The organism is Leifsonia sp. ALI-44-B, assembly GCF_001984125.1.
Lineage (GTDB): Bacteria > Actinomycetota > Actinomycetes > Actinomycetales > Microbacteriaceae > Okibacterium.
Window position 1 is genome coordinate 518,535 of the sequence record NZ_MTQL01000006.1, and the last position, 57,671, is coordinate 576,205.

Consider the following 57,671-nt stretch of genomic DNA (forward strand, 5'->3'; position numbering starts at 1 on the left):
CGAAAGGTCTCCCGCGAGGACATGCGCGTGCACGTGGAAGACGGTCTGACCGGCGCTCTCGCCGGTGTTGAAGATGAGTCGGTAGTCGCCGCCCGCGCGCTCGGCGGCGATGCGGGAGCCCACCTCGACCAGTTCGGCCAGGAGATCGGGCTCGGCGGCCGCGAGCTCGGTGACGTTGCGGTAGGCCTCGGTTTTAGGCACCACGAGGACGTGCACGGGCGCTTTCGGCGCGATGTCTTCGAACGCGATCACGCGGTCGGTTTCAGCCACGATCGTGGCCGGAATCTCGCGTGAGACGATGCGGGCGAAGATGGATCGTTCGGAATCGGACATAGGCCCATTCTAAAGAAACAGCGGCACGCAGAGGCGGTTATCCACAGATCGGTTCGCTCTCAGCGTGGATGGTTGACATCCCGCATGACGCCGATCGTCACCAGCGCCCGAGCCGCACGTTCAACACGGCGAGGGCGGCCGGACCGGCGGTCGACGTGCGCAGCACGGTCGACCCGAGTCGTACGATGCGCGCGCCGGCTGAAGCCATCCGGTCGAGTTCGAGGGGCGACACTCCGCCCTCTGGCCCGACGACGATCACGATCTCACCCTCGGAGGGCAATTCGGTGTCGGCGAGCGTGGTCTCGCCGCGCGGGTCGAGCACCAGCACGAGCGCACGCGAGGCCCGTTCGGCCAGCTGAGCCGTCGATTGCAGCGGCTCCACCTCGGGCAGCCACGGGCGAATCGACTGCTTGGTCGCCTCGCGAGCGATGGTCTGCCAGCGCTGCCGACCCTTCTCGGCTTTCTGCGCGTCCCAGCGGGAGATGCTGCGCTCGGCCGACCAGGGCACGATCGCGTCGACACCCAATTCGGTGGCGGCCTGAACGGCGCGCTCGTCGCGGTCGCCCTTGGCCAGGGCTTGCACGAGCACGAGAGCCGGGCTCGCGGCATCCGCTCGCTGTGACTGCTCGACACGGATGACGACGCTCGACGCGCTCGACGACTCGACGGAACCCGTGGCCAGGAGCCCCGCGCCGTTGCCGACGCTGACCGTTTCGCCCACGCGCACGCGGTTCACGGTGGCCGCATGTTTGGCCTCGGCACCCGTCAATTCGACGGTTTCGCCGATGGGAGCCTCGGTCAGGTCCTCGCGCAGGAACAGGCTGCTCATGGCGCTGCCCGCTAGGCGTTCATGAAGCGGTCGCGCAGCTTCTGGAACAGCCCCTGCTGGAACTGTCCGAGCTTCGGGCCCGACTGCTTGCGGTGCGATGCGAACGACTTGATGAGCTCGCGCTCCTTGTGGTCGAGCTTGGTGGGCGTGACCACGTGGATGCCGACGCGCAGGTCTCCGCGACCCGAACCGCGCAGCTTCGTGATGCCTCGACCCTTGATCGTGAGCACCTCGGACGACTGCACACCCGGGCGCACCTCGAGCGGCACATCGCCGTCGAGCGCGGGCACGGTCGTCTCGGTGCCCAGGATGGCGTCGGTCATGGGCACTTCGAGCGTGCACAGCAGGTCGTCGCCGTCGCGGCTGAAGATGTCGTGGTGGCGCACCTTCATCTCGAGGTAGAGGTCGCCGTTGGGGCCACCGGCCTGGCCGATCTCGCCCGAGCCGGGCATCTGCAGGCGCAGGCCCGTGTCGACGCCGGCGGGGATGTCGACAGGAACCGTGCGGCGCGCGCGCACGCGGCCCTGGCCCTGGCAGGTGGCGCACGGCGCGGGGATGACGGTGCCGTAGCCGCGGCAGGTGCCGCAGGGAGCCGACGTGACGACGTTGCCGAGCAGCGAACGCACCTGGCGCTGGATCTGGCCCGAACCGTGGCAGATGTCACACGTGACGGGAGACGTGCCCGGCTGGCAGCACGAGCCCTGGCAGGTCTCGCACAGCACGGCCGTGTCGACCTCGAGGTCGCGGTGCGTGCCGAAGATGACCTCGCCGAGGTCGAGCTCGACGCGCAGCAGGGCGTCCTGGCCGCGCTCCTGGCGCGACTTCGGGCCGCGCTGCTGGCCGCCGCCGCCGAAGAACGTGTCGAAGATGTCGCCGAAACCGCCGAAGCCGCCCGCGCCGCCGAAACCGGCACCGCCCTGGTCGCCCAGGTCGTAGCGCTCGCGCTGCTGGGGGTCGCTCAACACGTCGTAGGCGTGCGTGACGTCTTTGAACCGCTCGGAGGCCTCGGCCGCCGGGTTCACATCGGGGTGCAGCTCGCGGGCGAGCCGGCGGTATGCCTTCTTGATCTCGTCGGGGGAAGCGTCGCGCGACACGCCTAGTACGTCGTAGTGGTCAGCCACCGAAGGCCTTTCGTCGATCCCGGTCGGAGGTTTCTCCGGGCCGGGAAGTGTTCAGAGGTAAATGGGTTCGAGAGGTGATGCAGAAAGAGTGAAGCCAAAAGAGGAGGGGTCAGCCATCGCCCAGTTGCCGGGAGAGATAGCGGGCAACTGCGCGAACCGCGGCGATGTTATTGGAGTAATCCATTCTCGTCGGTCCGAGCACGCCGAGGCGCGAGAGTTCGCCCGCAGAGGAACGGTAGTTGCTCGTGACGATAGATGTCTGGGATAAACCGAAGGACGCATTTTCTTGCCCAATGCGCGCGATGACGCTCGACGATGCGATGCCCGACGGATCGGCCTGCAGCTCGCCGAAGAGCCGCAACAGGATGACCTGCTGCTCCAGCGCCTCGAGCACGGGATAGATGCTGCCCGAGAAGTCTTCTTCGGTGCGGGCCAGGTTGGCGGCACCCGCCATGACGAGCCGGTCTTGCCGATAGGCCGAGAGCTGATCGATCAGGGCCGCGACGATGGATGCGATGAGCGGCGCCTCGTCGGGACGGGCATCGTTGGCGAGGCGCTCGAGTGCCGCCCCGGCATCCGCCACACCGATGCCCACGGCCGCCTGGTTGAAGCGCTGCTTGAGCGACTCGACGTCGGTCTCGAGCGTAACGAGCGGGGACTCGACGACCCGCTGCTCGACCCGGCCATTGTCGGTGATGAGCACGACGAGCAGGCGGTGTTCGGCGAGGAAGACGAGCTCGATATGCCGCACCTGGGCCCGGGCGAACGACGGGTATTGCACGATCGCGACCTGGTTGGTGAGCTGGGCGAGCAGGCGCACGGTGCGCGAAAGAACATCGTCGAGCCCGACCGACTGCCCGAGGAACGCCTCGATGGCCTCGCGCTGCGCCGCGGAGAGCGGACGCCGGTCGGCGAGCTGGTCGACGAAGAGACGGTAGCCCTTGTCGGTCGGCACTCGGCCGGAGGAAGTGTGCGGTGCGACGATCAGTTCTTCGTCTTCGAGCTGGGCCATATCGTTGCGGATGGTGGCTGCCGACACACCGAACGAGTGACGCTCGACGATGGCCTTGGAGCCAACGGGCTCGCGACTGGCGACATAATCTTGCACGATGGCACGGAGGACTTCGAGACCGCGATCGGATGGCATCGGCTACTCCCCTCGGTGTCGGCTGCGCCGCGGGGCCGCCTGTGACGACCGGCCCGCTGGCACTCGTTTGCTCAGAGTGCCAATTCTACCTCCGTAACCTCGGCTCGGCCAATTGCCGCACGGCACCGCGAGGCGCTACTTTGAGGGCATGACTGATGCACACGGGCAAGACCCGGCCGAGAAGAAACCCGACGACGCGTCGAACGGCGCGCCGGTGCCACCGATCGACGGCAGCGCAGCGGGCCACCAGCCGGGCCAGCCCGAGGCCGCTTCGCCGTACGGACAGCCGCAGCAGCCCGACCAGCCGCACGCGCCGTCGCAGCCGCAGGCGCCCGGTTCGCCCTACGGCCAGCAGCCGGGTCAGCCGCCCTTCGGCGCACCCGCCGGCGCGTCGCAGCCCGGCCAGTTCGGGCAGCCCCCGCAGGCTGGCCCGTATGGCCAGCAGCCTCCGCAGCAGCCCTTCGGTGCGCCGAACGGTCAGCCCCAGGGCCAGCCGGGACAGTTCGGGCAGCCTCAGGGCCAGCCCGGCCAGCCCGGCCAGCCCGGCCAGTATGGTCAGCCCCAGGGCCAGCCCGGCCAGTACGGCCAGCAGGGTCAGCCGCCTTACGGTCAGCAGGGCCAGCCGCCCTACGGCCAGCAGCCGGGTCAGCCCTACGGCCAGCCCGGTCAACACGGTGGCCCCGGCGGCCCCGTTCCCCCGCAGTTCGGCGGCCAGCCCGGCTACGGCCCCCAGCCCCTCTCCCCCGCCGACGACAAGCTGTGGGCCAGCCTCTCGCACTTCCTCGGTGTGCTGTGGCTCCTGCCCTCGCTCATCATCTTCCTCGTCTTCAAGGACCGCGGTCCGCGCGTGCGTGAAGAGTCGAAGGAGGCGCTGAACTGGCAGATCACGTTCCTCATCGGCTACATCGCGCTGTCGATCGTCATCGGCATCATCCAGGCCATCCTCTACTCCACGGGCGCCTACGGCATCGCCGGCATCTTCGGCCTGTTGCAGGGCGCGCTGTACGTCGTCAACCTGGTCTTCTCGATCATCGGCGGCGTGCGCGTGACGCAGGGCGGCAGCTACCGCTACCCGTTCTCGCTGCGCCTCATCAAGTAGCGCGGCTCTCGCACAACGACAGAAGGGCCGTCCCACTCGGGGCGGCCCTTCTCTCGTCGAAAACCCTCGGACGCCAGCCGACGACGGCTCAGTAGTCGGTCAGGCGCCTGACGACCGCATCGGCCATGAGACGGCCGGGACGCGTGAGCACGAGGTGTCCGCGCAGGGCGGCCGCGGCATCCACGAAACCGTCGGCGATGAGCCCGGCAACGGCCACGCGGCCCTCGGGCGCGAGCGAGCGGATGTCGAGCCCGTCGGCGATGCGCACGCCCAACATGATGCGCTCCATCTCTTGCACGTCGCCGTCGAGCGTCTCGCGCCCGGCAGCCGGTGAGGTCCCCTCCGCCATCCGACCCGCGTAGGCGGCGGGATGCTTCACGTTCCACCAGCGCACGCCACCCACGTGCGAGTGCGCCCCTGGGCCGATGCCCCACCAGTCGGCACCCGTCCAGTAGGAGAGGTTGTGGCGCGAGCGGGTGTCGTGGCCCGTTGACCAGTTGCTCACCTCGTACCAGCCGTAACCGGCATCCTGGAAGCGCTCGTCGGCCAGGTCGTACATGTCGGCCTGCAGGTCTTCGTCGGGTTCGGCCACCTGACCCGAGCGGATCTGGCGGGCCAGCTTGGTGCCCGGCTCGACGATGAGCGAGTAGGCCGAGATGTGGTCGGGGCGCGTCGCCAGGGCCTGGTCGATCGAGCGTTCCCAGTCGGCCAGCGTCTCGCCGGGCGTGCCATAGATGAGGTCGACCGACACCTGCAGGCCCACCTCGCGCGCCCAGGCGACGACGAGCGGCACGCGTTCGGGGTCGTGCGTGCGCTCGAGGGTGGCGAGCACGTGCGGCACGGCCGATTGCATGCCGAAGGACACGCGTGTGAAGCCAGCATTTTTCAGCGTGGCCAGGTAGTCGCGGTCGACCGAGTCGGGGTTGGCCTCGGTGGTGACCTCGGCGCCCGGCGCGAAACCGTGTTCGTCGCGCACGGCGGCGAGCATCATGACCAGGTCGGATGCCGGCAGGAGGGTCGGAGTTCCGCCGCCGAAGAAGACGGTCGAAACGGGACGTGGCGCGACGCCCGACTCGCGCAGAACGTGAGCCGACAGGCGCACCTCGTCGACCGCCTGACCCGCATAGTCGGTGCGTTTCGCACCGCGCAGCTCGTCGGACGTGTAGGTGTTGAAGTCGCAATAGCCGCAGCGCACGCGGCAGAACGGCACGTGCAGGTACATGCCGAACGGTCGGTCACCCGAACCGGCCGCCGCCGAAACGGGCAGCAGTCCGTCGGCCGGGGCCGGGTCGCCGAGAGGCAACGCTCCGGCCACTAGGAACCCTGAGCGGCGGACGCGGGCGGTGCCGACGGGAAAGCCGGCGACAAGGAGCGCAGGTAGGCCTGCGTCAGGCGCTTGCGGCGACGGCGGTCGAGCACGGGCAGCAGGCGGTACGTCAGCGTCAGCGGACGCGTGAAGGCGCGCACCGTGAACCAGACCGAATCGTCATCGCGGTGCTCGAGCTGGAACGACTCCTCGCCCGAGACGGGGTGAGCGTCGACGGTTCCGTAGGCGAAGGCGACGCGCGTCGGCTCCTCGACCACATAGACGACACGGATGCGAGCGTCGACGTGCGCGCCGTCGACACTGCCGCGCAGATGCGCCGTCGTGCCCGCCGCGATGTAGGGCGAGCCATCCGACCCGAAGCGTTTCTCGCTGGCCGCGTGGATGGGCTCGAGCGCCGAACCGTCTTCTGCGTACCGGATTCCGCCGTATTGGGCGCCCTCATCGACGTGGATGTCGCTCACCGTGATGCCCGAGGCGTGCTGCACGCCCCACGTGAGCAGCTGAGCCGCGGCCGTGTGGAATCGCTGCTCGCCACTGCCCAGGCGGATCGAGGACTCGCTCGGCACGAAGCCCTCCGGCGGGTACTGCATCAGGTCTGCTGCCTGGGTGGCGCCGACGGCCGCGTAGTTCACGGGCAGGTCGACGAAGTTGCTGCGACGCACGCTACTTCTTCTCCTTACCTTCGGTGTCCCCCGACAGGGCGGCGATGAACGCCTCCTGCGGAACCTCGACCTTGCCCACCATCTTCATGCGCTTCTTGCCCTCTTTCTGCTTCTCGAGCAGCTTGCGCTTGCGGGTGATGTCACCGCCGTAGCATTTGGCCAAGACATCCTTGCGCATGGCGCGGATGGATTCGCGCGCGATGATGCGGGCGCCGATGGCGGCCTGGATAGGCACCTCAAACTGCTGGCGCGGGATGAGCTTCTTGAGGCGCTCGGTCATGAGCACACCGTAGGCGTAGGCCTTCTCGCGGTGCACGATGGCGCTGAACGCGTCGACCTGCTCGCCCTGCAACAGGATGTCGACCTTCACCAGGTCGGCCTCCTGCTCACCCATGGGCTCATAGTCGAGCGAGGCATAGCCCTGCGTGCGGCTCTTCAGGTGGTCGAAGAAGTCGAAGACGATCTCACCGAGAGGCATGCTGTAGCGCAACTCGACGCGGTCCTCACCGAGGTATTCCATGCCCAGCAGGGTTCCGCGGCGCGACTGGCAGAGTTCCATGATCGTGCCGACGTAGTCCTTGGGCGCCAGGATGGCGGCACGCACGACGGGCTCCGACACGGCCTGGATCTTGCCCGTCGGGAACTCGGATGGGTTGGTGACCGTGACGGTCTTCTTGTCTTCGGTGCGCACCTCGTAGATGACGGAGGGCGCCGTGGTGATCAGGTCGAGACCGAATTCGCGCTCGAGGCGCTCGGTGATGATTTCGAGGTGCAGCAGGCCGAGGAACCCGCAGCGGAAACCGAAGCCCAGGGCGACGGATGTCTCGGGCTCGTAGTTGAGCGAGGCATCCGACAGTTTGAGCTTGTCGAGCGCTTCGCGCAGGTCGGGGTAGTCGCCGCCGTCGATGGGGTACAAACCGGAGAAGACCATGGGCTTCGGGTCGGTGTAACCCGGGAGCGCCTCGGTCGCGGGGCTCTTGAGCGTGGTGACCGTGTCGCCGACCTTCGAGAGGCGCACGTCTTTCACGCCCGTGATCAGGTAGCCGACCTCGCCGACGCCCAGACCCTTGGACGGGATGGGCTCGGGGCTCGAGACCCCGATCTCGAGCAGCTCGTGCGTCGAGCGCGTGGACATCATCTGGATGCGCTCGCGCGGCGACAGGCTGCCGTCGATCATGCGCACGTAGGTGACGACGCCGCGGTAGCTGTCGTAGACCGAGTCGAAGATCATGGCGCGTGTGGGCGCGTTGGCGTCGCCCTTCGGGGCCGGGATGCGCTCGACGACGCGGTCGAGCAGATCTTCGACGCCCATGCCGGTCTTGCCCGAGACGCGCAGCACGTCGGCCGGGTCTCCCCCGATGAGGCTCGCTAGCTCGGCGGCATACTTGTCGGGGTCGGCGGCCGGCAGGTCGATCTTGTTGAGCACCGGGATGATCTCGAGGTCGTTTTCGAGGGCCAGGTAGAGGTTGGCGAGGGTCTGCGCCTCGATGCCCTGAGCGGCGTCGACCAGCAGGATGGCGCCCTCGCACGCCGCGAGCGACCGCGAGACCTCGTAGCTGAAGTCGACGTGGCCGGGGGTGTCGATCATGTTCAACGCGAACGTGTCGTCGCCCTGCGACCAGGGCATGCGCACGGCCTGGCTCTTGATCGTGATGCCGCGCTCGCGCTCGATGTCCATGCGGTCGAGGTATTGGGCGCGCATATCGCGGTCGGAGACGACGCCCGTCATCTGCAGCATGCGGTCGGCCAACGTGGACTTGCCGTGGTCGATGTGGGCGATGATGCAGAAGTTCCGGATGAAAGCCGGATCGGTGGCAGAGGGCTCCTGCGCGCGGAGGGCTTTGGGACTCACGACATCCTCACGGGAAGTAGAACAGATGGACGAACCCCCATTGTCCCACGAGTGGGCACGGGATGCCGTCGCTGGGCGTTACGCGCGGCGGCGGCGGCTGGTCGATAACCCGTGTGAGGCCGGCCAGCGGAAGGTTCGTAGGTCAGTCGGTGCTGACGATGTCCCGCACGGCGGCGTCGAGATCGGGCTGCTCGAACTCGTAGCCCGCCTCGACGAGGCGCTCGGGCAGTACCCACCGGCTCTTGAGGAGGAGCTCGGATTCGGTGCGGATGGCGGAGGCGCCGAGCTCGGTCATCCAGCGGAAGAGCGGCAGACCGAGGGGCATCTTGACCGCGCGCCGAATGATGCGCATGAGCGTGCGGTTATCGACGGGATGCGGCGACACCACGTTGACGGGCCCGTCGAGCTCGTCGTGCTCGATGAGGAAACGGATGATGCGCTCGACATCGCGCACATGCACCCACGAGAACATCTGCCGGCCGTGCGTGGCGCGGCGCTCGTGGTAGACCCCGGAGGCGCGGCGGGCGGGCGTGCCGAACCAGCGGCCGTCGTACTGCGGGCCGCCGAAGCCCGCGCGGGCCAGCGCGATGAGCGGGACGAGCGCCGAGCCGTGCCCGAGGACGATGGCCATGCGCAGGGCCACGCGGCGAGTGCCGGGCAGATCGCCCTCGAAGAAGGCGCCCTCCCACGCGCGGGCGACGTCGACCGAGAAACCCTCGCCGAGTTCGCCCGTGGACTCAGTCTGCGGGTGGTCGAAGGCGTGGCGGTAGATGGTGGCGGTGCTGGCGTTCAGCCACACGCGCGGCGGGTTGGCGGCGCGCTCGATGGCGGCGTGCAGCTGGCGCGTGGTGTTGAGGCGCGAGTGCAGGATCTCGGCGCGGCGGGCGGCGCCGTAGCGGGCGTTGACCGAGCGGCCGGCGAGGTTGAGCACGACGTCGGCGCCGTCGACGAGGGACGCGATGGCGGCGGCGTCTCCCCAGGTGGCGTCGGCATCCGTTCGCCCGATGGTCGACACGTCGAAGCCGTCGGTACGGAACGAATCGACCAGGTACCGGCCGATGAAACCGGATGCCCCGGCGACCACGATGCGAAGAGGAGTTGCCATGGTGCGAGCCTAGCTGGCGGGGGCGGGGAGCTTCTCGAGGCCCTGCAGGAGACGGTCGCGGCCGGTCGCGACGCAGATACGGATCCAGCCCTCGCCCGAGCGGCCGAAGGCGCTGCCGGGCGCTACGGCCACGCGTTCCGTGAGGAGGAATCGCTCGGCCCAGGAGGCGACGTCGCCATGGGTGGCATGCGAGACATCCGCCCAGAGGTAGAAGGCGCCGCGCGGTTCGAGATAGCGGATGCCGCGCCGATCGAGCAGGTCGGTGGCGGCTCGCAGATTGTCGCGATAGTGCCGCTTGGCCTCGTCGACGGCATCCTGCGGACCTGTGATGGCGGCGATCGCGGCGCGCTGGGCCGGTGTCGACACGCAGCTGATCATGGCCTCCTGCATCGTGCGCATGACGGCGGCAAGGCCGGGAGGCGTGACGAGATAGCCGACGCGGATGCCCGTGAGCGCGTAGGTCTTCGACAGCGAGAAGACGCTGAGCACGCGGTCGTCGGTGTCGCGGCTCGCCAGCGAGATGTGAGGCTCGTCGTAGACGAATCGTTCATAGACCTCGTCGCTGATGACCCAGAGCCCGTGACGCTGCGCGAGAGCCAGGATGTCGTCCACGGCGTCCGCAGGAAGCACAGTGCCGAGCGGGTTCGACGGCGAATTGACGATGATCGCCTTCGTCTCGGGCGTGATGAGCGTCTCGAGCGCGGCAAGGTCAGGCTGGAAGTCGCGTTCGGCACTCAGCGGGTAGGCGACCGGAACGGCGCCCAGCATGCGCGCGTTCATGGAGAAGGTCGTGTAGCCAGGATCGGGCACGAGCACCTCATCACCCGGGTCGAGGATGAGTCCCATGGCCTGGAACAGCGCCTGCGTCGCTCCGATGGTCACCCAGACCTGCTCGCGGTCGACGTGGACGTCGTTGTCGCGCGCCAGTTTGTCGACGATCGCATCCCGCAGTTCCGGCAGGCCGCCGTTGGCCGTGTAGTTGGTCTCGTCCCTCCCCCAGGCTGCTTGCGCCGCCTCGATGATGTGCGGCGCGACCGGCACATCGGGTTCGCCGACCGCCAGCAGATTGACGTCGTCGAGCGTGAGCGCGATTTCGAACAGGCCGCGAATGCCCGAGGGCGGAACGAGGGCGATGTGGGAGGCTATTTCCGGCATGAGCCAACGGTATCGACGGGATGTTGCGAGCGTGTGTCGCGGCCGCCTGCACGAATTGCCGCGAACCCCTTTCGCTGGTATCGTTACCTGTTGGCTTGCGTGTGGATTCTTCCACATGATTTTCGCCGGAAAGCGCCCCTCTCGCGTCGACCGGCACGCCCCCGGGTTCATCCCGCGGAGCACGTCTCGGGTTTTTCTCGAGGCTCGTCCAAACGTCGTCGAACGAAAGCGTAATAACGTGGCAAATATCAAGTCGCAGATCAAGCGAATTGGCACCAACAAGAAGGCTCAGGAGCGCAACAAGGCGGTCAAGAGCGAACTCCGCACGGTTGTGCGCCACACGCGTGACGCCGTCACCGCTGGTGACAAGACCAAGGCCGAGGCCGCCCTCAAGCTGGCCGGCAAGAAGCTCGACAAGGCCGTGAGCAAGGGTGTCATCCACCAGAACCAGGCTGCGAATCGCAAGTCGGCTCTCGCCAAGAAGGTTTCTGCTCTCTAGGTCTTCACCTTCAGGTCGTTCCTCTTCCGGACGTCCCCTTCTGAGGGGTCATCCCGAAGAAGTTATCGAGATAGCCCCGCTTCGGCGGGGCTTTTTCGCGCCCTTGGGATGGGGGTGGGCCCGGTCAGCGCAGGGAACGGCCGCGCGAGGCGATGCCGGTCACCATGCGTTCGAGCGCGAAGACGGGGTCGCGACCCTGTCCCTTGACCGCCGCATCCGTTTCGGCGACGAGTTGGATGGTGCGGCCGAGGCCTTCGTCGGTCCAGCCGCGGAGGTCGCGCCGAGCTCGCTCGACCTGCCAGGGCGCGAGGCCGAAGCGGCGCGCGAGGTCGCCCGTGGACCCGCCCGCGCCCGAGACCTTGGCCATTGTGCGGATCTTGCTGGCGAACGCCGCGACGATGGGCACCGGGTCGGCACCCGAGTCGAGAGCATGTCGCAGGCCCACGAGGGCTTCGCCGTAACGACCGGCGATGGCGGCGTCGGCCACCGAGAACGCGTTGGTCTCGACCCGGCCGCCGTAGTACTTCGCGACCGTCGCCTCGGTGATCTCGTCGGCGGTGTCGGCGATGAGCTGCTGACACGCGCTCGCGAGCTCGGCGAGGTCGTCGCTGAATGCCGCGACGATGGCGCGCAGGGCCGCGGCGCGGATGCTCTTCCCGGCGAGCTGGAACTCGGCCTGGGCGAACTCGTACTTCTCGGCGTCTTTCTTGAGGTCGGCGCAGACTACTTCGAGGGCGACGCCCTTGGCCGCCCGGATGGCGTCGAGGAGCTTCTTGCCCCGCACGCCTCCCCCGTGCCGCAGGATGACGGTTGCACCCTCTGGCGGACTCTCGAGATAGCGCAGGGCGTCTTCGAGGAAGTCGTCGGAACACTTCTCGACGGCGGACACGCGCACGAGCCGCGGCTCACCGAACAGCGACGGACTCGCCAGGCTGGCCAACTCGCCGCGCGTGTAGCCGTCGGCCGCGACGTCGCTCACCTCGAGCGCGGGGTCTTCGGCACGCAGGAATTCGCGGAGCGACTTCATGGCCCGATCGGCGAGGAAACCTTGGGGCCCAGAGACGAGGACGACCGGCGCCGGGCGGATCTGATTCCACGACACCTGCGGGATCGCCACTTTGCCGGCGGGCTTTGCGCCCCCGCGGGCGTTCGTCGTGCGTGCTGCCGCCACGATTCTCCTTCTCGTCTCCCTCCAGATTAGCCGCCACCACCGACGCTGTGGCGCGCGCCCGACGTCCACACCTCGAGAGGCGCTCGGCCCGGGCCGGCTCTATCGGCGGGCCTCGCAGCGGGACCAGCACGTGCGCCGACAGCGATGATCCCGTCCAGGTCGGTGCGACGCACGCTCGTGCCGACGCGGTCGAGCGTCTCGAGGATGGACGCCGTCGGGTGCCCATAGTCGTTATCTCCGACGGACACGAGACCGAGGGTCGCCCGCAGCCGCTCGTAAAGCGGGCTGCTCTGGTCTTTCGACCCGTGATGAGCGACTTTGACCACGTCGACATCCGCAGGAACGAGACGCGAGCGTCGCAATCGGTTCTGCGCATCGGCGCCGAGGTCACCGAGGAACACCGCCCTGAGCGCCGGATGCGTGGCGTCGGGGGCTCCGCGGACCGCGCTCCGCGTTTCGAGCACCACACTCGCGTCGTTGCCCGGTTCGATCTCCCCACGGGCGGGTGGCCACAGGACACTCCACTCCATCGCCTCCCCCAGTTTGCCGCGCTCGCCCGCTCGCACCTGGCGCACGGCCGCTCCGCCGCCGGACAGCGCATCGACGATGCGTTCGTCGGCCGCGCCATCCGTCGGACCGACGAGCACCTCGGAGACCCGGCCGACGACCGCGGCGTAGGCCCCGACGTGATCGGTGTCGAAATGGGTCAGCACAAGCAGGTCGAGCTGGGTGATGCCCAAGCGGGTGAGACAGCGCGTAAGGAGTTCCTCGTCGGGACCGACGTCGATGAGGCCGACATGCGCGCCGGCGCGCAGCACGGTCGCGTCCCCCTGCCCGACATCGCACGAGGCGACGACCCACTCCCCCGGCGGGGTCGACGAGTCACGGACGGCAACCGGGACCACGGTGCCCACGATGCCGCCGAGTACCACGACGACTCCCATCGCGAGCACTTTGGCGAGAAGCATCCGCTGCGATCTCACCGCCAGCGCGAGCCCGCCGACGAGGAGGAGCGCGAGCGTCGTCACAAGCACTCCAGCCAGACCGGGCGGGAGCGGAAGCCTCGCGGCCGGCGCGTTCTCGAACCACGCTGCGACCTGGGCGATCCAGGCCGCCGGCACCCAGGCGGCCCACGCGATCGGCACAGCAAGCAGGGGCGTCACGGCGCTCAGGAGGCAGGCAACGAGACCCAGGATGGTGGCAGCCGGCGCCGCGGGACCGGCCAACAGGTTCGCGACGACGCCCCAGACCGCGAGGGTGGGTTCGAGCATCACGAGGACCGGCTGGCACGCGAGCTGCGCCGCCAACGGCAGCGCGAAAGCCGCGGCGACCGGCCGGGGCGCGATCCGGGCCAGGAGGTCCGTGAGCGGTCGCGTGAGAACGAGCAACCCCCCGGTGGCCAGCACCGACAGCGCGAACCCGTAGTCGCGCGAGAGCCACGGGTCGGCTATGAGAAGCGCGACGACGACTGTACACAGTACGGCGAGCCCCGCCGCCGGCCGGCCGCTGGCGAGAGCCACCAGCACGGCACAGGCCATCACCGATGCCCGGATCACGCTCGACTCGGGGGTGACGAGCACCACGAACGCGACGAGAAGCACGAATGCCAGACCGATCCTCGCGCTGCGCCGCAGGGCCAACACACCGCCCAGGGCGAATCCGATGGCGACGACAATGGCACAGTTCGCCCCGGAAACCGCCGTGAGGTGGCTCAGCGAACTCGCTTTCATCGCCTCGTCGAGCTCGACCGAGACCGCGCTCGTGTCTCCGATGGAGAGGCCGGGCAACAACTGGCCGCCCCAGCCGGGGAGCACACTCGCGACTCCGACGAACGACCTCCGCAGCCCGTGCGCCCAGCTCAGGGCATCCGGAGCAGCGACGATCGTCGCCGGGCTCTCGTCACTGAACACGAGCGCCGACACGCGGTCGCCCACGCCGGCGAGCTGCCATCTCCCGCTCACGCGCACGACGCTGCCAAGGGGTGGGCCGCCGGTCTCGGTGACATCCGGCGCGAAGACGAGCACGGGGAACGCCGCCGGAAGCACCTCTTTGCCCCGTTGCAGTTGCGACACCTGCGCACGAAATCGCACGCTCAACCCCGAGGAGACTTCGCCCCACTCGGCCTGCGTCGGCCCCTCGACGGGAGAGCTCAACGACGTGACCGTGACCTCGGCCGTCAGAGAGCGGGAGCCCCCGGCCCACTCCTGCAGGATGTTCGGATTTCTGCCCTCCGCGCGGACGGCGACGACGCCCGCGACCGCGCAGGAAGCCGCCAGCGCGATCACGAGTGCCAACGACACGTCCGCCCGACGAAGGGAGCGCGCTTCTCCCTCGGCCTGGGGCAGCGAGCCTGCTTGGATGGGCCCGACCCTTGCGGCGGCCTGCGCAGACCGCATCCATGCGGGAGTCAGCACAAACGAGAACCGCCGTATCGATCGTGCGGACCGACCAATACGAGCCCTCCATCCGCTTGATTCGGCGACGGCGAGAGCCGCCAGAGCCACAAGGCACGCACCGATCACACCGACCGCAGCGCTCGGCGACCCCACGAGAAACCCCGCCGTGGCCCACGCGAGCATCGCTGCGAAGATGAGGCCATAGCGGCGGCTCATAGGGTGACGAGGTCTTTCAACGACTCGAAGGTCTTATCGCCGACGCCGTCGACGTCATTGAGGTCTTCGATGGCCGAGAAGGCGCCGTTCTCGGCGCGCCAGGCGAGAATCTTGGCGCTCATCGACGGGCCGACGCGGGGCAACGTCTCGAGTTCGGCCGCGGTCGCCGTGTTGAGATTGATCTTGCCTGCCGAACCGGGGGGCCCCGCAACGGCTCCGCCCGACGAGCTGCCGCCTCCCGCCGCTGAGGCGGTAGCCTCAGTGCCCGTGGCTGCTCCGCCCGCCGACGCCGGATCATCGGTCCGCGGAACGAGGATCTGTTCTCCATCGACCACGAAGCGCGCCAGGTTGACGCCGCCCTCGCGCGCCTCGGCCGTGACACCACCCGCCTGCGCAACGGCGTCGAACACCCGCGCGCCATCGGCGACTTCGACCAGGCCGGGTTTCGCTACGGCGCCCGAGACGTGGACGAAGAGCGAGCGCGTCGACCCCGACGGGCTGCCCGAGCTCGCCGTGCCGCCGTCCGTCCCGGCGGCCTCCTGCCCCGAAGAGTCTCCCCGGGCCGACGCGGCACCCGACACCGCTGTAGCGCCCGAAGCCGACCCGGCACCGGACGCCGACCCAGCACTGGATGCTGACGCAACATCCGAGGCCGATGCAGCTTTCGGCGCCGTCACACCGGTCGGAGAGGCTGTCGCCGCGGTCATCCCGATCGTCGTGAGCGACCCCGCAGATTCGGCCGCGACCGGCGACAACCACCAGGCAGCGAGAAATGCCGCCACAGCTGTGCCTAAGACGACGGCCATCGTGCGCCTCTGCGTGCGCACCGACTCTCTCACCCGCGACACCGCCTGGACGGCACGACGACGAAACGCGGCGGCGCCGTGGCGGCGAGGACGACGCGGGAGGTTCGAAGCGGGCGGGGCGGGATCGGTGCGGGGCATGCAGACAAGCTATGTCCGGCTGGCGCAAGCCCGACCTCGATTGCCCGATCAGTGGACAATGACCCGAAACCACCCTTGTGGAGAGCGCGAGAGACGAGCCAAATCGGTGTGCACTCAATCGGCAAAAGACGCCACGCCAAAGCGAAGCGAAGAGGCCCGCAACCTCATGGTCGCGGGCCCCTCGTCAGACAGGCTCGAGCTAGCCCTTCACGGCGATGTTCACCACGCGCGGCGCACGAACGATGACGTTCGCGATCTCGCGGTCGCCCACGGCCTTCACGATGGAGGGCAGCGCGCGGGCCAGCTTCTCGAGCTCGGCGCCGTCGATGCGCGGCGAGACCTCGAGGCGGTCGCGCACCTTGCCGTTGACCTGCACGACGCACGTCACCTTCTCTTCGACGAGCAGCGTCGGGTCGGCCTTGCGCCACTGCGTCGCCGCAACGGTCGCCTCGTAGCCGAGCATGTTCCACATGTCCTCGGCCGTGTAGGGCGCGAACAGGTTGAGCGCCATGGCGATGACCTCGGCGGCCTCGCGCACGGCGGGATCGCCCGCGCCAGCGCCGGTGTCGATGGTCTTGCGAGTCACGTTGACGAGCTCCATGAGGCGGGCCACGACCACGTTGAACTTGTAGGACTCGACGAGCCCCGGGGCATCCGCGAGGAAGCGGTGCGTGTGGCGGCGCAGAGCCTGGTCGCCGTTCTTCCACACCACGTCGGGCGACGACGTGACGTCCTGGGCGATGCGCCACGCGCGGGCCAGGAATTTGGAGGAACCGGCGGGCGAGACATCCGCCCAGTCGATGTCGTCTTCGGGCGGGCTCGCGAAGGCCAGCGTGACGCGCAGGGCGTCGGCGCCGTACTTCTTCAGCTCGTCGGCGAATTCGACCAGGTTGCCCTTCGACTTCGACATCTTGGCGCCGTCCATGAGCACCATGCCCTGGTTGAGCAGCGAGGTGAACGGCTCGGTGAAGCTCAGGTAGTCGAGGTCGAACAGCACCTTGGTGATGAAGCGCGAGTAGAGCAGGTGCAGAATGGCGTGCTCTACGCCGCCCACGTACTGGTCGATGGGCGCCCACTTCTCGGCCTGCTTCTTATCGAAGGGCTGCGTGGCGTCCTTGGCCGACAGGAAGCGCAAGTAGTACCACGAGCTGTCGACGAACGTGTCCATGGTGTCGGAGTCGCGCTTGGCGGGGCCGCCGCACGACGGGCACGCCACGTTGATCCAGTCCTCTGCGGCACCGAGCGGGCTCGTGCCCTTCGGCTGCAGGTCGAGGCCATCGGCGGCGGGCAGCGCGACGGGCAGCTGGTCGAGCGGCACGGGCACCTCGCCACATGCCTCGCAATGGATGATCGGGATGGGGGCACCCCAGTAGCGCTGACGCGAGACGAGCCAGTCGCGCAGGCGGTAGTTTTTGGCGCTCTTGCCGAGACCCGAGCTCGCCAACGCCTCGGTGATCTTCTTGATGGCGTTGTTCTTCGACAGACCGTCGAAGGGGCCCGAGTTGATCAGGCGGCCGGTGCCCGTGAGCGCCTCGCCCGTCGTCTTGGGGTCGACGAGCGGTAGGTCATCGGGCAGCTCGCCGTCGACGAGCACGGGGATGGCGCCCGTGACGGGCTGATTGACGTCGACGACCACGCGCACCGGCAGGTCGAAGGCGCGCGCGAAGTCGAGGTCGCGCTGGTCGTGCGCGGGAACGGCCATGACGGCGCCCGTGCCGTAGTCGGACAGCACGTAGTCGGCGGCCCAGATCGGGATGCGCTCACCCGTGAGCGGGTTCTTGGCATAGCGGTCAAGGAACACGCCGGTCTTCTCGCGCTCGGTGCTCAGGCGGTCGATCTCGCTCGTGCCCTGGACCTTCTCGAGGTAGTCCTGGAACGCCATGCGCACCTCGGGCGTCGAACCGGACGCCAGCTCGGCAGCCAGGTCGGAATCGGGCGCGACGACCATGAAGGTCACGCCGTAGAGCGTGTCGGGGCGCGTCGTGTAGACCGAGATCGGCTCGGAGCGGCCCTCGATCGTGAACTGCACGTCGGCGCCCGTCGAGCGGCCGATCCAGTTCTTCTGCATGCTGAGAACCTTGGTGGGCCACTTGCCCTCGAGCTGGTTCAGGTCGTCGATCAGGCGGTCGGCGTAGTCGGTGATGCGGAAGTACCACTGCGTCAGCTTCTTCTTCGTGACGAGGTGGCCGCACCGCTCACAACGGCCGTCGACGACCTGCTCGTTGGCGAGGACCGTCTGGTCGTTGGGGCACCAGTTGACCTGGCTGGCCTTGCGGTAGGCGAGACCCTTTTCATAGAGCTTCAGGAAGATCCACTGCGTCCAGCGGTAGTACTCCTCGTCGCTCGTGTGCAGCTCGCGGTCCCAGTCGAACGAGGGCGCGTAGGTGCGGAACGAGCGCTTCTGCTGGTCGATGTTGTCATACGTCCAGCCGCGGGGGTCGATGCCGCGCTTGATGGCCGCGTTCTCGGCGGGCAGGCCGAACGAGTCCCAGCCGATGGGGTGCAGCACGTTGAAGCCCTGCTGGCGCCAGTAGCGCGCCACGACGTCGCCCAGGCCGAAGGCCTCGGCGTGACCCATGTGCAGGTCGCCCGAGGGGTAAGGGAACATGTCGAGCACGTACTTGCGCGGACGCGTGTCGGACTCGTCGTCGGTGCGGAACGGCTTCATCTCGTCCCAGACGGGAAGCCACTTGTCCTGAATCGCCTGGAAGTCGTAGCGGTCGGGCGCAACGGCACCGGCACCGGCGTCGGTGCTCGCTACGGTCGGGGCGCTCTCGGACACGGCACTCTCGGGCGTTTCACGCTCAGACACAGCACTCTCAATTCGTTCGGGTGAATGAAGCCGGGGGATGTCGCGACATCCGCTCTCTGACGGCCCAAATCTCAATGCTACTAAACCTTGGGCGGGGGCCCGGCATTCCGCGAATGCACTCAGTCGGGCGGATGAGCGGAGGCCCCGAGCGCCCCGAGCGGTGCCCGCGCTTTGAGCGCCATCTCGTCGACTTCGGCTGCCGCATCCGACGACCACGTGATGCCGCCACCCGCGCCCACGCTGGCCCCGTGCGCGTCCACGACGATGCTGCGGATGACCATCGACAGGTCGAGCGTGCCGTCGGCCCCGACCATGCCGAACGCCCCGGCATACAGCCCACGGGGAGCGCCCTCCAGGCCGCCGAGGATGTCGATGGCGCTCTGTTTCGGGGCCCCCGTCATCGAGCCGGCGGGGAACGTCGAGGCGAGGACGTCGACGGCATCGCACCCGTCGGCCAGCTGCCCCGACACGGTGGAGACGAGCTGGTGCACGTGCGCATAGCTCTCGACGTCGAACAGCGTGTCCACGCGCACGCTGCCGAGGGCCGAGACGCGCCCCACGTCATTGCGCATGAGGTCGACGATCATGAGGTTCTCTGCACGTTCCTTGGCGCTCGCCCGCAGCTCATCGGCGAGTTCGCCATCGCGCACGGCATCGGATGCTCGGGGCCGCGTGCCCTTGATTGGTCGCACCTCGATGCGACCCCCGCGGTCGAGACCGAGGAACTTCTCGGGGCTGGCCGAGACGAGCGAGAGGCTGCCGAACCGGAGGAGGCCGCCGCGGTGCGTCGGGCTCGAGCGTCGCAGGGTGCGGAACACCTCGACGGGGTCGAAGGCCCCCGGAACGTCGATGCGGTTCGTGAGGCAGAGCTGATAGGCGTCCCCGCGGCCAATGCTCGCGCGGCACCGGTCGATGAGGGCGCGATAGGCGGCCCGGCCGTGACGCCAAGCGGGTTCCGGATGCGCGAGGCCCGTTGTCGCAGCTCGCTCCCCCGCCTCCGCAGGCGTGTCGGCGCGTGCGTGGGCGGCGGCATCATCCGTTTCGGTCGCAGCGCCGCTGATGCTCGCCTCGCCATTGCCTGTGTCTCGGCCCCGTTCGATCGCGGCCACCGCGTCGTCCGCCCAGCTGGCGCCAGCATCGTCATCCGCCCAGAAGATCGACATTGTTCGCGCAGCATGGTCGACGACCAGCAACCGCGTCACGCGCAAGAAGGCGGCTTCGGGAGTTACTGGGCTGGCGTGTCCCGCGTCAGCGACGGGCTTCGGGTCAGGGTCAGCGACCGTGCGCGAATCGGTGTCGACAAAGAAGTCACCGACGACGTGGGCATGCCGCGCTGCAGCCGTCGACGACCCGTCGGCCCGCCACTCATAGCCGAGGAATCCGACCCAGCCCGGCTTGAACCCGCCGAGTGACGGTCGTCGGTCCCCTGCTTCGAGTGGCTCCTCGAAACGCTGCCGCATGTGATCCCCGATGTCGGCGACTGTCACGATCCGAGCATCGCCGGAGCCGGAATCAACGCCCGCGCGAATGGCTGACTGCTCCCCCTGCACCACGAGCTCATCGCCCGTACCGAGGTAGCTCAGGCCGTTAGCCGCGTCGACGCCCGCATCCAACCAGAAGCTGAACGGATGCGCCGCGAAAAGCTCGTCGTAGAGACGCTCGGTGCTCACGCCATCCGGAAGGTCGACCAACCGCTCACCGAACGCTACGCCGCGCCGACGCTCGCGTTCGGGGTCAGAAGAGGGGGCGGATGTCACCCCCACAGCTTACGGTCGCGGGGACTCGCTCAGCCGGGCGTCGCCGTCGGGTCGCAACGTGAGGCGGCGGCTGAAGAGCCCGGCCGGAACATCCGTGTGCGAGATCAGGATGACGGTGCGTCGATCGCCGGCCGCCGCAACCAGGTCGCGCACGAGCGCGTCGGCCAGGTCGGCCTCGACGTTGGCGGTCGGCTCGTCGAGCACCAGCACGGGGAAGTCGTGCAGGAGCGCCCGGGCGAGGGCGATGCGCTGGGCTTGCCCGCCCGAGACCAGTGAGCCACGCTCACCAACGCGCGCGTCGAGTCCGCCCCGGGCCGCGACCCAGGAGTCGAGGCCCACGCGGCGCAGCACGTCGAGCAGCTGCGCGTCGTCGGCGTCGTCCTTGGCGAAGAGGAGGTTCTGTCGGATCGTCTCGTCGAAGAGGTAGGGCGTCTGCTCCGAGAGCCCGACGATGCGGCGAACCTCGTCCTGCGGCATCCGCTGGGCGGGCACGCCGTCGATGAGATAGTCGCCGTAGACGTCGACAAAACGCACGAGGGCCTGAGCGAGGCTCGTCTTGCCGGCGCCGCTCTCGCCCTCGACGAGCAGCCGGTCCCCCGGCTCGAGAGTCACGGTGACTCCGCGCACGGCCGCGTCGGCGCGACCCGGCCAGCGCACGCTCAGGTCCGTCAGCTGGATGCGCGGCACGCTGGACGCCACATCCTCGCCACGACGATCGGCTGTGCTCCCTACATCCACTCCCCCACGGTCGCCGCCGACCCGGGCGGCGGGATCGTCCACGGGGATGCCGGCGGGCACCGTTGCTGGTACCACCTCGGCGATCCGCGCCGCGCTCGACCGCACCTGACGGAAAACACCGACGGCCACGGGCACCATCGCCACGATCTCGAACACGGCGAGCGGCACGAGCGCGATGACAGCCAACTCGGGGGCGCTCAAAGTTCCGGCGCCGAAGGCCGGGATACCCGCGATGACGGCGATGACCACGGCCAGACCCGAGAACAGGCTCAGGGTGGCGGCCGCGATTCCGGCACCGCCGGCGCGGCGCACGACGGCTTGCGTGAGGTCGGCATCCGCCCGCTCGATGCGCGCGCGGGCCTCGGTGTCGGCACCGTAGGCGGTCAGCACGTCGAGGTTGTTGAGGTAGTCGAGCAGGGCGTCGAGCACGGCGGCACGGCGGGGTGCGATCGACCGTTCGGCGCGCGCCGCATAGCGCGTGACCCAGAAGGCACTCACCGCGAAGGCCAGCACGAGGCAGACGGCGAGGCCCAGGGCCGCGACGGGCGACAGGAACGCGACGCCCACGACGGCCACGACCGCCACGCCGAGGGACGTGACGATGGGCTGCACCACCCGCAGCGGCAGGTTCTGCAGGTCGTCGACATCCGAGACGAGCGCCGACAGCAGCGAACCGCGTTTGGCGCGACCGAGTCCGCCCGGAGCCAGCGGGATCAGACGGCGCAGCACCTCGACGCGCACGGCCTCGAGCTGCCGGAACGCGGCGTCGTGGCTGACCAGACGTTCCAGGTAGCGGAAGAAGGCGCGCCCCAGGGCAAACGCGCGCACCCCGACCACGGCCATCGACAGGAACAGGATGGGCGGCTGCTCGGCGGCCTTCGTGATCAACCAGGCACTCGTCGCGAGCAACGCCACCGTGCAGAACGCGGCGAGGATGCCGACCAGGATGCCGGGCAGCGCCACCCTCAGCCGCGGCTGAGCAAGCCTCAGGATGCCGCGGGCCTCGGCGCGCGTGTCACCCGCAGTGTTGCGGCTCATCGTTCCGTTCCTTCCGCCACAGCCGTTGTTGCTCCGGCCCGCCCTCGTGCGGTCGCCCCTGCCGCCGAGACAGGCGCGATAGTGACCACGACGTCGGCCGCGCTCAGGAACGCCTGACGGTGGCTGACGACGATCACGGCCACGCCCGCCCGCGCGACCTCGCGCAAGCTAGCGATCAGCCGAGCCTCGGTCGCATGGTCGAGAGCCGAGCTGGGCTCGTCGAGCACGAGCACGCGGCATCCGCGACTCTCGAGGCGATAGAGCGCACGGGCAATGGCCACGCGCTGTGCCTGACCGCCCGACACGCCCGAGCCCCCGACGCCCAACTCCAGCCGCGGGTCGAGGTCGGCAATTGCGGCACGCTCGAGCGACCGACGCACGAGCGACTCGTCGGGCTGCGCGTCGCCCAGCGCCACGTTCTCGGCAACGGAGCCGAAGATGAGCCCCGGCTTCTGACCGGCCCACGCCAGCCAGGCGCGATCGTTTACCAATCGGTCGGATGCGACCTCCCGGCCGTCGACGGCTATGCGGCCCTCGGCCGGCACGAACCCGTTCAGCGCCGCCACGATCGTCGACTTGCCCGAGCCGCTCGGCCCGGACAGCACCGTGAGCGAACAGGCGGCGAACGTCGCGGAGAAGTTCTGCACGGCCACGGCCTCTTCGTAGGACACGGTCAGGTCGGTCACGGAGAGGCCGGTGCGAGCATCCGTATCAGGAGCGCCATCGTCGGCGGCATCCGAAACGACAGCGCCACCCGAAACGACGCTCTCCGAGGCAGCATCGTGCCCCTTACGGCGCGCCCGCGCCTCATCGAGAATCGCGAACGCCTCATCCGCCGCCGTCACGCCCTCGGCTGCCGCGTGGAAGTTCGCCCCCACCTGCCGGATCGGCAGGAACGCCTCGGGCGCCAACAACAGCACGAATAGGCCGGCCGGCAATAGCATCGATCCGTCCACGAGCCGCAGGCCCACCGAAACCGCCACGATGGCCACCGAGAGGCTTGCGGCGAGCTCGAGCGCGAAGCTCGACAGGAACGACACCCGCAGCACCTTCATGGTCTCGACACGGTACTCACGCGTGATGCGCGACATCCGCTCGACCTGCCGGTTCTGCCGCCCGAAGATCTTGAGTGTCGCCAGCCCGCCGAGCGTGTCGACGAACCCGCGCGACAGCCGCCCGAGCGCCTGCCACTGCCTCTGCTGCACGGCCTGCGTGGCCCAGCCGATCAGGATCATGAAGACCGGGATGAGCGGCAACGTGACGATCACGATCACGGCTGACAGCCAGTCGGTCACGAACATCGAGAGCACGATGACGGGGGTGGCGATAGCGGTCAGCAACAGCTGCGGGATGTACTTCGAGAAGTAGTCGTCGAGGGCGTCGACGCCCCGCCCCGCCAGCGTCGCGATATCGCTCGACGAGCGGCCCGACATCCAGGCCGGCCCGAGGGTGGTGGTGGCATCGACGATCTGTGTGCGCAACTCGCTCTTCACGCGCGCCGCCGCGCGGGCCGACAGTGCATCGTTGGCCCAGACCAAAACCGCGCGAATCAGGATGACCGCAACCAACGCCCCGACGAACGGCCACAGCGTGTCGAGCGGAGTGCCGTCGATGGCCCGCGTGATGAGCGTCGTCAGGAGGAACGCGAAGGCGACGATGCACCCGGTGGTGGCGAGGCCGACAGCCCCACCGGCCACCAGGAACAGTCGCGCGCTTTTCGCGTAGCGCAGCAGACGCGGATCGAGGGGTTTCACCGTGTCAGGCTAGTGCGCGGCGGTTTCGATGTGCGAACGGGAGACCCGCTTGCGGAACACCCAGTAGGTCCAGCCCTGGTAGAGCAGGATGAGCGGCAGCGCGATGACCGCGACCCAGCTCATGACCTCTAGCGTGTACTGCGTCGACGACGCGTTCGCGATCGTGAGGCTGTTGGCGGGGTCGTTCGATGCGGGCATGACGGCCGGGAACAGCGCCACGAAGAGCGTCAGCACGGCCGCCGCGATGGTCGCCGCCATGAGGGCGAAGGCGCGCCCCTCCTTGCCGAGCGCGTTGGCGATGTAGGCGAGGATCAACAGCACGGCGGCCGCGGCGGCACCGATCACGACCCCCGACTTCTCGGGGTGCGCCAGCACGGTCCAGCCGAGGAAGGTCGCCGCCACCAGGATCGTGGCGATGCCCGAACGCGCCGCCAGCTTGCGGGCCCGCTCGCGCAGCTCGCCGTCGGTCTTCAGCGAGACGAAGATGACGCCGTGCGTGAAGAACAGCAGCAGGGTCGTGACGCCGCCGAGCAGCGCATACGGGTTGAGCAGGGCGAAGAAGCCGCCGATGTAGTTGTGATCCGCGTCGAGCGGCACACCCTGCACGATGTTGGCGAAGGCCACGCCCCACAGCAGGGCCGGGATGGCGCTGCCCACGATGATCATGGTGTCGAAGCGCTTCTTCCACGACGCCTCGGGCCGCTGGTGCCGATACTCGAACGACACACCGCGGATGATGAGGGCCAGCAGGATGAGCAGGAGCGGCAGGTAGAACCCGCTGAACAACGTTGCGTACCACTCGGGGAAGGCCGCGAACAGGGCAGCGCCCGCCACGATCACCCACGTCTCGTTGAGGTCCCACACGGGCCCGATGGTGTTGATGATGACGCGGCGGTCGGTGTCGTCTTTGCCGAGGAACGGCAGCGACATACCTACACCGAAGTCGAAGCCGTCGAGGACGAAGTAGCCCACGAAGAAGAAGGCGACGATCCAGAACCAGAGGATTCCGAGGTCCATGATTATTCTTCCTGTCTCGCTAGTAGACGGTGGTGACCGGTTGGTGGATGCCGGACTCTTCGTCGGCGACGGGTGCGTCGTCCGGCCCCTTCTGGGCCGCCTTCTTGATGAGCTTGAACTCGACCACCGCGAGGGTGCCGTACACGGCCGTGAACGCGATCAGCGAAATCAGCACGTCGAGACCCGTGATGTTCGGCGAGACTCCGTCCGCGGTCTTCAGCAAGCCGAAGACGAGCCACGGTTGGCGCCCCATCTCGGTGAAGACCCAGCCGACGATCATGGCGGCGAGCGACGCGGGGAATGACCAGATCGCGATCTTCCACACCCACTTCTGCTCGGGCATGCGCCCCTTGCGGGTGAGCCAGAGACCCGTGAGGGCCACGAGGATGTGGAAGATGCCGAGGCCGATCATCCAGCGGAACGACCAGTAGGTGACCCAGATGATGGGCGTGTAGTCGCCGGGGCCGTAGAGCTGCACGTACTGCGCCTGCAGGTCGTTGATGCCCTCGACGGTTCCGTTGAAGGTGTGCGTCGACAGGAACGAGAGCAGATAGGGGATGCGGATCGAGAACAGTTCGTGCACGCCGTCAGGTGTGCCGAGTGTGAAGATCGAGAAGGATGCATCCGCCCCCGTCGATGTGTCGTACATCGCCTCGGCCGCCGCCATCTTCATGGGCTGCGTCTGGACCATCGCGAGGCTGAGCTGATCGCCCGCCAGGGTGGTGAGCGCGCCCGCGATGAGCATCGTCCACAGGCCGAACTTCAGGGCCGGCTTCATGGTGTCGAGGTGCTGATTGCGCGAGAGGTGGTAGGCCGCCACCGTGATGACGAGTCCGGCCGACACCATGAAGCAGGCGAAGATCGTGTGCGGGAACGCCGCCAGGGCGACCTTGTTCGTGAGCACGTCGACGATCGAGGTGAGCTCGGCGCGACCCCGCTCTTCATTGATCTGGAAACCGACCGGGTTCTGCATGAACGCGTTGGCCGCGATGATGAAGTACGCCGACAGGATGCTGCCGATGGCCGCGGCCCAGATGGTCAACAGGTGAATCTTGGGCGAGAGCTTGTCCCAGCCGAAGATCCAGAGACCGATGAAGGTGGCCTCGAAGAAGAAAGCCAGCAGACCCTCGAGCGCGAGCGGGGCTCCGAAGACGTCGCCCACGAAGCGCGAGTAGTCGGACCAGTTCATGCCGAACTGGAACTCCTGCACGATGCCCGTCACGACGCCCATGGCGAAGTTGATGAGGAAGATCTTGCCGAAGAACTGCGTCATCTGTAGGTAGTGCACCTTGCCCGTGCGCACCCAGGCGGTCTGGAAGATGGCGACCGTGGTGGCCATTCCGATCGTCAGGGGGACGAACAGGAAGTGGTAGATGGTCGTCAGACCGAACTGCCATCGCGAGAGAAGCAGCGGGTCGAGTAATTCGTTCACTGAGAGCTCCGTTTTCAGAGGTCCGCTAGCGGCTGATCCCCCGGGCAGCGTGTCGCCGGATCGGCGGAATCGAGCGGGTTTGGTGTCCCGCTGAATCAATCGTAGCGCGATTTCGGCCTGTGGTCTGACCACATGCTCACCTTTTCGGAAAGGCACAAAAACGAGCCCCGATCACGGTACGAATATCGGGTCTTCTCCAGCCTCGATCACTAGGCTTCGGCTCGTGAACGACATCCTCATGTGGTTGCTCGACCTCGTCCAGAGCGTCGACCCCGTGCTGCGCACCCTCCTGGCCGGGCTGGGCATCTTCCTCGAGACCTCCGTGCTCGTCGGTCTCGTCGTTCCGGGCGACACCATGGTGCTCGTGGCCTCGACGGCCGTCGACGGGCCCGTGCAGTACCTCTCGATGGTGCTCGTCGTCATCGCGGGCGCTCTCGGCGGCGAATCGGTCGGTTTCGCGCTCGGGCGCTACTTCGGCCCCAAGATCCGCGCGTCGCGCCTCGGTCGCAAGATCGGCGAGCACAACTGGGTGCGCGCCGAGAACTATCTGCAGCGCCGCGGCGGCATCGCGGTGTTCGTGTCGCGGTTCCTGCCCGTGCTGCACTCGCTCATCCCGCTGACCGTCGGCATGAGCACCATGACCTACCGCAAATTCATGGCCTGGACCATCCCCGCCTGCGTCATCTGGTCGACCGCCTATGTCACGGTCGGCTCAGTCGCCGCTGGCACGTTCCGCGAGCTCTCCGAGAAGTTGCACTTCGCGGGCTACCTCTTCGTCGGCGTCATCGTTGTGTTCCTCGTGGCCGTCCTCGTCGTCAAGAAGGTTCTGCACCGCAGCGAAGAGCGCCACATGACGGCGGATGTCGCGAGCGATGCAGCTGGCAACCCCGCTGGCCCCGGCAACTCCGCCAGCCCGGCGGCCACCTCGGCGCGCGCAACCCCCGAGGCAGGCGCCGCAACCATGACAGACTTGTCGGGTGCCCCACGACAGCGACCGCTCCCCCGACGCACCCCTCGTCGCCCACGCTAGACGAACGCTCCACCGCGCCGCGCGCATCGACGATGCCGTGCAAGATTGGCGCCACCGCCGCGCCCGCAAACGCGGTGACATCGCCACGGTCGTGCCCTTCACGGGCTACGGTTCCACCACATGGGTGCGGGTCCTCGCGCGCGTCGTCCTCACGCCGCCCAAGGTCGCCACACCCGCGAAAGACCTCGACAAACCCGACGAGCGCATCCGCGGGTGGCGCAGCTTCACGAGCATCCCCGTCGTCGAGGCGGATGTCTGGGTGCAGGTCGGCGACACGAAGCACCGCGTGCAGGCCGACCGCGGGGGCGTCGTCGACGTCGTCGTCACGGCCGACCTCCAGCCCGGCTGGCAGAGCATCACGCTCGGCACCGAAGACACCGAGCCCGTCGAGGCCCGGGTCTACATCGTCGACCCCAGCACGCGCCTCGGCGTCATCTCCGACGTCGACGACACCGTCATGGTCACGGCGCTCCCCCGGCCGTTCGTGGCGGCGTGGAACACCTTCGTGCTCGACGAACACGCGCGCACACCCGTCCCCGGCATGGCCGTCATGCTCGAGCGACTGACGCGCAGTCATCCGACCGTGCCCGTCATCTACCTGTCGACCGGCGCCTGGAACGTTGCTCCCACGCTGACGCGGTTCCTGTCGCGCAACCTCTACCCGTCCGGGCCCCTGCTGCTCACCGACTGGGGTCCTACGCACGATCGATGGTTCCGCAGCGGGCGGCTGCACAAGGAGACCAACCTGCGACGGCTCGCGGACGAGTTCCCCGACATCCGGTGGTTGCTCGTCGGCGACGACGGCCAGCACGACGAAGAGATCTACGGCGCATTCTCCGAGGAGCGTCCCGAGCACGTCGCGGGTGTCGCCATCCGCCAGCTGTCCCCCGGTGAGGCGGTTCTCGCGGGTGGTCGCTCGAAACCCGACGAGCACGCGCCCTCGCAGGCTCACTGGATCTATGCGCCCGACGGCGCCGGGCTGCTCGATCGCCTGTCGGAGTTCGATCTGTCCTAGGTGTCATGCGAGGGCCGCGCGTCGGCCCGGCACCCGATGCGAAGGGAGAATGGGATGGCCCGGAAAAACCGCTTACGTGCGCTGACGAGCGCAACGCCCATCCGCACGGCGAAGCGTCTCCCCCTCATCCAGGCCGTCAAGACCTCCGTCGCCACCATCGCCGCGTGGTTCGTGGCCATCACGGTTCTGCCGGGCCAGCTGCCCATCTTCGCGGCCATCGCGGCCCTGCTCGTGGTGCAACCGAGCGTCAACCAGTCGCTCGGCAAGGCCGTCGAGCGCAGCGTCGGCGTCATCGCGGGTGTCCTCATCGCGTCGGCCATCGGCATCGTCTTCGGGCAACAGGGCTGGATCGTGCTCGCCGCGATCGTCGTGTCGATCCTCATCGGCTGGGCGCTGCGCCTGACGCCCGGATCGTCGAACCAGATCCCGATCAGCGCCATGCTCGTGCTGTCGATCGGCGCCACGACCCCGGGCTACGCCGTCGACCGCATCATCGAGACGCTCATCGGCGCGGCCATCGGCGTGATCGTGAACGCGCTCATCGTGCCGCCCGTCATGATCGGGCCGGCGCGCGCGGATGCCGCAGCCCTCGTCGCCGAACTGGCCGCGAGCCTCGACCGACTGGCCGACATCCTCGCCACGCCGCACAGCCACAGCGCGGTCGAGGGCGCCATGATCGAGGCGCGACTGCTGCGGCCCATGCGCGACAAAGCCGTCGAATCGCTCTCCAAGGGCGAAGAGTCGCTCACGTTGAACCCGCGGCGGTCGGCTCACCGCGACGAGTTGCGACAGATTCGTGAGCTGCTCGATCGCCTCTCCCCCGTGGTCACCCGCACGATCGGCATGACCCGGGCCGTGCGCGACCACTACGACGCGACCCTCTCCGAAGAATCGACCGTGCAACAGATTGCCCGCGAGCTGCACCGCGCCGCGCACGACCTGCGGCTCCTCGCCCGACCGTCCGGCGAGGAACGCGATGAGGATGCCGAACCGGTCACGGCCGAGATCCCCGCGTTGACCGCACCCCTGGTCATTCAGCGGCCGCACCCCGACCACTGGATCCTGATCGGTTCGCTGCTCGAAGACCTGCGGCGCGTGCGCGAAGAGATCGTGGGCGCGAACTCCTGAGCGTCGGCACTCTGACGAGGCCCCGTGCGCGCAGAAAAGCGGCGGAGAGTCCCGAGGGATTCTCCGCCGCTTCCGAGTGGCTGCGCGAGGCGACAGGCTGACGCGTGGTCAGGCGGTGACGGGCGACAGAGGCTCCGTCATCCGCGTCGTCTCGGCGGGCCGAGGAGTGGGACTACGCCTGGAGCGCGGCCTGCAGCTCGATGGTGATGGTGACCTTCTCGCCGAGCAGCACGCCGCCGGTCTCGAGGGCCGCGTTGTAGTTCAAGCCGAAGTCTTCACGGTTGATAACGGTGGTAGCGGTCGCGCCGGCCTTGTAGTTGCCGTACGGGTCCTGGCTGAAGCCACCGAAGTCGAAGTCGAACGTGACGGGCTTGGTGACACCCTTGATGGTGAGGTTTCCGTCGACCTTGAAGTCGCCCTTTTCCTGGCGGACCGCGGTCGAGACGAAGTCGATGGTCGGGTACTTCTCGGCCTCGAAGAAGTCACCGGTGCGCAGGTGGCCGTCGCGGTTGGGCTCGTTGGTGTTGATCGACTCGACCTTGGCGTGCGCGGTAACGCTCGAGTCGAGGGGGTTCTCGCCCGTGACGAGCGTGCCCTCGAAGAGGTCGAACGTGCCGCGGACCTTCGAGATCATGAGGTGGCGGATGCTGAAGCTGACTTCGGAGTGCGTGGGGTCGATGACCCAGGTGCCGGCCTTGTAACCGGGAATGTCGATGGTGTCCGTCATGAGGTGCTCCTTGTTCGTTCGGTGATCCGGATATCGGACCGTGGCGGGCTCATCGCCACCGAACTATGCAAACACATGTAAATGGATGTCTATTCCAGTTTCGTCAAACTTCTTCTGAACGATGTCGGATGCCGCGACGTCCCGCCCCTGCCGACACCGCAACGCCCCTGATAAGCTCGGATTTCATAGGCCGCGGCCGCGCGAACCCGAAGCTCGCCGGCAGATGAACGCGTGTTGCACCGCCCCGGCGTGTCGCAGGCTCGGCCGCTCGCAAGAATAGGGGTTCCCATGACGCAGCCCGTCACCCACGCACCGGCCGACTCCCTGCCCGCGCCCACGCCCGCCGTGTCCGACCGTGCGCTGCCCGTGCGTGATCGCATCCTCAACGCTGCGACGGCCCTGTTCTACGCCGAGGGCATTCGCGCCGTCTCGGCCGACAAGATCATTCAGGCCGCGGGCATCACCAAGGTCACGTTCTACCGCTACTTCCCGTCGAAGGACGACTTGGTCGTCGCCTACCTCGAGAACCGCGCCGCCTGGGAGCGCGCCGGCATCAGCCATGTGCTGGCCCGGGCCGCGAATCATCCGTCGATCGCGCTCGGCCTCGTGGCACGCGCACTCGGCGACGAGGCGTGCGTGCCGGGGTTCCGTGGCTGCGCGTTCCTGAACGCGGGTGCCGAATACCCCGACCCCGAGCATCCCGTGCGCGTTGTCATCGACGAGCACCGTCGATGGGGCATCCGCACCGCACGCGAGGCACTCGAGAAGATCGGCGTGCCCGATGCCGAGTCGGTGGCCGAAGAGCTCATGATGCTGCGCGACGGCGCCATGATCTCGGGCTATGTGAGCGATCCCTCGACCGTCGGCCAGAACCTTTTCAAGGCGGGGCGCGCGGTCATTCAGTACCGCGGCTGACACCGGCGCGCGTGCGGCCCTCGACGGCTCGCACGGGCAGGCAGTGGCAGGCAGGGGCAGACAGGGGCAGACATCGGCAGGCACGTCGAGCGGGGCCCTAGGCGCAGCGCTCAAAAACGCTCTCAGGCCCCCAGCGCTTCTCACCGCTGAGATTCGATGGGATTCGGGCAAAAAATATGGCCCCGCAGATGATTCTGCGAGACCATATTTTGTGTTTTGGTGGATCTGAGGGGACTCGAACCCCTGACCCCCTGCATGCCATGCAGGTGCGCTACCAGCTGCGCCACAGACCCAGATTTTGTCTCCGATCGCTCGAAGCAACCTGTTTAGATTACTACACGAATCGGCCGAAGACGAAATCGAGACGGCACTTATCGAAGATCTTCTGTCGACGATTGCGTGACCTTCTCGGGCAGAGGCAGAACGGGGCAATCTTTCCACAGGCGCTCGAGCGAATAGAACATGCGCTCCTCCTCATGGAAGACGTGCACCACGATGTCGCCGAAGTCGATGAGCACCCAACGGCCGGCGCCGTGGCCTTCCCGGCGCAGGGTCTTGTGCCCGGCCAGGTTGAGCTGATCTTCGACTTCGCCGGCGATGGCCTGGACGTTGCGTTCGCTGCGGCCGGTGGCCAGCAGGAAGATATCGACGAACGGGAGGGGCTCTGACACGTCGAGCGCGACGAGGTCGTCGGCGCCCTTCGAGTCGGCGGCTTCGGCGGCGATGGCCAGAAGCTCGAGCGAGGTGTCGCGTGCGGTCACGGTGTGGATCCTTTCACGGTGGGGATTCCCACCTGCGCCGCCACGGGCGGAGCGTTGATACGAGGGAGGGCTAGAAGGCGCCCACGACGAAGCCGACGATCACCACGGCGAGCACGGCCGTGAGCAAGGCTCCGGCAGTGATGGCCAGGATGATGAGCAGGCGGTGGTCGCGGCTGGGCGCCGGAGGGTTGATCACGTCGCCCGTCTGCGTGTGCGTGCTGACGGCACGGGCCGCCGAGACGGGGGTGCCGGCCGTTGCGGGCGCGGCCTCTTCGTCGGCCTCGAACATGGTGTCGAGTTCAGCTTTATCGAAGTAGTTGGGGTGCTGCCCCGTGGAGGACAGGCTCGCGGGCAGATCGATCGAACCCGTGACGATCACGTTGCCGTTCGAGGAGATCGGCCCGGTGAGCGAGTCGTTCGTCGGCATGGTGGGCAGGATGAGCGCGTTCGAGGCGGCTTGCGCCTCGGCTGCCTCCACACCACGCGCGATGATGCGGTCGAAGGGCTGCTCGTGCGGAACGGTCGTGCTGGATGCCGTGCCCGCTTCGAGAACCTGCTCGCCGAAGCCTTCGGCGAGCTTGGGCGCGCCGTCTTCGGCGCCGGCTGCGTCGGTGGCGACACCCTCGGCCGAGTCGCCATCATCCGGCGCCGACGACGAAGCGGCGTCGGAGTGGGAGTTCTCGACGACCTCGGGTACGACGATCGTTTCGGGAGTCTTCGCCGAGGCGGAGTCCCGTGACGGAGATCCACCGTCGGTGTCGGTGCCAGCGTCGGCGTCCTCCACGGTCTCGGCGTCGACAGCGTCGCTGGGCGTCGACGCAGCGCCGGTCGCATCATCCGCACCGAGGGGCGTGTAGCTCGAGCGACGCGGGCCCGGTCGACCCGACGTCTGCTCGCCGTCGTCCGAGGCGTTGTCGAGGCGCTCGATGAGCGGAGCCGCATTCGCGGCCGGTTTGCCGATGAAGGCGGGGCGGATGGGGGCGACGGGCGTGGCCGGCTTGGCCGCCACGCCGTTAGAGCCGGCGGCCGCTTCGGCGTCTGCCGCCTCGCGCGAAGCCTCTTCAGCACGCTTGGCTTCCTGGGCAGCCTTCTTCTCGGCACGCTTGGAACGCTTCGATGTTTTCGCGGGGGCGGTCTCTACGGCGTCGTCGCCACCGTGTTCGCCGGCATCGCTCGCCGTGTTGTCGGCGGCTTCGCCGTTCCCGTTAGCGCTGGCTTCAGCGTTGCCGTTCTCGGCCTCGCTGTCTTCGGCGTCACCGGATTCCGCGTCACCGGATTCGACGCCAGCGGATTCGACGTCACTGTCCACGGCAGCGGCCGCGTCCTGTTCGGCAACGTCTGACGACTCCGGCGCGTTCTCAGCTGCACCATCACCCTCACGGCGAAGGTCCTCGGATGCCGCACCGTGGGACGACGAAGCATCGGCTGCGACGGCAGGCGCCGAAGCCGCACGGGCGGCTGCCGCATCCGCCGCACTGATGATGGGAACCGAGGCGGTCTTAGCCTTCTCGAGGTCACGGGCCTGACGCCTCGTCAGCGGGATGCCCGCCTGCGCACGCTTCTCGAGCTCGGCGATCTCTTCGAGGGACAGAGCGGGTGCGGTCTGCCGAGCGGCTTCGGCCTTCTCGGCGTCGGTGGATGCGTCGGCCGCGGCTCGCTCGGCCGCCTGCATGTCGGGAATCTGACCACCGGCAACGGCAGCGGACGTGGAAACGCGCCGCGAACGGGTGGCGGGCGCGGCCGGAACCGTTTTCGCGGCATCGCCCGAGGATGTGGAGCCTTCGCCGGCGCCGACGATGGGCACGCCTTGCGTGTCGACCCCGCGCCGCTCGCGCATCTGGCGGCGGGTGAGTTGTGGCTCGTCGTTCGAACTCATGGGCTACTCCGGTAAAGGTGGTGTTTGGTGATGTACTGCACGACACCGTCGGGAACTAAATACCAGACCGGGAAACCCCGGTTAACCCGGCTCCGACAGTCGGTAGACGATATCGCCAGCGCAGGAACCTCCAGCAAGCTTACGTCTTGCTGGGGCAGCCCCGAGATGTTGAGTGGATGTCCCGGACGACTCACAGCGACGAAGTGGGCCAGTGACCAGAGCTCGTCGTGATCTTTCCAACCCAGGATCTGGGCCACGGCATCGGCCCCCGAGATGAAGAAGAACTCAGCGTCGGGCCGCTGTTTGCGCAGATCGCGCAGAGTGTCGATCGTGTAGGTGGGCCCGCCCCGGTCGATATCGACGCGGCTGACGGTGAACTGCGGGTTGGATGCCGTGGCGATCACGGTCATGAGGTAGCGGTGCTCGCTGCTCGTCACCGTCTGCTTGTGCCACGGGCTGCCCGTGGGGACGAAGATGACTTCGTCGAGTCCGAACGACTGCGCGACCTCACTGGCCGCGACCAAGTGCCCATGGTGAATGGGGTCGAACGTTCCACCCATCACGCCGATGCGTGGCCGGGTGGTGCTCGCGGCGGAGGTCACAGGTCGTCGACTGCTATCTGGCGCCCGACTTAGTGGCCGTGGCCGGAGACGTCGTGGTCGTGAACGCGGCCTGCGCGAGCGTTGGCCTTGGCGGCGTGACGGTTCGCGACGTCGCGGTAGGAGAACGTGGCGAGGCCGAGGAGAATGAAGATGATGGCGGCGATCAGCGCATACATCCAGGTCGGCATGGGCAGCTCGACGTGTGCTTCGGCCGCGGCCAGCACGATGGTCGCAAAGGACATCAGTTCTCCGTTCGATGTTTTTTCACGGCCCCGTGCGCGTTATCACGCCAAAAGAGCCTCGTAGTAGTGTACCGGCTCGGCACGCGCTAGGGGCGAACCTGGCCGGAACCGCGCACGATCCACTTGGTGCTCGTCAATTCGGGGAGGCCCATGGGTCCACGAGCATGAAGCTTCTGGGTGCTGATGCCCACCTCGGCGCCGAACCCGAATTCGGCGCCATCCGTGAACCGCGTCGATGCGTTGACCATGACGACGGCCGAATCGATCTCGGCGAGGAAGCGCTCGGCCGAGGCGACGTCGTCGGTGATGATCGACTCGGTGTGGCCCGTGGAGTAGCGGCGGATGTGCTCGAGGGCCTCGTCGAGGTCGTCGACGATGCGCACGGCGATGTCGAGCGTCATGTACTCGGTCTCCCAGTCCGCCTCGGTGGCGGGCACGACGTCGGGCGCGAGCGCGGCCGTGCGTGCGTCGCCGTGCAGGGTGACACCGGCGGAACGCAGGCGCTCGAGCACCTGGGGCAACACGCGCGCCGCGGCATCCCGGTGCACGAGAAGGGTTTCGACGGCGTTGCACACGCTCGGCCGCTGCACCTTGGCGTTCTCGACGATGTCGATCGCCCAGTCTTCGCGCGCCGAGGCGTCGAGGAAGATGTGCACGACACCCGCCCCTGTCTCGATGACGGGCACCTGCGAGTCACGCACGACGGTTTGGATGAGCGCAGCACTCCCCCGCGGAATCAGAACGTCGACCAGGCCCCTGGCCCGCATGAGCTCGGCGGCACCGGGACGGCCGAAATCGTCGATGGTGTCGACGGCGTCGGCCGGCAGACCGGTACTCGTGAGCGCCTCACGGATGAGGGTGACGAGCACCCGGTTGCTGTTCTCGGCGGCCGTGCCACCGCGCAGGATGACGGCATTACCGCTCTTCAGGGCCAGGGCCGCGATGTCGATCGTCACGTTGGGGCGAGCTTCGTAGATGGCGCCGACGACGCCGAACGGCACGCGCACCTGGTCGATCTTGATGCCGTTGGGGAGGGTGCTGCCGCGCACCGTCTGGCCGATGGGATCGGTGAGGCTCGAGATCTGGCGCACGGCGGCGGCGAGCCCGTGCAGGCGCGACTCGTCGAGACGCAGCCGGTCGAGGAGCCCCGACGCGAGACCGTTCATCTGGCCGGCCTCCAGGTCGAGAGCGTTGGCCTCGACGATGCGCTCGATGTTCGCCTCGATCCCCGCCGCGATGGCGTGCAGGGCGGCGACGCGCTGGTTGCCGGTCGAACCGGCCAGGATGCGGGATGCCGCACGTGCCGCGATCAGGCGCTCGTGCACACCCGACACCACGTCGTCCGCGGGGGCGGCTGCGGGCACCGCGGAAGTGTCGTCACCGGAAACGTGCTGCGAAACATCGGCTGCCAGAGTCATGACCCGAGTTTAGCGATCGGGATGCTCGGGCGACACCGTGTGACGGCCCGACGACGAACGGGGGCGGCTGTGGCGAAAGACGCTTAGCGCGGTTGCGGTTCGAACCAGGTGCCGATCGGAGCGCCCTCAAGCGCCTGCTCGACCAGGGCAGTGGCGGTGACGAGGACGGCGGTGCCGGCATCCGCTGCCAGCCGTGCCGCCGAGACCTTGGTGGCCGCTCCCCCGGTGCCCACGCCCGACGCGGATTCTCCGAACGAGACACCCTCGAGCTGTTCCCCGGCGGCGACGTTGTCGATGCGCTGGGCGCCCGGCTCGCTGGGCGGTTTCGTGTAGAGCGCGTCGACATCGCTCAACAACACGAGCACATCGGCGCGGACGAGTTGCGACACGAGGGCCGCGAGTCGGTCGTTGTCGCCGAAGCGGATCTCGTGCGTCGCGACCGTGTCGTTCTCGTTGACGATGGGCAAGATGCGGAGCGACAGAAGCCGTTCCATCGCACGCTCGGCGTTGCTGCGGTGCGTCGGGTTCTCGAGGTCGCCCGCGGTCAGGAGAACCTGGCCGGCGACGATGTCGTAGCGGCGCAGGCTGTCCTGGTAGCGGTAGATGAGCACGTTCTGACCGACGGCGGCCGCGGCCTGTTGCGTGGCCAGGTCCGTGGGCCTCGAGTCGAGGCGCAGATGCGGCATTCCGGTCGCGATGGCACCGGACGACACCAGGATGACCTCGACCCCACGCCCGAACGCCCGCGCGAGCGCATCGACGAGGGGCTCGATCTGACCGGCGTTGTCGCCCGAAATCGAGGACGACCCGACCTTCACGACGACGCGTCGGGCGGCGGCGATGTCGCCGCGCCCGCGCACCTGCACAGCTTGCGCCATGTGTTACTCGGCTTTCTCCTCGGAGGAACCCTCGTGTTCGGAGCCCTCGGCGCCGGATGTCGCAGCCGAATCGGCCTCGGCATCGTTCTCTTCGTCGACGTTCCACAACCCGGCTTCGCGTTCGCGCGCCAGCTCGGCACGCGCTTCGGCTTTGGCATCCATGCGCTCGAAGTAGTTCTCGCGGCGCTGGTTGCGGGTTGGGCGGAAGTTGTCGTCGAGTCGAGCGTCGGCACCACGCGGTGTGGTGATGAGCTCGGCAGTCGACGTGAGCGTGGGCTCCCAGTCGAAGACGACACCCTGGCCGGGGCCGATGACGACGGTCGAGCCGGCGACAGCGCCCGCCTTGAAGAGCTGGTCTTCGACGCCGAGCTTGGCCAGGCGGTCGGCGAGGAAGCCGACGGCCTCGTCGTTGGTGAAGTCGGTCTGCGCCACCCACCGCTGCGGCTTCTCGCCCAGGATGCGGTAGACGTTGCCGTAGGTGCCACCCTCGACGACGACCTTGAAGCCGCTGTCGTTGACGGCCTGCGGGCGGATGACGATGCGGGGGCGAGCGGCGGCCTCGGCTTCACGGGCACGGCGTTCGGTCTCGACGAGCTCGCCGAGCGCGTAGGACAGCTGACGCAGGCCCTCGTGGCTCACGGTCGAGATCTCGAACACGCGATAGCCGCGGGCCTCGAGGTCTGGCTTCACAAAGTCCGCGAGTTCCCGCCCCTCGGGCACGTCGATCTTATTGAGCGCGATGAGCTGCGGTCGCTCGAGCAGCGGCGTCTGGCCTTCGGGCACGGGGTATTTGCCGAGCTCGTTGAGGATGATGTCGAGATCGGTGAGCGGGTCGCGCCCGGGTTCGAGCGTGGCGCAGTCGAGAACGTGCAGCAGCGCGGAGCACCGCTCCACGTGACGCAGGAACTCGAGCCCCAGGCCCTTGCCTTCGCTGGCACCCTCGATGAGACCGGGCACGTCGGCCACGGTGTAGCGGGCGTCACCGGCCTGAACGACGCCGAGGTTGGGGTGCAGCGTGGTGAACGGGTAGTCGGCGATCTTGGGCTTGGCGGCCGAGATGGCGGCGACCAGGCTGGACTTGCCCGCGGACGGGTAGCCGACGAGCGCGATGTCCGCGACGATTTTGAGTTCGAGGAAGACGTCGCCTTCCCAACCCGGCGTTCCGAGCAGGGCGAAACCGGGTGCCTTGCGCTTGGTGCTGGAGAGGGCCGCGTTGCCGAGGCCGCCCTGGCCGCCGGGGGCGACGACGAAACGCATGCCGGGTTCGACGAAGTCGACCAGCTCGTTGCCGTCGGCGTCTTTCACGACCGTGCCGACGGGGACCGCGAGTTCCATCTCTTCGCCCATGAAGCCGGCGCGGTGGTCGCCCATTCCGGCGCCGCCGTTCTGGGAGTGACGGTGGGGGGCGCGGTGGTAGGCCAGCAGTGTGGTGGTCTGCGTATCGGAGACGAGGACGATGTCGCCGCCGTGCCCGCCGTTGCCACCATCGGGGCCGGCGAGGGGCTTGAACTTCTCGCGTTTCACCGAAACGCAACCGTTTCCGCCGTTACCCGCACGCAAGTGCAGTGTTACTCGATCGACGAATGTCGCCACGAGCCCACCTCCTTCACCCTCAATTGTTCGCCGGATGTCGCCCGACGGTGTTGTAGCTAAAAAAACAGTGGGCGAGCCGAGGCTCGCCCACTGTCAGAAATCACTGCGACGCTTATCGCGCCGCTCGCGAATCGATGCTTATTCGGCAGCCGATGCGACGATGTTGACAACCTTGCGGCCGCCCTTGTTGCCGAACTCGACCGCGCCGGCCGAGAGGGCGAACAGCGTGTCGTCGCCGCCACGCCCGACGTTCACGCCGGGGTGGAAGTGCGTGCCGCGCTGGCGGACGATGATCTCGCCCGCGAGGACGACCTGACCGCCGAAGCGCTTGACACCGAGACGCTGTGCGTTGGAGTCACGACCGTTGCGAGTGGAACTCGCACCCTTCTTGTGTGCCATCTGTTCTTCTCCTCGATGCCTTACTTGATGCCGGTGATCTTGACGCGCGTGAGCTCCTGACGGTGCCCCTGACGCTTCTTGTAACCGGTCTTGTTCTTGAACTTCTGGATGACGATCTTCGGACCGCGAAGGTTGCCGAGAACCTCTGCCGTGACGGTCACCTTGGCGAGCGAACCCGCGTCAGAGGTGATCTTGTCGCCATCGACGAGCAGGACAGCAGCGAGCTCGACGTTGCCTTCTGCATTGGCCTTGATCCGGTCCATCGTGACGATGGTGCCGACCTCTACCTTTTCTTGCCGACCGCCGGCGCGCACAACTGCGTAAACCACTACTCGTACCTATCTTTGGGGAGCTCTACGCTCCGGTGAACATATTTCGGACAGTCACTGCCCGATGTTTCAGACAACTCCTGCACAGATTGAACGAGTCCGGATGGATATCCACACCGCTCGAGACCTGCACCGGTTGATCTGTACCGTTCGGCACCCCGCGAACGGGATGGCCTGCCGGTGTCAGAAAACCTGTGTGATGCGCGGATTGAACAACGCACACCAACGGTCAACTCTACTCGATTACTTCTTCGGCCACAAATGCGACCGGAGCTCTCTCGACACGTTCCTAAGATTGTCTCATGACCATCCTGATCGACCCGGCCGACTGGCCGGCCCACGACACGTTCTGGTCACATTTGGTGAGCGATTCTTCGATCGAGGAGTTGCACGACTTCGCGAAACGCAATGACGTGCCGCCGCGCAGTTTCGACCTGGACCATTATGACGTTCCCGCCCGCGCCTATGAGCGATTGATCGCGGCCGGGGCAGTTCCTGTTCCGTCGAACGAACTGGTGCGGCGCCTGATCGCTTCCGGCCTTCGGGTAAAGGCGAAGGACCGAGCTCGAAAGCCCGGTCCTTCGTCGCGCTGAGCTGCCCCGAGAGGTGCGTTTCCGCATCCGGGGCAGCGTTGCGCCGTTAGTTCTCTTGAGCGTCTTCCGCGCGCTTCACCGGCGTGGGCTCGTGGCGCACGGGCGTGCCCTGCAGAGCGGCCGTGGTGACGCGACGGCTCTTGGAGCGACCCTGGCCGGGCTGCTTGGGCTCGGGCAGCGCGTCGAGCACGGAGCCGAGCAGGTCGTCCGCGTTGCGACGCACCGGACGCTCGACCTTGTTCGCCACGATGGGCAGGTCGAGAATGCGGGCGGGCTCGGCCTGGCGCTCGGGCGTGGCTTCGCGGGGAGGGTTCGACGCCTCGGTTGCGGGAGCCTCGACAGGAGCGGCGGAGCGCTCGACGGGGGCGGCCGTCGACTCGGCGGGCGCTGAGGCATCCGTGTTGAATGCCTCGGGCCCGCGTTCGTCGCGCGGTGCGCGATCGTTCTGCTGCTTGTCGCGCTTGTTGCGGCTGCGCTTCTTGCGCGGCGACTCCGAGGCCGAGTCGCCTGACCCGTTCTGCTGGCCGTTGCTTGACTGCTGGCCGCCCTGCTGAGCGTCGCGACGAGAGTTGTCGCCGTTCGTCTCGGTGGATGCGGCGACCTGGCCCTGTGCGGAACCGTGCGCGTCGTGCTCGCCCTGCGCCGACTCGTCTCCCGCGGGGTGCGCGGCCAGCGTGCTGGCGGCGATCTGGGCGAGAGCGTTCTTGGCGTCATCCGTGATGGCGTGGGCGGCCTTCGCGGCCTGGCTCAGGGCGTTGCCGTTGCCGTTGCCGCCTCCATTGTTGGCACCGCCGTTGTTGTTGCCACCGTTGTTGCCGTTGCCGCCGTTGTTGCCATTGTTGCCGTTCGACGAACCGTTGTTGCCGTTGCCGTTCTGGCCCTTGCCGCCGCGGCGACGCTCCGGCTGGGGCGTCTGCTGCTGCTGGCGGTGCTTGAACACGGGTTCGTGGTGCACGATGACGCCGCGGCCGGCGCAGGTCTCGCACGGCTCGGAGAACGACTCGAGCAGGCCGAGGCCCAGCTTCTTTCGCGTCATCTGCACGAGGCCGAGCGAGGTGACCTCGGCGACCTGGTGCTTGGTGCGGTCACGGGAGAGGCATTCGACCATGCGCCGCAGCACGAGGTCGCGGTTGTTCTCGAGCACCATGTCGATGAAGTCGACGACGATGATTCCGCCGATGTCGCGCAGACGCAGCTGGCGCACGATCTCTTCGGCCGCTTCGAGGTTGTTCTTGGTGACGGTCTCCTCGAGGTTTCCCCCGGAGCCGACGAACTTGCCCGTGTTGACGTCGATGACCGTCATGGCCTCGGTGCGGTCGATGACGAGCGAACCGCCGGACGGCAGCCAGACCTTGCGGTCGAGCGCCTTCTCGATTTGTTCGCTGATGCGGTACTCGTCGAAGGAGTCTTTCTGGCCTTCGTAGCGTTCGACACGCTCGAGCAGGTCGGGGGCGACTCCGCGCAGGTAGCTCTCGATGACCTCGCGAGCGTCGTCGCCGTCGATGACCATCTTCTGGAAGTCCTCGTTGAAGACATCCCGGACGATCTTGATCAGCAGATCAGGCTCGGAGTGCAGCAGCGCGGGGGCCTGGACCGACTCGACCTGGCGCGAGATCTCGGCCCACTGGTTGATGAGGCGGTTGACGTCGAGCGTGAGCTGCTCTTCGGTCGCACCCTCGGCGGCGGTGCGCACGATGACACCGTTGTTGTCGGGCAGGACCTCTTTGAGGATCTTCTTGAGGCGCGCGCGCTCGGTGTCGGGCAGCTTGCGGCTGATGCCGTTCATCGACCCGTTGGGCACGTACACGAGGTAGCGGCCGGGCAGCGAGACCTGGCTCGTGAGACGGGCACCCTTGTGGCCGACGGGGTCCTTGGTGACCTGCACGAGGACGCGGTCGCCGGGCTTGAGCGCCAGTTCGATGCGGCGGGGCTGGTTGCCGGTTTCGGCGGCATCCCAGTCGACCTCGCCGGAGTAGAGGACGGCGTTGCGGCCGCGGCCGATGTCGACGAAGGCGGCTTCCATGCTGGGCAGCACGTTCTGCACGCGGCCCAGGTAGACGTTGCCGATGAGCGAGGCGTCCTGGTTGCGGGCCACATAGTGCTCGACGAGCACGCCGTCTTCGAGCACACCGATCTGGATGCGGCTGTGCTTCGAGCGCACGACCATCTTGCGGTCGACGGACTCGCGGCGGGCGAGGAACTCGGCCTCGGTCACGACCGTGCGGCGGCGCCCGGCGTCGCGACCGTCGCGGCGGCGCTGCTTCTTGGCCTCGAGGCGGGTCGAACCCTTGATGCGCTGCGGTTCGGTGATGAGCTCGGGTTCGCGCGGCTGACGCACCTTGACGACCGTATTGGCCGGCTCGGTGCCCGATGAACGGTCTTCTTCGCCGGAGCGGCGGCGGTTACGGCGGCGGGCCGAGGAGGACTCGGTGTCGTCGTCGCGGTCGTCGCGGGCACGGTCGTCGCGGGCACGGTCGTCGCGGGCACGGTCGTCGCGGGCACGGTCGTCGCGGGCACGGTCGTCGCGGGCGCGGTCGTCACGCGAGCGGTCGTCACGAGAGCGGTCGTCGCGGTCGTCGCGGTCACGGTCACGGTCATCGCGCGAGTAGCGGTCGGTGCGGTCGGAGGCGTTGCGGCCACCCTGGTCACGCGAACGGCGGTCGTCGTCGCGCGAACGACGGTCGTTGCGGGAGGAACCCGAGCGGTCGCGCCATCCGCGGTCGTCGTCGCGGTCGTCGGCCACCTGCGGCAGAACCGGAGGCGCCTGGAAGATGAGCAGCGTCGACGGTGCCGACACGAATGGCGCCGGGGCCGCTTCGGGTTCGGCAGTCGGCGTGGATGCAGCGGCGGGCGTTTCGGCGCCTGCGACCGCTTCTCGCTTCGAGCCGGACGTTGCAGGCTCGGCAGCGGCAGCCGACGAGTCTGAGGTGGAGGAGGAGGCGGAGGACGCGTCATCTGCGCCAGCAGTGACGGATGCAGAGGCCGGGGCCCCAGCGGCGTCGGAGCGAGAACCGTCGGTGCCCGCGGCGTCAGCGGTGCTCGCGGCATCCTGAACCACGGTGGCGCCCGCAGCGTCAGCGTCAGCAGCGTCGGCCTCGTTAGTGGCCTCGGGGGCGTCAGCAGCGTCGGTTGAGTCGGCGGCGGCGGCGGTGGTGGTGGTGTCAGCATCCGTGGCTTCAGCAGCCTCCGTGGTGTCGGAGACGTCAGCGGCGGCTGCGTGGCCCGCGGCAGGCGGTGACTGAACGTCGTCAGTCTCGGTGCTAGGCGTCTCGCTGCCGGGCGTCTCGGCGGCCGCAGTTTCGACCGGCAACGCCTCGTCCCCGAACGGCGCGTCAGTCACGGCTTCAGCCGAGTCCGCACCCTCGAATGGAGACTCGGGGGCGACGTGCGGCGTCTGGGTGTCGGACGCTTCGGTGTTGGGCGTCTCGGTGCTCGCGTCGCTCAGGGCGTCGTTCGCGGTGGTCTCGCCAGATTCGGACGAGTTGGAATCAATATTCTTTTTCACCATTACTGGTGCACTCCTCATCCGGCGAAGTGGCCGCGCCACCCTGCCGGGAAATCTCTGGTGGAGCAGCGCTGGTGCGCCGGTTCCACTCGTTAACACTCACAGCAACCGGCCACGTGGCTCTGGTCACCCTTCGGCCGATCACCGTGATCGGCACACAACTGCACTCTCCCCCGTATCAATTCGCTCGCGAAACACTCGCGGTGCGATTCGGATGACTCGGGTTCGGTGTAGCAAAGACATCATGCGTTGTCGGAGCGCGGCCCCGACGGTGCGCGTCCATTATCGCACGCACACGCCTCGGGGTGCGCGACATTCGAAGGGTTGGCTCGAACGCGCGTGCCATAATCCGACTGTGTCCCGAGAAACCGCCGCCCGCTCCCCCGAAAACGCCCGCCGCACGTCTGACGTCGGTGACGACATCGACACGGACGACGACACGCGAGACGGTGGCGCTGAGCATGCGGCGGGGCGCATCCATCCTCGTGGCCTCGCGATTTTCCTGATCATCGCCGGTGTCATCGGCTGGATCGCGGCCTTCCAGCTGACGATCGAGAAGTTTCACCTGCTGCAGAACCCGGGGTCGACGGCATCCTGCGACTTCAACATCGTCGTGCAGTGCGGCGCGAACCTGGGCTCGGCTCAGGGCGCCCTCTTCGGTTTTCCCAACCCGCTGATCGGCCTGGGTGCGTGGGTCGCGCCCATCGCGGTCGGCGTGGCGATCCTGGCCGGCGCCCGTTTCGCGCGCTGGTTCTGGGTGGCCTTCAACATCGGGTTGCTCGGCGCCCTCGTCTTCGTCATCTGGCTCATCAGCCAGAGCATCTTCGTGCTGGGCACCCTGTGCCCGTGGTGCATGGTGACGTGGTCGGTGACCATTCCCGCGTTCCTCGCGGTCACGCTCTACAACCTCGGGTCGGGCAACATCCCGGTCAGTGCATCGGCGCGGCGCGTGGCACGGTCACTGGCCGGATGGGTGCCGCTCATCACCGTGCTCTGCTACGTGGTGATCGCCATCCTGGCTCAGGTGCGTCTCGACTTCCTGTCGTTCCTGTAACCGCCCGCGCAGACGAAAACGGCCGGTTCTCCCGAGGGAGACCGGCCGTTTTCGTCGGAGCGGTTACTTGAACCAGAGCGTCAGTTCGCGCGCCGCCGACTCGGGGCTGTCAGATCCGTGCACCAGGTTCTGCTGCACCTTGAGGCCCCAGTCGCGGCCGAGGTCGCCGCGGATGGTGCCCGGCAGAGCCGTGGTGGGGTCGGTCGCGCCGGCGAGGGCACGGAAGCCCTCGATCACGCGGTCGCCGGCCACGCGGATGGCGACGATCGGGCCCGAGAGCATGAACTCGACGAGCGGCTCGAAGAAGGGCTTGCCCTCGTGCTCGGCGTAGTGCTCGGCGAGCAGCTCGCGCTCGGCCTCGACGAGCTTGATGTCGACGAGCGAGTAGCCCTTGGCCTCGATGCGGCGCAGGATCTCACCGGTCAGGCTGCGGGCGACGCCGTCGGGCTTCACCAGGACGAGTGTTTCTTGAACGGCCATTATTCGGTCTCCAGAGTGTTGTGCGAGTTGTTTCTGCGGTCTATGCGTCCTCCGGCATACATGGCGTACACCCAGATCGCGACGAACAGGATGCCGACCACGAACATGGCGGGCACGAAGATGCCGGTAGCCACGATAGCGGCTTGCAGCACCCAGCCGAGGATGATTCCGGCGGGCGTGTGCAGCAACCCGATCGCCGCGAACAGCGCCAGGCAGAAGACGGCCCCGCCGATCAGCGCGGGGGCGGGCGGCAGCGCCTTGAGGCCGAAGATCACGAGCGCGGCCAGGAAGACGACGACGGTTTCGAAGCCCAGGACGATCGAGGCGACGAGTTCGGTGACGCTGCGCTGACGGCGGGGGCGACCGGCGCGGCCGCCTCCTCGGCCCGAGAAGAGTCCGCTCACGGTTTCCACTCCTCGTCGCGCGCCAGGTCGATGACCTCGCCGACGACCGTGATCGAACCGGTCACGACGACGAGCCGCTTGGGTGATTCGGCGGCCCACTGGCGGGCGTTCTGCACGGCGTCTTCGACCCGATCCAGCACGAAGACGTCTTCGAGGCCCGTGGCGACGTGCGCGATCTCGGCCAGGGCGTCGGCCGGGATGGCGCGCTCCGACTCGGATTCGGTGACGTAGAGGCGTGTGGCGACGGGCCCGAGCGCAGTGAGGATACCCGCGGCATCCTTGTCGTCGAGCACGCCGACGACGATCGCGACCTCGTCGAAGTCGAAATACTCGTCGATGGCGACGCGCAAGGAGAGCGCACCGTGCGGGTTGTGCGCGGCATCCACGAGGACGGTGGGTTCGGTGCCGACGAGCTGCAGTCGACCGGGCGACGTGACCTCGGCGAGACCCTCGGTGAGGATCTCGGCCGACAGCGCATGCCCGCCCGAGCCGATGAAGGTCTCGACAGCCGCGATAGCCACGGCGGCGTTCTGGCCCTGGTGTGAGCCATAGAGGGGCAGGTAGAGCTCCTCGTAGGTGGACGCGATGCCGCGGACGGCGAGCATCTGGCCGCCGACCGCGACCGTGTCACCGGTCAGCTCGAAGTCGCGTCCCTCGACGGCCAGGCTGGCCTCGCTGAGTTCGGCCGCGCGCTGCAGCTCGGCCAGGGCCTCGGGCTTCTGCTGGGCCGTGACGACCTCGGAGGCCGGCTTGATGATGCCCGCCTTGGTGCGCGCGATCTCGGCGATGGTCGAGCCGAGACGCTGCACGTGGTCGATGTCGATGGGGGTGAAGACAGCGACGCGGGCGTCGGCGACGTTCGTGGAATCCCACTCGCCGCCCATGCCCACCTCGACCACGGCGACGTCGATGGGCGCGTCGGCGAAGGCCGCGAACATGAGCACCGTCAGCGCTTCGAAGAACGTGAGCGGGCCCTCGCCGCGTTCGGCGAGCCACGCGTCGGTCATCTCGAGGTAGGGCGAGATGTCCTCCCAGTTGTCGGCCAGCGCGGCATCCGAGATCGGCTCGCCGTCGATGACGATGCGCTCGTTGAACGACACCAGGTGCGGGCTCGTGAACAGGCCCGTTCGCAACCCGTAGGCACGCAGGATGCTCTCGATGATGCGCGACGTGCTGGTCTTGCCGTTGGTGCCCGTGAGATGGATCATCGGGTAAGCGTGGTGCGGGTCGCCGAGCAGTTCGACGGCGTGGCGCGTGGCGTCGAGTCGCGGGCGGGGCGAACCCTCACCCGAGCGCGCCATGAGCGCCTGGTAGACGCCCGCGGCGCGATCGGCGTCGTCCGAGAACAGGCCGTCGCCGGCGGATGAGCGATCAGACATCGATGCTCCTTTCGGTCTTGCGCACGGCCACCACGAAGCGGCCCGCGTTGGCGAACTGAGCCGCCTTCACATCCTGGAAGAAGTCGGGCGCGAAGGGAACCGCCACGGGCAACCACTCGGCGGGCGAGACGGCGCTCGACGCGTCGAGGTCGAAACCGGTCGACGGCGAGGCGACCTCGAACGAGGTGGCCAGGGTCTCGCCGGGCACGTCGACACTCGAACGTGCCAGGGCGATGGCCTCGGCATCCCGCTCGTCGAAGAAGACGACGCCCAGGTCGATGCGATCGCTCACCTCGAAGCCGGCGGCCTTACGCGTGTCTTGCACGGCCCGGATGAGGTCGCGCGACAGCCCCTCGGCCTCGAGCTCGGGCGTGAGCTGCGTGTCGAGGATGACGAAACCGCCGCCCGGCAGCAACGCCAGCACGTTCTCGGCACCGTCGACCGACTGCGTCTCGAGCACGAGGTCGTATTCGCCCTCGACGAGCTCGATTCCGCCGGCCGTCACAACGCCGTCGGTCTCGGACCAGTCGCCCGAGCGCGCGGCCTTGATGACCTGCTGCACGTTCTTGCCGAGGCGGGGGCCAGCGGCGCGCGCGTTGACCGTGAGGCGCGACGTGATGCCGTGCTCGGCCGCGCTCTCGTCGGTCTGCTCGGCCACGCTCACGCGCTTGACGTTGAGCTCGTCGCGCAGGATGCCCTCGAACGGCGCCAGTGCCTCGGCGTTGGCCGTGACGACCGTGAGCTCGGCCAGGGGCAGGCGCACGCGCAGACCCGCCTGCTTGCGCAGGGCCTGGGCCGTGGAGCTGATCTGGCGGATGCGGTCCATGGCCTCGACCAGGCGGTGATCCTCGGGCAGGTGCTCGGGGTTCGGCCAGTCTTCCAGGTGCACGCTGCGGCCGCCGGTCAGGTCCTTCCAGACCCGCTCAGACACGAGCGGGATGAGCGGAGCCGCCACCCGCGCGAGGGTTTCGAGGACCGTGTACAGCGTGTCGAACGCCTCGCGACCGGCGCCGTTCTCGTCCACGCCCTGCCAGAAGCGGTCGCGCGAACGCCGCACATACCAGTTGGTCAAAACGTCGGCGAAGTCGCGCAGCTTGGCGGCCGCAATCGTCGCATCGAGGTTCTCGAGGTTGTCCGTCACGTCGACAACGAGTTCACGTGTCTTGGCAAGGATGTAGCGGTCGAGAACGTCGGTGGAGGTCGCATCCCAGCGCGCCTCGTAACCGCCCTCACGAGCGGTGTTGGCGTAGAGCGCGAAGAAGTACCACGTATTCCAGAACGGCAGCAGCAGCTGACGGACGCCCTCGCGAATGCCCTCCTCGGTGACGATGAGGTTGCCGCCGCGCAGCACCGAGCTCGAGACGAGGAACCAGCGCATGGCGTCGGAGCCGTCGCGGTCGAACACCTCGGAGACATCGGGGTAGTTGCGCAGCGACTTCGACATCTTCTGGCCGTCGCTGCCCAGCACGATTCCGTGGCTGATGACGTTGGTGAATGCCGGGCGGTCGAACAACGCGGTCGAGAGCACGTGCAGGAGGTAGAACCATCCGCGGGTCTGGCCGATGTACTCGACGATGAAGTCCGCCGGGTTGTGCGACTCGAACCACTCGCGGTTCTCGAACGGGTAGTGCACCTGGGCGAACGGCATCGAGCCCGAGTCGAACCAGACATCCAGCACGTCGGGGATGCGACGCATGGTCGACTGGCCGGTTGGATCGTCGGGGTTGGGACGCGTCAGCTCGTCGATGTAAGGGCGGTGCAGATCGGTGGGGCGCACGCCGAAGTCGCGCTCGAGCTCGTCGAGCGAGCCGTAGACGTCGATGCGCGGGTAGTCGGGGTTGTCGCTCTTCCACACGGGGATGGGCGAACCCCAGTAGCGGTTGCGGCTGATCGACCAGTCGCGGGCGTTGCCGAGCCACTTGCCGAACTGACCGTCTTTCACGTTGGCCGGGACCCAGTTGATCTCCTGGTTGAGGTCTTCCATGCGGTCGCGGAAGTCGGGCACGCGCACGAACCAGCTCGAGACGGCCTTGTAGATGAGCGGGTTGCGGCAGCGCCAGCAGTGCGGGTAGGAGTGCTCGTAGCTGGCCTGGCGCAGCAGGCGACCCTCGGCCTTCAGCAGCTGCGTGAGCGGCTTGTTGGCGTCGAACCAGTGCAGCCCGGCGACCTCGGTGATCTCGGAGACGAAACGTCCGCCCGCGTCGAGCGAGAGGATGACGGGGATGCCCGCCGCCTCGCAGATCTTCTGGTCTTCCTCACCATAGGCGGGGGCCTGGTGCACGATGCCCGTGCCGTCGGAGGTCGTGACGTAGTCGGCCACCAGCACGCGCCAGGCGTTCTCGGTGCCCCACGTCTCGGTGTCGGCGTAGTAGTCGAAGAGGCGGTCGTAGGCGACGTCTTCGAGTTCGCGGCCGACGACCGTGCGGCGGATCGAGGCCTTCGCCTCGTCGGCCGAGTCGTAGCCGAGCTCCTTGGCATAGTTGCCCACCAGGTCGATGGCGATGAGGTATTCGCCGCCGAGAACCTCGACCGAGAGTGCGGGGTGTGCGGCAGAGTCACCGGATGACTGGATGCTGCCGGGTGCGGAGTGCTCGTGTTCGCCGGCGCCGTCGCCCTCGCGGCGGGCCTCGACCTGGGGAGCGGCGGGCGCGTGGTCGGCGGAGGCGTCGACCGAGGATTCCTCGCGCTGCACCGTTGCGTCGGGCGTGCCGTTCGGCCCGGCGGGTACGACGGCATAGACGATGTCCGGACCGACCGCGAGGGCCATGTTGGTCGGCAGCGTCCACGGGGTCGTGGTCCAGGCCAAGGCGCGCACGCCCGTAAGGCCCAGCGTTTCGGCTTTCGGCCCGACGAGCGGGAACGTGACCGTGACGGTCTGGTCCTGACGCATCTTGTACACGTCGTCGTCCATGCGCAGCTCGTGATTGCTGAGCGGGGTCTCGTCGCGCCAGCAGTACGGCAGCACGCGGTAGCCCTCGTAGGCGAGGCCCTTGTCGTGCAGGCGCTTGAACGCCCAGATCACCGACTCCATGTAAGTGATGTCGAGCGTCTTGTAGTCGTTGTCGAAGTCCACCCAGCGCGCCTGGCGCGTGACATACTCCTGCCACTGGTCGGTGTACTTCAGCACCGAGGAGCGCGCGGCGTCGTTGAACGCGGCCAGGCCCATCTCCTCGATCTGGCTCTTGTCGGTGATGCCCAGCTGCCGCTCGGCCTCGAGCTCGGCGGGCAGGCCGTGCGTGTCCCAGCCGAAGCGGCGGTGCACCTGCTTGCCGCGCATGGTCTGGAAGCGCGGGAAGACATCCTTGGCATAGCCCGTCAGCAGGTGGCCGTAGTGCGGCAGACCGTTGGCGAAGGGCGGGCCGTCGTAGAAGACCCATTCGTCGTCGCCGGCGCGCTGGTCGACCGAGGCCTGGAAGGTGCCGTCCTCTTTCCAGAACGAGAGGATGTCGGTCTCGATGTCGGGGAAGCGCGGCGAGGGCGTGACGCCGAAAGCGGCTCCGGGGACGCTGGGCTTGGCGTCGCTCGGCGCGGCAGATGCGGCGGCGTCCGAGTTCGCGGGAACGGAATTCGATGGGGCATCGCCCGATTGGGCACGGCGCGGGTACATGTCTCTCCTGGCAGGTCATCTCCTGCGAGGACGTCGCTCACGCAACGCGGTACCACCTCGCTTGCCCCCGCGACGGATGCTGTCGCGAGAACCGCTCATTCGGCTGTGACGGGCCCACCCGTTCGGTTCTACCGGCGCCCCGGCGAACCGGTGCGTTTTCTTCCGAAGGCTTCCCGGTGATGGCCGGATCGACGCCTGTGCCTCAAGTCTACGGCGTCAGGCGCCGAAACCCGAGCACACCGGTCGGATGGCTCGCTCGATGTCGTCGGCAAGCTCGCCGCGTGCCACCCCGGCGCTCGCCCAGTGCATGGCCCCCGCGGCGGCCGCAGCGACGACGGCGGCCGCGAAGGAACGAACGACGAGGGGGTCGGCGTCCCTGGCAGCGGCGCCGGGGCGAGCGGTGTCGGAGGAGGTGGCGCCGGAGGGAGCGGCGGGTGCGCCGATCGAGCGCTCGATCAGGGACATAGCTCGCGACATCCGGATGAGGCCCGATGCCTGCAACTCGGCCGAGGTGCCCATGATCTCGCGCTGCGTGAAGCCGAGAGGAACACGGCTGTGCGGATGCTGGTGAGCGACCTCGGCGAGGGCGGCGCACACGGTGTCGATGCGGGCGGCGAAGCTGGCGGCCGGTTCGGAGGCGTCCGCCGCGAGGGCCGTCTCGAGCGCGTCGAGGGCGGTATCGACATCCACCCAGAGCAGGTCTGATTTCGAGCCGAAGTAGTTGAAGAAGGTGTTGCGGCTGACGCCGGCCCGGCGCGCCACCTGATCGATCGTCGTGCCCGTGTAGGTCTGCTCGAGGAAGAGTTCGGCGGCGGCGTCTTCGAGGATCTGTTTCGACGACAGTTTGGGTCTTCCCACGGATGCGGAATATTTCGACCCCATCGAATGCTCACCAATCCTGTATATGTATTGAGTACAAATTTTCAAGCTAAGGATGCTCGTGTCGACTACACACTCTTCGCCCACCGCCGTGCGGGCATCGAACCCCCGAACGGCCAGGCGCGTCGCCGTGGCATCCCTTGTGGGGACCGCGCTCGAATCGTACGACTTCTACATCTACGCCTACTTTGCCGCATTCTTCGCGGGACCGCTCTTCTTCGACCCGCTGGGGCCGTTCGGTGCGACGCTGGCAGCATTCCTGACAATCGCTGTGAGCTTCGTGGTGCGGCCCATCGGCGCCATCATCTTCGGGCACCTGGGTGACCGCATCGGCCGACGCAAGACCCTGCTCATCACCATCCTGATCATGGGTGTGGCGACCGGTCTCATCGGCCTGCTGCCGACCTACGCCATGGCCGGCTGGACGGGCGCCGTCATCCTCGTGCTGCTGCGTCTGGCGCAGGGCGTGTCGCTGGGCGGCGAGTGGGGTGGCAGCATCCTGTTGGCTTCCGAGCATTCTTCGCGCAAGAGCCGCGCGTTCTGGGCCGCACTCCCCCAGCTGGGTTCGCCCATCGGCTCGATCCTGTCGGCCGCGTTCTTCCTCGTGCTGACGTCGGCCCTGCCCGACGAAGAGATCGTCGCATGGGCATGGCGCGTCCCGTTCCTCACCGCCATCCCGCTCGTCGCCATCTCGCTCTACCTGCGCTGGTCGATCGACGAGACGCCCGTGTTCGCCAACCTCGTCAAGAACGACAAGCGCGAGCGGATGCCGGTGCTGCGCGTCTTCCGCGAGCAGCCCGCCGCGCTCGCCCTGGCCATCGGCACGGCGCTCCTCGGCATCGGGTCGTACTCGCTCATGAACACCTACACGATCAACTACGGTGTGGCGGTGCTCGGCTTCACCTACGAGAACCTCCTCGTCGCGACGACCATCGGCGGCCTCCTCCAGCTCGTCACGATTCCCCTCTTCGGATGGTGGGCCACGCGCATCGGCTCGGCCCGGGTGGTCGCCTATGGCGCGCTCGGCACGCTGCTGATCGCGTTCCCGATGTACTTCGTGCTGCAGCAGGCCACGTTCGGCATCCTCGTCGGCACCATGATCATCGGCGGAATCCTGCCCACCATGAGTTGGGCGGCGCTCGGCGGCACCATGGCCGACCTGTTCGGCGACCGCCACCGCTACTCGGCACTCTCGATCGCCTACAGCATCGCGGCCGTCGTCTCGGGCTTCGTGCCCGCACTGACCCTGGCGTTCGGTCAGGCCACGGGCCAGGCCTGGTGGCACCCCGGCGTCGTGCTCGCCGTCATGTCGGCCATCACGCTCGTGTCGGCGTGGGCGGTGCGTCGCTCGAGCGTCACGGCTCGGGATGCCGCGGCCGACGATTCCGAGGTCGCGGAGCCCGCGCTGCAGACCTCGTAGCGGTAGCCCTGATCCCGAACGCCCCGTGCGGCTGACGCAGATCGTTCTGCACAGCCGCGCGGGGCGTTCGTTCTGCACAGACATCCCGCGGATGTGCTCGGTGGGGCACGAATCGGTACGCTGGTGGGAGAGAACACACTCAGGCACGTACACACGGTGCCGCCCATAGCGATCAGGAGTCACAGCATGCCCGCGAGCGTTCCCGACAAACCGGCCCTCGAGGGCCTCGAAACCTCCTGGGGCACGCGCTGGGAAGAGTCGGGCGTCTACCGCTTCGATCGAACGGGTGTCACGCACGACGACATCTACTCGATCGACACTCCCCCGCCCACGGCCTCCGGTTCTCTGCACATCGGTCACGTCTTCAGCTACACGCACACCGACGTCGTGGCGCGCTACCAGCGCATGTCGGGCAAGCGCGTCTTCTACCCCATGGGGTGGGATGACAACGGCCTGCCCACCGAGCGCCGCGTGCAGAACTACTACGGCGTGCGCTGCGACCCGTCGCTGCCCTACGACGCCGACTTCGTGCCGCCGTTCGAGGGTGGCGACAACAAATCCACCAAGGCCGCCGACCAGAAGCCCGTGTCGCGCCGCAACTTCATCGAGCTGTGCGAGCGCCTCACGGTCGAGGACGAGAAGCAGTTCGAGGCCGTCTGGCGGGCCCTCGGCCTGTCGGTCGACTGGACCCAGACTTACCGAACCATTGGTAACGAAGCCCTCTTCACCTCGCAGCTCGCGTTCCTGCGCAACGTCGAGCGCGGCGAGGCCTACCAGGCCATGGCCCCGACGCTGTGGGACGTCACTTTCCGCACCGCCGTTGCCCAGGCCGAGCTCGAAGACAAGGAGCAGCCGGGCGCCTACCACCGCCTCGCATTCGAGAAGGCCGACGGCGGTTCGGTCGAGATCGAGACCACGCGTCCCGAACTCCTCGCCGCCTGCGTCGCCCTCGTGGCCCACCCCGACGACGAGCGGTACAAGCACCTCTTCGGCACCACCGTGACGACGCCGGTCTTCGGCGTCGAGGTGCCCATCGTGGCGCACCACCTCGCGCAGCCCGACAAGGGCGCCGGCATCGCCATGATCTGCACGTTCGGCGACCTGACCGACGTCATCTGGTGGCGCGAGCTCGACCTGCCGAACCGCGCGATCATGGGCTTCGACGGCCGCATCATCGCCGAGGCACCCGACGTCATCACGAGCGAGAAGGGCCTCGCCGCCTACGCCCAGCTCGCCGGCAAGACGGTCTTCAGCGCCAAGCAGACCATCGTCGAGCTGCTGCGCGAAGAGGGCAGCCTGATCGGCGACCCGAAGCCCATCGTGCACCCCGTCAAATTCTTCGAAAAGGGCGACAAGCCGCTCGAGATCGTGTCGACCCGCCAGTGGTACATCCGCAACGGAGCCCGCGACGAAGAGCTGCGCGCCAAGCTGCTCGCCTTCGGCCAGGACCTCGACTGGCACCCCGACTTCATGCGCGTGCGCTACGAGAACTGGGTCGGCGGCCTCTCGGGCGACTGGCTCATCTCGCGCCAGCGCTTCTTCGGCGTGCCCATCCCGGTGTGGTACCCGCTCGACGGCGACGGCAACCCCGTCTTCGACCAGCCCATCGTGGCCACGCGCGAGATGCTGCCCGTCGACCCCTCCTCCGAGCCCGCACCCGGCTACGACGCGTCTCAGCGCGGCCAGGCCGGCGGCTTCATCGGCGAGGTCGACGTGATGGACACGTGGGCCACGTCATCCCTCACCCCGCAGCTCGCGGGCGGCTGGGAGCGCGACGAAGAACTCTGGAACCTCGTCTTCCCTTACTCACTGCGCCCCCAGGGCCAGGACATCATCCGCACGTGGCTGTTCAGCACCATGCTGCGCTCGACGCTCGAATACGGCGAGAAGCCGTGGACGAACACCACGCTGTCCGGCTTCATCGTCGACCCCGACCGCAAGAAGATGTCGAAGTCGAAGGGCAACGTCGTCACGCCCGCCGACATCCTCGAGAAGCACGGCTCCGACGCGGTGCGCTACTGGGCCGCCTCCTCGCGTCTCGGCACCGACGCCGCGTTCGATCCGCAGAACCCCACGCAGATCAAGATCGGTCGCCGCCTCGCCATCAAGGTTCTCAACGCCTCGAAGTTCATCCTCGGTTTCGAGGTTCCCGAGGGTGCCCAGATCACCGAGCCGCTCGACGCCAGCATGCTCGCGCAGCTCGAACGCGTCGTGGCGGATGCGTCGGCAGCCCTCGCCGCTTACGACCACGCCCGTGCGCTCGAGATCACCGAGAGCTTCTTCTGGGCGTTCTGCGACGACTACCTCGAGCTCGTGAAGGAACGCGCCTACGACGAGGAGCACGAGGGTCAAGCATCCGCCGCCCTCGCTCTGCGCACGGCGCTCGGTGTGCTGCTGCGACTGTTCGCTCCCGTCATCCCGTTCGCCACCGAAGAGGCCTGGTCGTGGTTCAACGACGGCTCCGTGCACGTGGCCGACTGGCCGACCGTGGCCGAGTTCGACGGGCTGCCCGACGGTGACGCGTCGCTCCTCACGCTGGCGTCCGAAGCACTGACGAGCATCCGCCGCGCCAAGACCGATGCGAAGGCCTCGCAGAAGACGCCCGTGGCGCAGGCCACCATCGCCGGAACCGCCGAGCAGACCGAATCGCTCGCGCGCGCCGCCTCCGACCTCAAGGCCGTCGGACGCATCGACACCCTCACCTTCATCACCGCCGCCGAACTGGCCGTCACGGACATCGTGCTCGCGCCGGCCGACAGCTAAGGAGCACCACCATGTCCGAGAGCACCAGCGTTTCCCCCACCGCAGCCGTCACGATCCGCCCCATGCGCGATCGCGACTTCTTCTCGTGGCTGCCGCTCTTCGTCGAATACGGCGATTTCTACAACTCCCCCGTGACCGACCAGAAGGCCCTGCTCGTGTGGAGCTGGATCTCCGAGGGCAAGCACGACGTGCACGGCCTCGTGGCCGAGAACGCCGACGGCACGCTCGTCGGCTTCGCGCACTACCGCGGATTCGCGCGGCCGCTCGCCGGCGAGGTGGGCGTCTACCTCGACGACCTCTTCGTGCAGCCTGACGCGCGTCGCAGCGGCATCGCCACGCAGCTCATCGAGGCCGTCGGCGAGGCAGCCCGCGCCCGCGGTGCCCGCATCGTGCGCTGGGTCACAGCCGAAGACAACGCCGATGCGCAGAAGCTCTACGACCAGGTCGCGGCCCGCACCACGTGGCTGACCTACGACATGGGGCTCTAAGCTCATGCAGCTCGGCACGCGCTGGACTTTCGGGCAGGACGCCCCGGCCAGCCTGCCCGGCGTCGTCACCGAGGCCGTTCGATCCGTCGAGGCCGAGGTCTCGGCCGGCGGCACCGATGCGGCCGGTTGGCGCTGGACGCTGACCTGGCTCGAAGGCAAACCGGTCGTCGAGCTCGATGACGGCACCACCGTCACCTATCAGCCCGCTTCGGCCCTCGGGCCCGAATCGGCGACCATACGCAGCGCCGACGATGAGGACGACGAGGGCGCTTTCTAGAGGGAACCGAATGCGCGCCGGCATTCGTGCCCGTGCCGGTTTCACTGTCGGTGCCGGTCGCGGTTCCGACGCCAGCGCTAGCGGGGTCCGACTACTTGGTCGCGAGGATCTCGCCGTGGGGCATCGCGAACCAGCCGGTCTTGTCGGCCACCCACGTCTTCCACGCCTCAGAGACCTCTTGCAGGTCCTCGAGCGTGGCGGCACCCGCTTCGATCGACTGCGGCGCGAAGCTCGACTCGAGGGCGCGCACGGCCCAGTTGCCGCCCCACCACTCGCGATCCGCGTCATCCGCGAAGCACCAGATAGATGCTCCCGTCGAGATGTCCTCGAAGCCGGCCTCCATCGCCCAGGCCTTCAAGCTCGACCCGCCGTCGGGGTCGCCGCCGTTGAAGCGTGCGACGGCCTGGTAGACATCCATCCATTTGCGCAGGCCCGGCAGGAGCGGGTGCCACACGGCGCCGCCATAGATGACGTCGCGCGCGGCGACCACGCCGCCGGGCTTCACCACGCGGCGCATCTCGCGCAGGACCGCGACCGGATCGGCCACGTGCTGCAGCACCTGGTGAGCATGCACCACATCGAACGTGTCGTCGGGGAACTCGAGGTGATAGGCATCCCCCACCTGGAATTCGACGTTGGTCAGGCCGTTGTCGTCGGCGAGGGCCTGGGCCTGGTCGCGGACGTCTTCGGCGGCATCGATGCCGACCACGCGACCGCCGGCCACACGACGACCGATGTCGACCGTGATCGTTCCGGGCCCCGACCCCACGTCGAGAACCGACGCGCCCGGCACCAGGTGCGGCACCAGATAGGCGGCCGAGTTGTCGACCGTGCGCCAGCTGTGGGTGCGCAGAACGCTGTCGTGGTGTCCGTGGGTATACCGTTCGATCGTTGCCATACCCCGACACTAACTCCCCCACCCGACGGCCTCGTCGATGTGACGGCGGCGTAGGCTGGCGGGATGGCCGATACGACGAATCCCCTGATCGCACCCAGTCCGCTTCCATACCATCTGCCTCCCTTCGCCGATATCTCCGACGAACATTACGAACCGGCATTCGAGGCGGGCATGCGGGCGCACCTCGAAGAGATCCGTGCTATCACGAGCAACCCCGACGAGCCGACGTTCGAGAACACGATGATTCCTCTCGAACGCGCCGGGCAGATCCTGCACCGCGTCGCGACGGTCTTCTTCAACAAGAGCTCGTCCGACTCCAACGAGGCCACCAACGCGCTCGAAGAAGAGATCGCGCCGCGACTGGCGGCCCACGACGACGCCATCATGCTGGATGCCGCGCTCTACGCCCGCGTGCGCGCCGTCGCCCAGACATCCGACGCTCTCGACGACGAGTCGCGCTACCTGGTTGAGCGCTACCTCGCCGAATTCGAGCACGCGGGCGCCAACCTCGACGACGACGGCAAGGAGCGGCTGCGGGCCTTCAACCAGACGCTGTCGACGTTGACCACACGCTTCGAGAAGAACCTGCTCGCCGACACGAACGACC

General features: G+C 67.9%; 47 protein-coding genes, 1 tRNA gene and 1 pseudogene (2 of these 49 cut by a window edge). 13 read left to right on the forward strand and 36 right to left on the reverse strand.

The window, feature by feature from the left end; genetic code table 11:
- The 4 genes from ALI44B_RS03450 to hrcA all read right to left on the reverse strand — a co-directional run.
- Positions 1–333 carry the 5' portion of a histidine triad nucleotide-binding protein gene (locus ALI44B_RS03450; RefSeq protein WP_077053326.1) on the reverse strand. 24 nt of this gene lie to the left of the window's left edge, so the window shows 333 of its 357 coding nt (coding positions 1–333); it begins with the start codon at positions 331–333; its stop codon lies off the left edge, out of view.
- Positions 334–430: 97 nt separating this feature from the next.
- Positions 431–1,162 carry a 16S rRNA (uracil(1498)-N(3))-methyltransferase gene (locus tag ALI44B_RS03455; RefSeq protein ID WP_077053327.1) on the reverse strand — a complete coding sequence of 244 codons (732 nt, stop codon included), beginning with the start codon at positions 1,160–1,162 and terminating at the stop codon, positions 431–433.
- An 11-nt stretch (positions 1,163–1,173) separates the two neighbouring features.
- Positions 1,174–2,283, reverse strand: coding sequence for a molecular chaperone DnaJ (gene dnaJ, locus ALI44B_RS03460; RefSeq protein WP_077053328.1), 1,110 nt, complete (start codon positions 2,281–2,283; stop codon positions 1,174–1,176).
- Positions 2,284–2,392: 109 nt separating this feature from the next.
- Positions 2,393–3,430, reverse strand: coding sequence for a heat-inducible transcriptional repressor HrcA (gene hrcA / locus ALI44B_RS03465; RefSeq protein ID WP_077053329.1), 1,038 nt, complete (start codon positions 3,428–3,430; stop codon positions 2,393–2,395).
- A gap of 148 nt (positions 3,431–3,578) precedes the next feature.
- Between hrcA and ALI44B_RS03470 the strand changes: the two genes are divergently transcribed.
- Positions 3,579–4,529, forward strand: coding sequence for a DUF4870 domain-containing protein (locus ALI44B_RS03470; RefSeq protein WP_083709484.1), 951 nt, complete (start codon positions 3,579–3,581; stop codon positions 4,527–4,529).
- A gap of 88 nt (positions 4,530–4,617) precedes the next feature.
- Here ALI44B_RS03470 and hemW read toward each other — a convergent pair whose 3' ends face one another.
- The 5 genes from hemW to ALI44B_RS15790 all read right to left on the reverse strand — a co-directional run bounded on the left by hemW (position 4,618) and on the right by ALI44B_RS15790 (position 10,630).
- Positions 4,618–5,844: a radical SAM family heme chaperone HemW gene (hemW, locus tag ALI44B_RS03475; protein WP_077053330.1), complete on the reverse strand. Its 1,227-nt coding sequence runs from the start codon at positions 5,842–5,844 to the stop codon at positions 4,618–4,620.
- On the reverse strand, positions 5,844–6,518 hold the full coding sequence (locus ALI44B_RS03480; RefSeq protein WP_077053331.1) for a DUF1990 domain-containing protein: 675 nt from the start codon (positions 6,516–6,518) through the stop codon (positions 5,844–5,846). The genes hemW and ALI44B_RS03480 overlap by 1 nt, the downstream gene beginning before the upstream one ends.
- A gap of 1 nt (position 6,519) precedes the next feature.
- Entirely contained in the window at positions 6,520–8,370 is a 1,851-nt protein-coding gene (lepA, locus tag ALI44B_RS03485) for a translation elongation factor 4 (protein ID WP_077053332.1), read from the reverse strand.
- Between the two features lie 142 nt (positions 8,371–8,512).
- Positions 8,513–9,475, reverse strand: a complete 963-nt coding sequence (locus tag ALI44B_RS15785) for an epimerase (protein ID WP_077053333.1) — start codon at positions 9,473–9,475, stop codon at positions 8,513–8,515.
- A gap of 9 nt (positions 9,476–9,484) precedes the next feature.
- Positions 9,485–10,630: a pyridoxal phosphate-dependent aminotransferase gene (locus ALI44B_RS15790; RefSeq protein WP_077053334.1), complete on the reverse strand. Its 1,146-nt coding sequence runs from the start codon at positions 10,628–10,630 to the stop codon at positions 9,485–9,487.
- A gap of 238 nt (positions 10,631–10,868) precedes the next feature.
- Here ALI44B_RS15790 and rpsT point away from each other — a divergent pair, with 238 nt between their 5' ends.
- A complete protein-coding gene (gene rpsT, locus ALI44B_RS03500) occupies positions 10,869–11,129 on the forward strand; it encodes a 30S ribosomal protein S20 (protein ID WP_077053335.1) in 261 nt (86 codons plus the stop codon).
- Between the two features lie 124 nt (positions 11,130–11,253).
- On the opposite strand, the gene holA is transcribed toward rpsT, so the two are convergent.
- From holA to ALI44B_RS03545, 9 genes are all read right to left on the reverse strand, one after another.
- Complete coding sequence (gene holA / locus ALI44B_RS03505; RefSeq protein WP_077053943.1) at positions 11,254–12,303, reverse strand: DNA polymerase III subunit delta; 1,050 nt, start codon at positions 12,301–12,303, stop codon at positions 11,254–11,256.
- 23 nt (positions 12,304–12,326) lie between these two features.
- Positions 12,327–14,585: a ComEC/Rec2 family competence protein gene (locus ALI44B_RS03510; RefSeq protein ID WP_238592136.1), complete on the reverse strand. Its 2,259-nt coding sequence runs from the start codon at positions 14,583–14,585 to the stop codon at positions 12,327–12,329.
- Positions 14,586–14,908: 323 nt separating this feature from the next.
- Positions 14,909–15,694 (reverse strand): ComEA family DNA-binding protein, encoded by a 786-nt coding sequence (locus tag ALI44B_RS03515; RefSeq protein ID WP_238592032.1) that lies wholly within the window; start codon positions 15,692–15,694, stop codon positions 14,909–14,911.
- Positions 15,695–16,055: 361 nt separating this feature from the next.
- The gene (gene leuS, locus ALI44B_RS03520) at positions 16,056–18,638 is read right to left on the reverse strand and encodes a leucine--tRNA ligase (RefSeq protein WP_077053945.1); all 2,583 of its coding nucleotides are present in this window, start codon (positions 18,636–18,638) and stop codon (positions 16,056–16,058) included.
- 149 nt (positions 18,639–18,787) lie between these two features.
- Complete coding sequence (locus tag ALI44B_RS16360) at positions 18,788–20,425, reverse strand: anthranilate synthase component I family protein (RefSeq protein ID WP_238592035.1); 1,638 nt, start codon at positions 20,423–20,425, stop codon at positions 18,788–18,790.
- Positions 20,426–20,434: 9 nt separating this feature from the next.
- Complete coding sequence (gene cydC / locus ALI44B_RS03530) at positions 20,435–22,201, reverse strand: thiol reductant ABC exporter subunit CydC (protein WP_077053338.1); 1,767 nt, start codon at positions 22,199–22,201, stop codon at positions 20,435–20,437.
- On the reverse strand, positions 22,198–23,955 hold the full coding sequence (cydD, locus tag ALI44B_RS03535; protein WP_077053339.1) for a thiol reductant ABC exporter subunit CydD: 1,758 nt from the start codon (positions 23,953–23,955) through the stop codon (positions 22,198–22,200). The genes cydC and cydD overlap by 4 nt, the downstream gene beginning before the upstream one ends.
- Before the next feature lie 9 nt (positions 23,956–23,964).
- Complete coding sequence (gene cydB / locus ALI44B_RS03540; protein ID WP_077053340.1) at positions 23,965–24,972, reverse strand: cytochrome d ubiquinol oxidase subunit II; 1,008 nt, start codon at positions 24,970–24,972, stop codon at positions 23,965–23,967.
- Between the two features lie 19 nt (positions 24,973–24,991).
- A complete protein-coding gene (locus ALI44B_RS03545) occupies positions 24,992–26,404 on the reverse strand; it encodes a cytochrome ubiquinol oxidase subunit I (protein ID WP_077053341.1) in 1,413 nt (470 codons plus the stop codon).
- 223 nt (positions 26,405–26,627) lie between these two features.
- Between ALI44B_RS03545 and ALI44B_RS03550 the strand changes: the two are divergent.
- From ALI44B_RS03550 to ALI44B_RS03560, 3 genes and pseudogenes are all read left to right on the forward strand, one after another.
- Positions 26,628–27,296 (forward strand): annotated as a pseudogene (locus ALI44B_RS03550) (DedA family protein); the annotation flags it as partial.
- Positions 27,297–27,381: 85 nt separating this feature from the next.
- A complete protein-coding gene (locus ALI44B_RS03555) occupies positions 27,382–28,449 on the forward strand; it encodes an App1 family protein phosphatidate phosphatase (protein ID WP_083709489.1) in 1,068 nt (355 codons plus the stop codon).
- Positions 28,450–28,503: 54 nt separating this feature from the next.
- Complete coding sequence (locus ALI44B_RS03560) at positions 28,504–29,577, forward strand: FUSC family protein (RefSeq protein ID WP_077053342.1); 1,074 nt, start codon at positions 28,504–28,506, stop codon at positions 29,575–29,577.
- 172 nt (positions 29,578–29,749) lie between these two features.
- Here ALI44B_RS03560 and ALI44B_RS03565 read toward each other — a convergent pair whose 3' ends face one another.
- A complete protein-coding gene (locus ALI44B_RS03565; RefSeq protein WP_077053343.1) occupies positions 29,750–30,304 on the reverse strand; it encodes a YceI family protein in 555 nt (184 codons plus the stop codon).
- Positions 30,305–30,592: 288 nt separating this feature from the next.
- Between ALI44B_RS03565 and ALI44B_RS03570 the strand changes: the two genes are divergently transcribed.
- On the forward strand, positions 30,593–31,219 hold the full coding sequence (locus ALI44B_RS03570; RefSeq protein ID WP_083709490.1) for a TetR/AcrR family transcriptional regulator: 627 nt from the start codon (positions 30,593–30,595) through the stop codon (positions 31,217–31,219).
- Positions 31,220–31,436: 217 nt separating this feature from the next.
- Here the strand turns inward: ALI44B_RS03570 and ALI44B_RS03575 are convergent.
- From ALI44B_RS03575 to rplU, 10 genes are all read right to left on the reverse strand, one after another.
- Positions 31,437–31,512, reverse strand: a tRNA-Ala gene (locus tag ALI44B_RS03575).
- Positions 31,513–31,590: 78 nt separating this feature from the next.
- Positions 31,591–31,980, reverse strand: a complete 390-nt coding sequence (rsfS, locus tag ALI44B_RS03580; protein ID WP_077053344.1) for a ribosome silencing factor — start codon at positions 31,978–31,980, stop codon at positions 31,591–31,593.
- Positions 31,981–32,050: 70 nt separating this feature from the next.
- Entirely contained in the window at positions 32,051–33,856 is a 1,806-nt protein-coding gene (locus ALI44B_RS03585) for an ICP22 family protein (protein ID WP_077053345.1), read from the reverse strand.
- Positions 33,853–34,458, reverse strand: coding sequence for a nicotinate-nucleotide adenylyltransferase (gene nadD, locus ALI44B_RS03590; protein WP_079727430.1), 606 nt, complete (start codon positions 34,456–34,458; stop codon positions 33,853–33,855). The genes ALI44B_RS03585 and nadD overlap by 4 nt, the downstream gene beginning before the upstream one ends.
- 29 nt (positions 34,459–34,487) lie before the next feature.
- Positions 34,488–34,700, reverse strand: a complete 213-nt coding sequence (locus ALI44B_RS15795) for a hypothetical protein (RefSeq protein WP_077053346.1) — start codon at positions 34,698–34,700, stop codon at positions 34,488–34,490.
- A gap of 86 nt (positions 34,701–34,786) precedes the next feature.
- Positions 34,787–36,118 carry a glutamate-5-semialdehyde dehydrogenase gene (locus ALI44B_RS03600; protein WP_083709493.1) on the reverse strand — a complete coding sequence of 444 codons (1,332 nt, stop codon included), beginning with the start codon at positions 36,116–36,118 and terminating at the stop codon, positions 34,787–34,789.
- 83 nt (positions 36,119–36,201) lie between these two features.
- On the reverse strand, positions 36,202–36,996 hold the full coding sequence (proB, locus tag ALI44B_RS03605) for a glutamate 5-kinase (RefSeq protein ID WP_179100198.1): 795 nt from the start codon (positions 36,994–36,996) through the stop codon (positions 36,202–36,204).
- A 3-nt stretch (positions 36,997–36,999) separates the two neighbouring features.
- Positions 37,000–38,589, reverse strand: coding sequence for a GTPase ObgE (gene obgE / locus ALI44B_RS03610; RefSeq protein ID WP_077053347.1), 1,590 nt, complete (start codon positions 38,587–38,589; stop codon positions 37,000–37,002).
- Positions 38,590–38,727: 138 nt separating this feature from the next.
- A complete protein-coding gene (gene rpmA / locus ALI44B_RS03615) occupies positions 38,728–38,988 on the reverse strand; it encodes a 50S ribosomal protein L27 (RefSeq protein WP_077053348.1) in 261 nt (86 codons plus the stop codon).
- Between the two features lie 20 nt (positions 38,989–39,008).
- Positions 39,009–39,317 carry a 50S ribosomal protein L21 gene (rplU, locus tag ALI44B_RS03620; RefSeq protein WP_077053349.1) on the reverse strand — a complete coding sequence of 103 codons (309 nt, stop codon included), beginning with the start codon at positions 39,315–39,317 and terminating at the stop codon, positions 39,009–39,011.
- Between the two features lie 302 nt (positions 39,318–39,619).
- Here rplU and ALI44B_RS03625 point away from each other — a divergent pair, with 302 nt between their 5' ends.
- Positions 39,620–39,910 carry a DUF4031 domain-containing protein gene (locus ALI44B_RS03625; protein WP_077053350.1) on the forward strand — a complete coding sequence of 97 codons (291 nt, stop codon included), beginning with the start codon at positions 39,620–39,622 and terminating at the stop codon, positions 39,908–39,910.
- A 46-nt stretch (positions 39,911–39,956) separates the two neighbouring features.
- On the opposite strand, the gene ALI44B_RS03630 is transcribed toward ALI44B_RS03625, so the two are convergent.
- Complete coding sequence (locus tag ALI44B_RS03630) at positions 39,957–42,707, reverse strand: Rne/Rng family ribonuclease (RefSeq protein ID WP_496507424.1); 2,751 nt, start codon at positions 42,705–42,707, stop codon at positions 39,957–39,959.
- A gap of 1,183 nt (positions 42,708–43,890) precedes the next feature.
- Here ALI44B_RS03630 and ALI44B_RS03635 point away from each other — a divergent pair.
- Positions 43,891–44,469: a vitamin K epoxide reductase family protein gene (locus ALI44B_RS03635; RefSeq protein ID WP_077053951.1), complete on the forward strand. Its 579-nt coding sequence runs from the start codon at positions 43,891–43,893 to the stop codon at positions 44,467–44,469.
- A gap of 63 nt (positions 44,470–44,532) precedes the next feature.
- Here ALI44B_RS03635 and ndk read toward each other — a convergent pair whose 3' ends face one another.
- From ndk to ALI44B_RS03660, 5 genes are all read right to left on the reverse strand, one after another.
- Positions 44,533–44,949 (reverse strand): nucleoside-diphosphate kinase, encoded by a 417-nt coding sequence (gene ndk, locus ALI44B_RS03640; RefSeq protein ID WP_077053351.1) that lies wholly within the window; start codon positions 44,947–44,949, stop codon positions 44,533–44,535.
- On the reverse strand, positions 44,949–45,353 hold the full coding sequence (locus ALI44B_RS03645; RefSeq protein WP_077053352.1) for a DUF4233 domain-containing protein: 405 nt from the start codon (positions 45,351–45,353) through the stop codon (positions 44,949–44,951). Before ALI44B_RS03645 ends, ndk begins: the two co-directional genes overlap by 1 nt.
- On the reverse strand, positions 45,350–46,732 hold the full coding sequence (locus tag ALI44B_RS03650) for a bifunctional folylpolyglutamate synthase/dihydrofolate synthase (RefSeq protein ID WP_077053353.1): 1,383 nt from the start codon (positions 46,730–46,732) through the stop codon (positions 45,350–45,352). The genes ALI44B_RS03645 and ALI44B_RS03650 overlap by 4 nt, the downstream gene beginning before the upstream one ends.
- Positions 46,725–50,339 (reverse strand): isoleucine--tRNA ligase, encoded by a 3,615-nt coding sequence (locus tag ALI44B_RS03655; RefSeq protein ID WP_083709497.1) that lies wholly within the window; start codon positions 50,337–50,339, stop codon positions 46,725–46,727. The genes ALI44B_RS03650 and ALI44B_RS03655 overlap by 8 nt, the downstream gene beginning before the upstream one ends.
- 216 nt (positions 50,340–50,555) lie before the next feature.
- A complete protein-coding gene (locus ALI44B_RS03660) occupies positions 50,556–51,197 on the reverse strand; it encodes a TetR/AcrR family transcriptional regulator (RefSeq protein WP_238592038.1) in 642 nt (213 codons plus the stop codon).
- A gap of 82 nt (positions 51,198–51,279) precedes the next feature.
- Here ALI44B_RS03660 and ALI44B_RS03665 point away from each other — a divergent pair, with 82 nt between their 5' ends.
- The 4 genes from ALI44B_RS03665 to ALI44B_RS03680 all read left to right on the forward strand — a co-directional run bounded on the left by ALI44B_RS03665 (position 51,280) and on the right by ALI44B_RS03680 (position 56,166).
- A complete protein-coding gene (locus tag ALI44B_RS03665; RefSeq protein WP_238592039.1) occupies positions 51,280–52,638 on the forward strand; it encodes an MFS transporter in 1,359 nt (452 codons plus the stop codon).
- Between the two features lie 186 nt (positions 52,639–52,824).
- Positions 52,825–55,401: a valine--tRNA ligase gene (valS, locus tag ALI44B_RS03670; RefSeq protein ID WP_077053356.1), complete on the forward strand. Its 2,577-nt coding sequence runs from the start codon at positions 52,825–52,827 to the stop codon at positions 55,399–55,401.
- Positions 55,402–55,412: 11 nt separating this feature from the next.
- Positions 55,413–55,889 carry a GNAT family N-acetyltransferase gene (locus ALI44B_RS03675; RefSeq protein WP_077053357.1) on the forward strand — a complete coding sequence of 159 codons (477 nt, stop codon included), beginning with the start codon at positions 55,413–55,415 and terminating at the stop codon, positions 55,887–55,889.
- 4 nt (positions 55,890–55,893) lie between these two features.
- Positions 55,894–56,166, forward strand: a complete 273-nt coding sequence (locus ALI44B_RS03680) for a hypothetical protein (protein ID WP_077053358.1) — start codon at positions 55,894–55,896, stop codon at positions 56,164–56,166.
- Between the two features lie 91 nt (positions 56,167–56,257).
- Here ALI44B_RS03680 and ALI44B_RS03685 read toward each other — a convergent pair whose 3' ends face one another.
- A complete protein-coding gene (locus ALI44B_RS03685) occupies positions 56,258–57,064 on the reverse strand; it encodes a methyltransferase domain-containing protein (RefSeq protein ID WP_077053359.1) in 807 nt (268 codons plus the stop codon).
- A gap of 63 nt (positions 57,065–57,127) precedes the next feature.
- Here ALI44B_RS03685 and ALI44B_RS03690 point away from each other — a divergent pair, with 63 nt between their 5' ends.
- A protein-coding gene (locus ALI44B_RS03690) for a M3 family metallopeptidase (protein ID WP_077053360.1) crosses the window boundary here: on the forward strand, positions 57,128–57,671 show its 5' end (the start). Its footprint extends 1,502 nt past the window's final position; only the first 544 of its 2,046 coding nucleotides appear in the window; the start codon lies at positions 57,128–57,130; its stop codon lies beyond the right edge, outside the window.

What these genes read in the sequence shown, in the direction of transcription:
- ALI44B_RS03455 (WP_077053327.1), bottom strand. Translation starts at nt 1,162, where the DNA reads ATGAGCAGCCTGTTCCTGCGCGAGGACCTGACCGAGGCTCCCATCGGC.
- hrcA (WP_077053329.1), bottom strand. Translation starts at nt 3,430, where the DNA reads ATGCCATCCGATCGCGGTCTCGAAGTCCTCCGTGCCATCGTGCAAGAT.
- ALI44B_RS03470 (WP_083709484.1), top strand. Translation starts at nt 3,579, where the DNA reads ATGACTGATGCACACGGGCAAGACCCGGCCGAGAAGAAACCCGACGAC.
- ALI44B_RS15785 (WP_077053333.1), bottom strand. Translation starts at nt 9,475, where the DNA reads ATGGCAACTCCTCTTCGCATCGTGGTCGCCGGGGCATCCGGTTTCATC.
- ALI44B_RS15790 (WP_077053334.1), bottom strand. Translation starts at nt 10,630, where the DNA reads ATGCCGGAAATAGCCTCCCACATCGCCCTCGTTCCGCCCTCGGGCATT.
- cydC (WP_077053338.1), bottom strand. Translation starts at nt 22,201, where the DNA reads ATGAGCCGCAACACTGCGGGTGACACGCGCGCCGAGGCCCGCGGCATC.
- cydB (WP_077053340.1), bottom strand. Translation starts at nt 24,972, where the DNA reads ATGGACCTCGGAATCCTCTGGTTCTGGATCGTCGCCTTCTTCTTCGTG.
- ALI44B_RS03560 (WP_077053342.1), top strand. Translation starts at nt 28,504, where the DNA reads ATGGCCCGGAAAAACCGCTTACGTGCGCTGACGAGCGCAACGCCCATC.
- ALI44B_RS03565 (WP_077053343.1), bottom strand. Translation starts at nt 30,304, where the DNA reads ATGACGGACACCATCGACATTCCCGGTTACAAGGCCGGCACCTGGGTC.
- ALI44B_RS03570 (WP_083709490.1), top strand. Translation starts at nt 30,593, where the DNA reads ATGACGCAGCCCGTCACCCACGCACCGGCCGACTCCCTGCCCGCGCCC.
- ALI44B_RS03585 (WP_077053345.1), bottom strand. Translation starts at nt 33,856, where the DNA reads ATGAGTTCGAACGACGAGCCACAACTCACCCGCCGCCAGATGCGCGAG.
- ALI44B_RS15795 (WP_077053346.1), bottom strand. Translation starts at nt 34,700, where the DNA reads ATGTCCTTTGCGACCATCGTGCTGGCCGCGGCCGAAGCACACGTCGAG.
- ALI44B_RS03600 (WP_083709493.1), bottom strand. Translation starts at nt 36,118, where the DNA reads ATGACTCTGGCAGCCGATGTTTCGCAGCACGTTTCCGGTGACGACACT.
- proB (WP_179100198.1), bottom strand. Translation starts at nt 36,996, where the DNA reads ATGGCGCAAGCTGTGCAGGTGCGCGGGCGCGGCGACATCGCCGCCGCC.
- rpmA (WP_077053348.1), bottom strand. Translation starts at nt 38,988, where the DNA reads ATGGCACACAAGAAGGGTGCGAGTTCCACTCGCAACGGTCGTGACTCC.
- ALI44B_RS03625 (WP_077053350.1), top strand. Translation starts at nt 39,620, where the DNA reads ATGACCATCCTGATCGACCCGGCCGACTGGCCGGCCCACGACACGTTC.
- ndk (WP_077053351.1), bottom strand. Translation starts at nt 44,949, where the DNA reads ATGGCCGTTCAAGAAACACTCGTCCTGGTGAAGCCCGACGGCGTCGCC.
- ALI44B_RS03650 (WP_077053353.1), bottom strand. Translation starts at nt 46,732, where the DNA reads ATGTCTGATCGCTCATCCGCCGGCGACGGCCTGTTCTCGGACGACGCC.
- ALI44B_RS03655 (WP_083709497.1), bottom strand. Translation starts at nt 50,339, where the DNA reads ATGTACCCGCGCCGTGCCCAATCGGGCGATGCCCCATCGAATTCCGTT.
- valS (WP_077053356.1), top strand. Translation starts at nt 52,825, where the DNA reads ATGCCCGCGAGCGTTCCCGACAAACCGGCCCTCGAGGGCCTCGAAACC.
- ALI44B_RS03675 (WP_077053357.1), top strand. Translation starts at nt 55,413, where the DNA reads ATGTCCGAGAGCACCAGCGTTTCCCCCACCGCAGCCGTCACGATCCGC.
- ALI44B_RS03680 (WP_077053358.1), top strand. Translation starts at nt 55,894, where the DNA reads ATGCAGCTCGGCACGCGCTGGACTTTCGGGCAGGACGCCCCGGCCAGC.
- ALI44B_RS03685 (WP_077053359.1), bottom strand. Translation starts at nt 57,064, where the DNA reads ATGGCAACGATCGAACGGTATACCCACGGACACCACGACAGCGTTCTG.